At 73.1% G+C, this 55632-nt stretch carries 54 protein-coding genes (1 of these 54 running past the window's edge); 37 read left to right on the forward strand and 17 right to left on the reverse strand.

Annotated elements, in window-relative coordinates; all coding sequences use genetic code 11:
• The 3 genes from ACZ7LV_RS15320 to ACZ7LV_RS15330 form a co-directional block, all read left to right on the forward strand.
• Positions 1-1345, forward strand: the 3' portion of a protein-coding gene (locus ACZ7LV_RS15320; RefSeq protein ID WP_471939552.1) for an ABC transporter permease/substrate binding protein. Its footprint begins 476 nt before the window's first position; 1345 of the gene's 1821 nt are visible here — the last part of the coding sequence; its start codon lies beyond the left edge, outside the window; the stop codon is at positions 1343-1345.
• A gap of 582 nt (positions 1346-1927) precedes the next feature.
• Positions 1928-2494, forward strand: a complete 567-nt coding sequence (locus ACZ7LV_RS15325; RefSeq protein WP_401677759.1) for a helix-turn-helix domain-containing protein — start codon at positions 1928-1930, stop codon at positions 2492-2494.
• Positions 2495-2496: 2 nt separating this feature from the next.
• Positions 2497-3216 (forward strand): helical backbone metal receptor, encoded by a 720-nt coding sequence (locus ACZ7LV_RS15330; protein WP_471939554.1) that lies wholly within the window; start codon positions 2497-2499, stop codon positions 3214-3216.
• Here the strand turns inward: ACZ7LV_RS15330 and ACZ7LV_RS15335 are convergent.
• A complete protein-coding gene (locus ACZ7LV_RS15335; RefSeq protein ID WP_471939556.1) occupies positions 3128-4267 on the reverse strand; it encodes an SLAC1 family transporter in 1140 nt (379 codons plus the stop codon). The genes ACZ7LV_RS15330 and ACZ7LV_RS15335 overlap by 89 nt on opposite strands.
• Before the next feature lie 70 nt (positions 4268-4337).
• Between ACZ7LV_RS15335 and ACZ7LV_RS15340 the strand changes: the two genes are divergently transcribed.
• The gene (locus ACZ7LV_RS15340; protein WP_471939558.1) at positions 4338-5300 is read left to right on the forward strand and encodes a LysR family transcriptional regulator; all 963 of its coding nucleotides are present in this window, start codon (positions 4338-4340) and stop codon (positions 5298-5300) included.
• Between the two features lie 28 nt (positions 5301-5328).
• Here ACZ7LV_RS15340 and ACZ7LV_RS15345 read toward each other — a convergent pair whose 3' ends face one another.
• The 3 genes from ACZ7LV_RS15345 to ACZ7LV_RS15355 form a co-directional block, all read right to left on the reverse strand.
• A complete protein-coding gene (locus tag ACZ7LV_RS15345; protein WP_471939560.1) occupies positions 5329-6018 on the reverse strand; it encodes a gamma-glutamyl-gamma-aminobutyrate hydrolase family protein in 690 nt (229 codons plus the stop codon).
• Positions 6019-6068: 50 nt separating this feature from the next.
• Positions 6069-7514, reverse strand: coding sequence for an ethanolamine permease (gene eat, locus ACZ7LV_RS15350; protein WP_471939562.1), 1446 nt, complete (start codon positions 7512-7514; stop codon positions 6069-6071).
• 175 nt (positions 7515-7689) lie between these two features.
• Positions 7690-8433, reverse strand: a complete 744-nt coding sequence (locus ACZ7LV_RS15355) for a FadR/GntR family transcriptional regulator (protein ID WP_471939564.1) — start codon at positions 8431-8433, stop codon at positions 7690-7692.
• Positions 8434-8551: 118 nt separating this feature from the next.
• Here ACZ7LV_RS15355 and ACZ7LV_RS15360 point away from each other — a divergent pair, with 118 nt between their 5' ends.
• From ACZ7LV_RS15360 to ACZ7LV_RS15375, 4 genes are read left to right on the forward strand one after another with little or no spacing between them, the layout of a single operon-like run.
• Positions 8552-9910, forward strand: a complete 1359-nt coding sequence (locus ACZ7LV_RS15360) for a glutamine synthetase family protein (RefSeq protein WP_401677740.1) — start codon at positions 8552-8554, stop codon at positions 9908-9910.
• 8 nt (positions 9911-9918) lie between these two features.
• Entirely contained in the window at positions 9919-11304 is a 1386-nt protein-coding gene (locus tag ACZ7LV_RS15365; protein WP_471939566.1) for an aldehyde dehydrogenase family protein, read from the forward strand.
• Positions 11301-12092: a 3-oxoacyl-ACP reductase gene (locus tag ACZ7LV_RS15370; RefSeq protein ID WP_471939568.1), complete on the forward strand. Its 792-nt coding sequence runs from the start codon at positions 11301-11303 to the stop codon at positions 12090-12092. Before ACZ7LV_RS15365 ends, ACZ7LV_RS15370 begins: the two co-directional genes overlap by 4 nt.
• 27 nt (positions 12093-12119) lie before the next feature.
• Positions 12120-13025: a DUF2510 domain-containing protein gene (locus ACZ7LV_RS15375; protein WP_471939886.1), complete on the forward strand. Its 906-nt coding sequence runs from the start codon at positions 12120-12122 to the stop codon at positions 13023-13025.
• Between the two features lie 3 nt (positions 13026-13028).
• Here the strand turns inward: ACZ7LV_RS15375 and ACZ7LV_RS15380 are convergent, their stop codons facing one another.
• A complete protein-coding gene (locus ACZ7LV_RS15380; RefSeq protein WP_471939570.1) occupies positions 13029-14231 on the reverse strand; it encodes an amino acid deaminase/aldolase in 1203 nt (400 codons plus the stop codon).
• A gap of 1166 nt (positions 14232-15397) precedes the next feature.
• On the opposite strand from ACZ7LV_RS15380, the gene ACZ7LV_RS15385 reads away from it, so the two are divergent.
• Together ACZ7LV_RS15385 and mycP are read left to right on the forward strand one after the other, a co-directional pair.
• Positions 15398-16273 (forward strand): hypothetical protein, encoded by an 876-nt coding sequence (locus ACZ7LV_RS15385; RefSeq protein ID WP_471939571.1) that lies wholly within the window; start codon positions 15398-15400, stop codon positions 16271-16273.
• Positions 16270-17442, forward strand: coding sequence for a type VII secretion-associated serine protease mycosin (gene mycP, locus ACZ7LV_RS15390; protein ID WP_471939573.1), 1173 nt, complete (start codon positions 16270-16272; stop codon positions 17440-17442). Before ACZ7LV_RS15385 ends, mycP begins: the two co-directional genes overlap by 4 nt.
• A 30-nt stretch (positions 17443-17472) precedes the next feature.
• Here mycP and ACZ7LV_RS15395 read toward each other — a convergent pair whose 3' ends face one another.
• A complete protein-coding gene (locus ACZ7LV_RS15395; protein ID WP_471939575.1) occupies positions 17473-18411 on the reverse strand; it encodes a serine hydrolase in 939 nt (312 codons plus the stop codon).
• Between the two features lie 56 nt (positions 18412-18467).
• Between ACZ7LV_RS15395 and ACZ7LV_RS15400 the strand changes: the two genes are divergently transcribed.
• A complete protein-coding gene (locus ACZ7LV_RS15400; RefSeq protein ID WP_471939577.1) occupies positions 18468-19199 on the forward strand; it encodes an SseB family protein in 732 nt (243 codons plus the stop codon).
• Positions 19200-19217: 18 nt separating this feature from the next.
• Here the strand turns inward: ACZ7LV_RS15400 and ACZ7LV_RS15405 are convergent, their stop codons facing one another.
• Positions 19218-19565 carry a DUF1844 domain-containing protein gene (locus tag ACZ7LV_RS15405; protein WP_401677718.1) on the reverse strand — a complete coding sequence of 116 codons (348 nt, stop codon included), beginning with the start codon at positions 19563-19565 and terminating at the stop codon, positions 19218-19220.
• Between the two features lie 388 nt (positions 19566-19953).
• Between ACZ7LV_RS15405 and infC the strand changes: the two genes are divergently transcribed.
• From infC to ACZ7LV_RS15455, 10 genes are all read left to right on the forward strand, one after another.
• A complete protein-coding gene (infC, locus tag ACZ7LV_RS15410; RefSeq protein ID WP_471939888.1) occupies positions 19954-20619 on the forward strand; it encodes a translation initiation factor IF-3 in 666 nt (221 codons plus the stop codon).
• Positions 20620-20729: 110 nt separating this feature from the next.
• Positions 20730-20924: a 50S ribosomal protein L35 gene (gene rpmI, locus ACZ7LV_RS15415; protein WP_016576627.1), complete on the forward strand. Its 195-nt coding sequence runs from the start codon at positions 20730-20732 to the stop codon at positions 20922-20924.
• 98 nt (positions 20925-21022) lie between these two features.
• A complete protein-coding gene (rplT, locus tag ACZ7LV_RS15420) occupies positions 21023-21406 on the forward strand; it encodes a 50S ribosomal protein L20 (RefSeq protein ID WP_004933571.1) in 384 nt (127 codons plus the stop codon).
• 172 nt (positions 21407-21578) lie between these two features.
• Complete coding sequence (locus tag ACZ7LV_RS15425) at positions 21579-22427, forward strand: TrmH family RNA methyltransferase (RefSeq protein ID WP_471939580.1); 849 nt, start codon at positions 21579-21581, stop codon at positions 22425-22427.
• Between the two features lie 53 nt (positions 22428-22480).
• The gene (locus ACZ7LV_RS15430; protein ID WP_471939582.1) at positions 22481-23617 is read left to right on the forward strand and encodes a sensor histidine kinase; all 1137 of its coding nucleotides are present in this window, start codon (positions 22481-22483) and stop codon (positions 23615-23617) included.
• A 126-nt stretch (positions 23618-23743) separates the two neighbouring features.
• On the forward strand, positions 23744-24865 hold the full coding sequence (gene pheS / locus ACZ7LV_RS15435) for a phenylalanine--tRNA ligase subunit alpha (RefSeq protein WP_471939584.1): 1122 nt from the start codon (positions 23744-23746) through the stop codon (positions 24863-24865).
• A complete protein-coding gene (gene pheT, locus ACZ7LV_RS15440; RefSeq protein WP_471939585.1) occupies positions 24865-27381 on the forward strand; it encodes a phenylalanine--tRNA ligase subunit beta in 2517 nt (838 codons plus the stop codon). Before pheS ends, pheT begins: the two co-directional genes overlap by 1 nt.
• 210 nt (positions 27382-27591) lie before the next feature.
• Complete coding sequence (locus tag ACZ7LV_RS15445) at positions 27592-28584, forward strand: PP2C family protein-serine/threonine phosphatase (protein WP_471939587.1); 993 nt, start codon at positions 27592-27594, stop codon at positions 28582-28584.
• 199 nt (positions 28585-28783) lie between these two features.
• A complete protein-coding gene (locus tag ACZ7LV_RS15450; RefSeq protein WP_471939589.1) occupies positions 28784-30124 on the forward strand; it encodes a transcriptional regulator in 1341 nt (446 codons plus the stop codon).
• Positions 30125-30194: 70 nt separating this feature from the next.
• Positions 30195-30740, forward strand: a complete 546-nt coding sequence (locus ACZ7LV_RS15455) for an NUDIX hydrolase (protein WP_401677696.1) — start codon at positions 30195-30197, stop codon at positions 30738-30740.
• Positions 30741-30750: 10 nt separating this feature from the next.
• On the opposite strand, the gene ACZ7LV_RS15460 is transcribed toward ACZ7LV_RS15455, so the two are convergent.
• Together ACZ7LV_RS15460 and ACZ7LV_RS15465 are read right to left on the reverse strand one after the other, a co-directional pair.
• Entirely contained in the window at positions 30751-31008 is a 258-nt protein-coding gene (locus tag ACZ7LV_RS15460; RefSeq protein WP_189699615.1) for a hypothetical protein, read from the reverse strand.
• 193 nt (positions 31009-31201) lie between these two features.
• Positions 31202-32077: a 3-hydroxybutyryl-CoA dehydrogenase gene (locus ACZ7LV_RS15465; RefSeq protein WP_471939592.1), complete on the reverse strand. Its 876-nt coding sequence runs from the start codon at positions 32075-32077 to the stop codon at positions 31202-31204.
• A gap of 162 nt (positions 32078-32239) precedes the next feature.
• Here ACZ7LV_RS15465 and ACZ7LV_RS15470 point away from each other — a divergent pair, with 162 nt between their 5' ends.
• Positions 32240-33463, forward strand: a complete 1224-nt coding sequence (locus ACZ7LV_RS15470; RefSeq protein ID WP_471939594.1) for a glycoside hydrolase family 10-like protein — start codon at positions 32240-32242, stop codon at positions 33461-33463.
• 1 nt (position 33464) lies between these two features.
• Here ACZ7LV_RS15470 and ACZ7LV_RS15475 read toward each other — a convergent pair whose 3' ends face one another.
• Together ACZ7LV_RS15475 and ACZ7LV_RS15480 are read right to left on the reverse strand one after the other, a co-directional pair.
• Positions 33465-33665 carry a DUF1918 domain-containing protein gene (locus ACZ7LV_RS15475; RefSeq protein WP_365451345.1) on the reverse strand — a complete coding sequence of 67 codons (201 nt, stop codon included), beginning with the start codon at positions 33663-33665 and terminating at the stop codon, positions 33465-33467.
• A gap of 95 nt (positions 33666-33760) precedes the next feature.
• Complete coding sequence (locus ACZ7LV_RS15480) at positions 33761-34669, reverse strand: DMT family transporter (RefSeq protein WP_471939596.1); 909 nt, start codon at positions 34667-34669, stop codon at positions 33761-33763.
• Between ACZ7LV_RS15480 and ACZ7LV_RS15485 the strand changes: the two genes are divergently transcribed.
• From ACZ7LV_RS15485 to ACZ7LV_RS15500, 4 genes are all read left to right on the forward strand, one after another.
• Positions 34668-36140, forward strand: a complete 1473-nt coding sequence (locus ACZ7LV_RS15485) for an aminotransferase-like domain-containing protein (RefSeq protein WP_471939598.1) — start codon at positions 34668-34670, stop codon at positions 36138-36140. The two genes, ACZ7LV_RS15480 and ACZ7LV_RS15485, sit on opposite strands and share 2 nt — an antisense overlap.
• Before the next feature lie 31 nt (positions 36141-36171).
• Positions 36172-36561, forward strand: a complete 390-nt coding sequence (locus tag ACZ7LV_RS15490; protein WP_471939600.1) for a DoxX family protein — start codon at positions 36172-36174, stop codon at positions 36559-36561.
• Between the two features lie 56 nt (positions 36562-36617).
• Positions 36618-37055, forward strand: coding sequence for a GNAT family N-acetyltransferase (locus tag ACZ7LV_RS15495; protein WP_471939601.1), 438 nt, complete (start codon positions 36618-36620; stop codon positions 37053-37055).
• Positions 37056-37169: 114 nt separating this feature from the next.
• The gene (locus ACZ7LV_RS15500; protein ID WP_401677675.1) at positions 37170-37763 is read left to right on the forward strand and encodes a histidine phosphatase family protein; all 594 of its coding nucleotides are present in this window, start codon (positions 37170-37172) and stop codon (positions 37761-37763) included.
• On the opposite strand, the gene ACZ7LV_RS15505 is transcribed toward ACZ7LV_RS15500, so the two are convergent.
• The gene (locus tag ACZ7LV_RS15505; protein WP_471939602.1) at positions 37745-38188 is read right to left on the reverse strand and encodes a DUF6314 family protein; all 444 of its coding nucleotides are present in this window, start codon (positions 38186-38188) and stop codon (positions 37745-37747) included. The two genes, ACZ7LV_RS15500 and ACZ7LV_RS15505, sit on opposite strands and share 19 nt — an antisense overlap.
• A gap of 229 nt (positions 38189-38417) precedes the next feature.
• Between ACZ7LV_RS15505 and argC the strand changes: the two genes are divergently transcribed.
• The 6 genes from argC (at position 38418) to ACZ7LV_RS15535 (ending at position 44567) form a co-directional block, all read left to right on the forward strand.
• On the forward strand, positions 38418-39446 hold the full coding sequence (gene argC, locus ACZ7LV_RS15510) for an N-acetyl-gamma-glutamyl-phosphate reductase (RefSeq protein ID WP_471939603.1): 1029 nt from the start codon (positions 38418-38420) through the stop codon (positions 39444-39446).
• Between the two features lie 49 nt (positions 39447-39495).
• Positions 39496-40647: a bifunctional glutamate N-acetyltransferase/amino-acid acetyltransferase ArgJ gene (gene argJ, locus ACZ7LV_RS15515; protein ID WP_471939605.1), complete on the forward strand. Its 1152-nt coding sequence runs from the start codon at positions 39496-39498 to the stop codon at positions 40645-40647.
• Positions 40644-41558: an acetylglutamate kinase gene (argB, locus tag ACZ7LV_RS15520; protein ID WP_471939607.1), complete on the forward strand. Its 915-nt coding sequence runs from the start codon at positions 40644-40646 to the stop codon at positions 41556-41558. The genes argJ and argB overlap by 4 nt, the downstream gene beginning before the upstream one ends.
• Positions 41555-42754, forward strand: coding sequence for an acetylornithine transaminase (locus tag ACZ7LV_RS15525; RefSeq protein ID WP_471939609.1), 1200 nt, complete (start codon positions 41555-41557; stop codon positions 42752-42754). Before argB ends, ACZ7LV_RS15525 begins: the two co-directional genes overlap by 4 nt.
• Before the next feature lie 7 nt (positions 42755-42761).
• The gene (locus tag ACZ7LV_RS15530; protein ID WP_471939611.1) at positions 42762-43307 is read left to right on the forward strand and encodes an arginine repressor; all 546 of its coding nucleotides are present in this window, start codon (positions 42762-42764) and stop codon (positions 43305-43307) included.
• Between the two features lie 423 nt (positions 43308-43730).
• Positions 43731-44567 carry a class I SAM-dependent methyltransferase gene (locus ACZ7LV_RS15535; RefSeq protein WP_471939613.1) on the forward strand — a complete coding sequence of 279 codons (837 nt, stop codon included), beginning with the start codon at positions 43731-43733 and terminating at the stop codon, positions 44565-44567.
• 34 nt (positions 44568-44601) lie between these two features.
• Here ACZ7LV_RS15535 and ACZ7LV_RS15540 read toward each other — a convergent pair whose 3' ends face one another.
• The 5 genes from ACZ7LV_RS15540 to ACZ7LV_RS15560 all read right to left on the reverse strand — a co-directional run bounded on the left by ACZ7LV_RS15540 (position 44602) and on the right by ACZ7LV_RS15560 (position 49025).
• Entirely contained in the window at positions 44602-45402 is an 801-nt protein-coding gene (locus ACZ7LV_RS15540; protein WP_471939615.1) for an FAD:protein FMN transferase, read from the reverse strand.
• Complete coding sequence (locus ACZ7LV_RS15545; protein WP_471939617.1) at positions 45395-46153, reverse strand: FMN-binding protein; 759 nt, start codon at positions 46151-46153, stop codon at positions 45395-45397. The genes ACZ7LV_RS15540 and ACZ7LV_RS15545 overlap by 8 nt, the downstream gene beginning before the upstream one ends.
• A gap of 28 nt (positions 46154-46181) precedes the next feature.
• On the reverse strand, positions 46182-47564 hold the full coding sequence (locus tag ACZ7LV_RS15550; protein ID WP_471939619.1) for a ferredoxin reductase family protein: 1383 nt from the start codon (positions 47562-47564) through the stop codon (positions 46182-46184).
• A gap of 79 nt (positions 47565-47643) precedes the next feature.
• Entirely contained in the window at positions 47644-48357 is a 714-nt protein-coding gene (locus ACZ7LV_RS15555) for a L,D-transpeptidase family protein (RefSeq protein WP_471939621.1), read from the reverse strand.
• A 65-nt stretch (positions 48358-48422) separates the two neighbouring features.
• Positions 48423-49025: a pyridoxamine 5'-phosphate oxidase family protein gene (locus tag ACZ7LV_RS15560; RefSeq protein ID WP_471939623.1), complete on the reverse strand. Its 603-nt coding sequence runs from the start codon at positions 49023-49025 to the stop codon at positions 48423-48425.
• Positions 49026-49288: 263 nt separating this feature from the next.
• Between ACZ7LV_RS15560 and ACZ7LV_RS15565 the strand changes: the two genes are divergently transcribed.
• The 5 genes from ACZ7LV_RS15565 to ACZ7LV_RS15585 all read left to right on the forward strand — a co-directional run bounded on the left by ACZ7LV_RS15565 (position 49289) and on the right by ACZ7LV_RS15585 (position 55423).
• Entirely contained in the window at positions 49289-50482 is a 1194-nt protein-coding gene (locus ACZ7LV_RS15565) for an argininosuccinate synthase (protein ID WP_471939625.1), read from the forward strand.
• 125 nt (positions 50483-50607) lie between these two features.
• Positions 50608-52038: an argininosuccinate lyase gene (argH, locus tag ACZ7LV_RS15570; RefSeq protein ID WP_471939627.1), complete on the forward strand. Its 1431-nt coding sequence runs from the start codon at positions 50608-50610 to the stop codon at positions 52036-52038.
• Between the two features lie 240 nt (positions 52039-52278).
• Positions 52279-53250, forward strand: coding sequence for an aldo/keto reductase (locus tag ACZ7LV_RS15575; RefSeq protein ID WP_471939629.1), 972 nt, complete (start codon positions 52279-52281; stop codon positions 53248-53250).
• A gap of 92 nt (positions 53251-53342) precedes the next feature.
• The gene (locus ACZ7LV_RS15580) at positions 53343-53894 is read left to right on the forward strand and encodes a TetR/AcrR family transcriptional regulator (protein ID WP_471939631.1); all 552 of its coding nucleotides are present in this window, start codon (positions 53343-53345) and stop codon (positions 53892-53894) included.
• Positions 53891-55423, forward strand: a complete 1533-nt coding sequence (locus ACZ7LV_RS15585; RefSeq protein ID WP_471939633.1) for an MFS transporter — start codon at positions 53891-53893, stop codon at positions 55421-55423. Before ACZ7LV_RS15580 ends, ACZ7LV_RS15585 begins: the two co-directional genes overlap by 4 nt.
• Positions 55424-55632 lie beyond the last annotated feature (209 nt).

A 55632-nucleotide genomic window follows, 5' to 3' on the forward strand; every position in this document is an offset into this window, starting at 1 on the left:
CGCCCTCGCGCCCGGTGTCCGGATGACCGAGCTGGGCATCCGCCAGGTCGACGCCGAACTCGTGGAGGCCGCCGAGGCCTTCGGCACCACGCCGCGCGACACCTTGCTGCGGGTGCAGCTGCCGCTCGCCCTGCCCACCGTCATGGCAGGCGTCAACCAGGTCATCATGCTCGGCCTGTCCATGGTCGTCATCGCCGGCATGGTCGGCACCGGCGGCCTCGGCGGCGCGGTCAACGAGGCGATCGGCCAGCTCGACATCGGCCTCGGCTTCGAGGCGGGCCTCGGCATCGTCGTCCTCGCCATCTACCTGGACCGGATCACCGGCGCGCTCGGCGAGCAGATCTCCCCGCTCGGCCGCCGTGCCGCCGCCCGGGCCCGCCTCGCGGGCGACCGCCGGGTGTGGGACCACCGCCCCCGCCCGGTCGTCGCGGTCGTCGGCGTGGTCGTCCTCGCCCTGGTCGCCGGCGGCATGGGCGTCTTCGCCACCCCCGCGGGCACCGCCCAGGCCTCCGCCACGGACGTCGGCAAGGGCAGGGAGATCAAGCTGGGCTACATCCCGTGGGACGAGGGCATCGCCTCGACGTTCCTGTGGAAGGAACTCCTGGAGCGGCGCGGCTTCGACGTCACCACCACGCAGTACACGGCGGGACCCCTCTACACCGGCCTCGCCACCGGTCAGGTCGACTTCCAGACCGACTCGTGGCTGCCCACCACGCACGCCGAGTACTGGAAGAAGTACGGCAAGCAGCTCGACGACCTCGGCTCCTGGTTCGGACCCACCTCGCTGGAGCTGACCGTCCCGTCCTACATGAAGGACGTGAACTCCCTGGAGGACCTGAAGGACCACGCCTCCGACGTCGACGGCAGGATCGTCGGCATCGAGCCGAGCGCCGGGATGATGGGCATGCTCAAGGACAAGGTGCTGGGCGCCTACGGACTGCGGGACGCGTACGAGGTCGTCGACGGCTCCACCCCGGCGATGCTCGCGGAGCTCAGGCGGGCGTACGCCAAGAAGCAGCCGATCGTCGTCACGCTCTGGTCGCCGCACTGGGCCTACAGCGACTACGACCTGAAGAAGCTCAAGGATCCCAAGGGCGCCTGGGGCAAGGGCGACGGCGTGCACACCCTCTCCCGCAAGGGCTTCGCCGACGACAACCCCGAGGTCGGCGCCTGGCTGCGGAACTTCTCCATGACGGAGCAGCAGCTCACCGGTCTGGAGGCGCAGATCCAGCAGTCGGGCAAGGGGCAGGAGCAGGAGGCCGTGCGCACCTGGCTGAAGCAGAACCCCGGCCTGGTGGACAAGTGGGCGCCCGTGGGCGAGGGCAAGAGCCAGGCGGCCGGGTGACCTGACCGTTCCGGCCGCCGGGGCGAGGGGTGGGCAGCGACGTACACGCACGCGCGGGTGTGTGGACGCTCGCGCCCACCCCTCGTGGTGTCGCGGGCACTCGGGGTGCACCGGGCGCACGAAAAGGATCCGGACAACCACGCAGCGCTACGCCACCACCAGAGCCCGCGCGTCAACTTCGCCGCCACCGGCGCGACTTGCCAGGCCGTCGGCCCCCTTGTCGGCTCAGGCGCGCGGCGGGAACATCGGCGACCGGTCGCGCATTGAACCGAACAGCGGGAGGCTCGTACTGATCGACCGTCGGGGTCGCGGTCATGACGACGCGGTCCCCCGGCGCACGGCGGCGGCCGACCCGCTGGAACAGGGCGTTCGCCGTGCGGCACAAGGCCGTGGCGGGCGACGCCGCGAGGCCGGCCCGGTGGCGCGAACTGAAGGGTCCCGGGCCACGCTGCGTGACGGCGATGTGACGGCCGCATGAAACGGTTTGCCGACCATGCGTAGGGTGCAGAGAACTCATCACAAAGGAGTGCGCCCGGACAGCGGCGTACGACCGGCCGACGAGCGAAGGAGGGAGCCGGAGCGATGGGCGACCACAAAGAGCAGCCCCTTCGGGTGGGCGCGGCCGTACGGCGTCGTCGTCGTGCCCTGGAGCTCACTCTCGCCGTCGTGGCCGAGCGCAGCGGCCTGTCGGTCCCGTTCCTGAGCCAGGTCGAGAACGACCGGGCGCGGCCCAGCCAGAGCTCGCTGGAGAAGGTCGCCGACGCCCTGCGCACCACCGCCGTGGAACTCCTCGCCGCCGCGGACCCCGCGTGCAGCGTCGACGTGGTGCGCGCCGACACCTCCGACCAGGGGCTCTACCCGCAGGTGCGCTCCCTGGTGCGCGGCCATCACCAGATGCACGCCTCGGAGTTCACCGGCGACCACGAGGCCGGCCGGGAAATCCAGTACCGCAACGACCAGTTGATGTACGTCGCCGACGGCGCCGTCGAGATCGAGGCGGAGGGCCGCGCGTACCGCCTCGGCCGAGGCGACACCCTGTACCTCACCGGGGGAGTGCGGCACCGCTGGCGGGCGACCGTGCCCGACACCCGGGTGCTGGTGGTCGCCGTCGCCGAGCACGTCGAGGCCGTCCAGGACCGGCACCGCTAGCCGTGCGCGCCGTCTCGCTGGTGCCTTCCCTGACGGAGGCCGTGGCGGTGTCGGCCCCCGGCGTCCTGGTCGGCGCCACCGACTGGTGCACCCACCCGGCGGACCTGGCCGTCACCCGTGTCGGTGGCACCAAGAACCCCGAGGTCGACCGGATCCTGACGCTCGCCCCCGACCTGGTGATCGCCAACGAGGAGGAGAACCGCGCCCCCGACCTCGACGCCCTGCGCGCGGCCGGCGTCGACGTGCTGGTGACCGAGGTGCGCGACGTGCCGCAGGCCTTTCGCCAGCTGTCCCGGGTGCTGGACGCCTGCGGTGCCCGGGCGCGCCCGGGCTGGCTGCGGGACGCGGAGGCGGCCTGGGCGCGGCACCCGGTCCCGGAGCCGCGGCTGACGGCCGTGGTACCGATCTGGCGTCGGCCCTGGATGGTCCTGGGCCGCGCCACCTTCGCCGGCGACGTCCTGGCCCGCCTGGGCGTCGACCACCGGTACGCGGACCACGCGGACCGCTATCCGAAGGTTCCCCTGGACGCCCTGCGCGCCGCCGCTCCCGACGTGGTCGTCCTGCCGGACGAGCCCTACCGCTTCACCGCCGACGACGGCCCGGAGGCCTTCGAGGGGCTGCCCTGCGCCCTCGTCAGCGGGCGGCACCTGACGTGGTACGGGCCGTCGCTGGCCGAGGCGCCACGGGTGCTGGGCGAGGCCCTGCGAGCAGCTCGCGGCTGAGCAGCCCCCGTGCCGTGCGCACGGCGACGGCGGTCCAGGCGGCGACCAGGACGACGTACAGAACGAGGGCGAGCCGGTCGAAGGCCGGTGTGCCGGTGTGCCGGCCGAGGGCCTCGGCGCCGGTGACGCAGGTGCCGACCGGGAAGGTGAACGCCCACCACGTCATCGCGAAACGCATGCCGCGCCGACGGGCCCGCAGCACCAGCGCGGCCGCCGCCACGGCCCACAGCAGCGCGAGGCCCGTCACCGGCACGCCGTAGGGCACGACGGGGACGTGGGCGCCGAAGGGCGCGGCGTCCGCGATGTTGCCGAGGGCGGTCGTGGACTGCCCCAGCGGGCCCAGCACCAGGAACAGCGTCGGAGTGAGGGCGAGCGGCAGCGGCCCGGTCGTGACCAGGCGGGCGAAGACCACCGGCAGCGTCAGCAGCGTGGCGAGCAGACTCAGCCCGAACATGGCCACGCAGGTCCACAGCAGCGCCTCGCGGGCCCGCCCGGGCGGCAGGTACGGCACGAGCAGCGGCCCCATGGCCGCCGACACCATGGGCGCCACCAGCGGCAGCAGCCAGACGGGCGTCGCCTGCCGCCGGTCGAGCCGGCCGTGCCCGGCCATCAGGCACGGCACCGTGACGGCGACCGCCGCCGCGCACACCGTCCCGGCCGTGAACAGCACGGCGTCCATTGCCACCGCCGCCCCGGTGCCGATCCAGTCCCGGCCCACGACGACCGTGGCGCCGCCGACGGCCAGCAGGGCCATCGCCAGACAGCCGTAGAAGGGCGCCGTCGCCGGGTCCCGCAGGTGGGCGCGCGCCTGGTCGCGGTGGTGCGTCCAGTGCAGGGCGCGCCCGACGAGCAGGGCGGTCAGCAGCACCACGGACAGCGCCCAGAAGCCCGCGCAGAGGGTGCGCAGGCCCGGCAGCCGTACGGGGAGCGCGGCGCCGGCGGTGGCGACGACGGCGGTGCCCATGACGGCGGCGTACCAGTTCGGTCCGAGGTGACGGACGGCGAGGGCACGCCCGCCGGGGCGCGACACGGGACGGGCGGCGGTGATCATGCCCCCACCGTCGCGCCGGCCGGCGACCGCCACCAGGGACCACGTCTCTATGGGGACATAAGGTGGGGTTATGAGCAGGGCTGAGGGGCAGGGGCAGGGGCAGGAAAACGGGCGGACGCCGCCGGGGGCGGGTTCGCTGGCGCACCGGGTGCCGGACCTCGGGGCACTGGAACTGCTGCTCGCCGTGGCACGGCTCGGGAGTCTGGGCGCCGCGGCCCGCGAGGTCGGCATCACGCAGCCGGCCGCGAGCAGCCGGATCCGTTCCATGGAGCGGCAGTTGGGCGTGGCCCTGGTGGACCGCTCGCCGCGTGGTTCCCGCCTCACCGACGCCGGTGTACTGGTGACGGACTGGGCGCGGCGGGTCGTCGAGGCGGCGGAGGCCTTCGACGTGGGGGCGCAGGCGCTGCGGGACCGGCGGGACTCGCGGCTGCGGGTCGCGGCCAGCATGACGATCGCCGAGTACCTGCTGCCGGGCTGGCTGCTGGCGTTGCGCGCCGGGCGCCCCGACACGGCGGTCTCGCTCCTCGCGGGCAACTCGGCGGCCGTCGCGCAACGGCTCCTGGCCGACGAGGCCGACCTGGGCTTCGTGGAGGGTCTGACGGTCCCGGCGGGGCTGGACTCCGTGGTTGTCGCCCACGACCACCTCGTCGTCGTGACGGCGCCCGGCCACCCGTGGGCCCGGCGGCGCCGTCCGCTGCCGGCCCACGAGCTGGCGGCGACACCGCTGGTCCTGCGGGAGAAGGGCTCGGGCACCCGCCAGGTCCTGGACGCGGCCCTGGGCGGCCTCGCCCGCCCCCTGATCGAGCTGTCCTCCACCACGGCCGTCAAGGCGTCGGCGGTCGGCGGTGCGGGACCGGCGGTGCTGAGCGAACTGGCGGTCGGCGAGGAACTGGCGACCCGGCGCCTGGTGAGCGTCCCCGTGGACGTCCCCCTGCGGCGCGAGCTGCGGGCGGTGTGGCGCACGGGCCACCGCCCGGCGGGACCGGCGCGCGAACTGCTGGGGCTGACGCGCAAGTCACCCAAGGGCAGGTGACCGGGGCTCCCGTGCCCCCGGCCCCGGGTCAGGCGGGCGGGGCGGCCGCCTCCACCAGGCCCCGCATCACCCGCGGATCCTCCCCCATCTCCGGATGCCACTGCACCCCCAGCACCCAGTGGTCGCCGGGCAGTTCGACGGCCTCCACCGTCCCGTCCGCCGCGTGCGCCGAGGGCACCAGGCCTTTCCCCAGCCGGTCCACGGACTGGTGGTGGTACGTCGGCACGGTCGTCTCCTCCGCGACCAGAGCGGCGTACCGCGTGCCGGGGACCGGCTTGACGGGGTGCCCGCCGAAGACGCCCACCAGTTCCGCGTGCCCGTCGAGATGCTGGACCAGGGTCCCGCCCAGAGCGACGTTGAGCAGCTGCATGCCCCGGCAGACGCCCAGCAGCGGCACCCGGGCCGCCAGCGCGGCGCCGATCAGGGCGAGTTCCCAGGTGTCACGCTCGCGGGCGGGCGGTCCGGTGCGCGGGTCGCGTACGGCGCCGTAGCGGTCCGGATCGACGTCCGGGCCGCCCGCGATCACCAGGCCGTCGACCCGCGCGATCGCCGCCGCCGCGTGCTCCGGGGCGTCCGGCGGCAGCATCGCCGCGAGGCCGCCCGCCCGCTGCACCAGCCGCGGATAGCCGGCCGGCAGCAGCGCCGCGTCCAGCTCCCACACGCCCCAGCGCGCCCCCGTCTCCAGATAGGTGCTGACGCCGATCAGCGGTCTGGCCACCCTGTGCTCCCTCGCCTCGCGGTACCGGTGTCGCGCGGAACCGGTGATGTTCAGTCCCGGACCAACTCTGCCTCGGCCGCCGCCAGCGCCGCGAACTCCTCCTCCGGCGCCTTCGCCACCAGCCGCTTGCGGCTGTAGAGGCCGAAGTACGCCACGGCCACGACGTACACGCCGAGCGCGATGAACGCCGCGGTGACGTCGACCAGGAACGTGGCCACCAGCGCCGCGCAGGCCAGGACCAGGGCCACGGAGGACGTCAGCACACCGCCCGGTGTGCGGTACGGCCGTGGCAGGCCCGGCTCCCGGCGGCGCAGCACGATGTGCGACAGCGACATCAGCGCGTAGCTGATCGTGGCGCCGAAGACCGCGACGTTCAGCAGCCGGGCGCCGTCGCCGGTGCCGGCGGCCAGGCCGAAGCCGATCGCCCCCGGCACCAGCAGTCCCAGGTAGGGGGCCTTGCGGCTGCTGGTCAGGGACAGGAACCGCGGCAGGTAACCGGCGCGGGAGAGCGCGAACAGCTGGCGCGAGCCGGCGTAGATCAGCGAGAAGAACGAGGCCACCAGGCCGGCCAGACCGGCGTAGTTGACGATCCTGCTGAGCGCCGTCGCCTCGCCGTCCGGCTGGAGCGCCTCGACCAGCGGGTTGCCGGCGTCCTGGACCGCCGCCGAACCGCGTGCGCCGGCCGCCGCGAAGAAGGTGACCACGGCGAGGACCACCAGGATGCCCATGGACCAGCGGATCGCCTTCGGCAGCGTACGGGCGGGGTCCCTGGTCTCCTCGGCGGCCAGCGGCACGCCCTCGACGCCCAGGAAGAACCACATGCCGAACGGGAACGCCGCCCAGATGCCCAGCAGCCCCATCGGCAGCCAGGAGCTCGCGCCGAGCGCCGCGGAGTCCACCGGGATGTCGTCCAGCGAGGAGAAGTCGAAGGACGGCAGGGCCGCCACCGCGAACACGACCAGCGCGGCCACCGCGATGCCCGTGACGACGAAGCTGAAGCGCAGGGCCTCGCCCACGCCCCACAGGTGGATGCCGAGGAAGATCGCGAAGCAGACCAGGTACAGGGGCCAGCCGGACTCCAGGCCGAACAGGCCGAGCGACTCGACGTAGTCGCCGATGAAGATGACGATGGCGGCGGGCGCCAGGATGTACTCGATGAGGATCGCCGTACCGGTCAGGAAGCCGCCCCACGGGCCGAGGGCGCGGCGGGCGAAGCCGTAGCCGCCGCCCGCCGTGGGGAGGATCGAGGAGAGCTCGGCCAGCGCGAAGACCATGCAGGTGTACATCGCGCCCATGAGCAGCATGGCGACGGCCAGTCCGCCGAAGCCGCCCTCGGCCAGGCCGAAGTTCCAGCCGGAGTAGTCGCCGGAGACGACGTAGGCGACGCCGAGGCCGGTCAGCAGCAGCCAGCCGGCGCTGCCGCGGCGCAGTGCCCGGCGTTCCAGGTAGTCGTCCGTCTCGGATGAGGTGGGCGGTGTTGCGGGATCCACGGGCATGGGACGACTCCCCAGGGGGCGGCGGACACGGAGGACGGGTCGGTGGCGGCGCCGCGGCCGCTCACCGGCCGCCGGCTCAATGGAGTGGTTGCATACCTTTGTGCGGCGGGCCGGGGAAAGCAAGACCCCTGCGTCAATCCGTGGGGAACGCCGCCGGGAGCGCGCCGCGGCCGGATCAGGTCAGGAACCCGCGCAACAGCGCCGCCGTCCCCCCGCAGTGCTCCCGCATGATCTCCCGCGCCGCGTCGGCGTCCCCGTCGAGCACCGCCTCCACCACCGCGGCGTGCTGGCGCTGCGAGTGCTCCAGGTTGCGCACCAGCAGCGGGATGCAGTCCAGGAGGTCGTTGACCGTGGCCCGGACCGCCGCGTACTGCGCGGTCAGCGTCGGGGACCCCGACAACTCGGCGAGCGTGAGGTGCAGCAGCGTGTCCAGCCGCCGGTAGTCGGCGAGCGGAGCCTCCCGCGTCGCCGTCAGCGCCTGGCGCAGCCGCTGCGCCTGCCGGTCCGCGAGCCCGTGCGCCGCGCACAGCCCGGCCGCACCCACCTCCAGCACCTCGCGGAAGCGCAGCACGTCCTCGATGTCGACCCCGGCCACCCGCCGCCGCAGCTCGTCCTCGCCGCCGGCGTCCGCGCGCGGCAGCACGAACGTTCCCCCGTACCGTCCCCGTCGCGCCTCCACCAGGCCCTGGTCCTGGAGCACCTTCAGCACCTCGCGCAGCGTCACCCGGCTGATCCCGAGCCGCTCGGCCAGCTCGCGCTCGGCGGGCAGCCGCTCACCGCCGGGCACCAGTCCGAGCCGCAGGACCTGCAGGATCTGCTCCAGCGCCTCCTCGAAGCCGTTGCCCGCCCGCACGGGCCGGAGCACCGGTGCCAACCGGTCCCCGGTGCCGCTGCCGGGATTCACCGGATCCAGCGCCATCTTGCCGTGCCCCCTTCCCAAGCAAAGGTTCTCGGCAATACCTTATGGCTCCCGACCCGGTCGGCAGAAGCGCACAGCAGCCGGCAGACGACGGAAGACCCACCGAGGAGGACCTCCCGTGGCAGACCGCACACCCCCGCTCGGCGTCGAGGAGCTGCACGCCCTCGTCGCGGGCGGTGAGATCGACACCGTCGTCCTGGCCTTCCCGGACATGCAGGGGCGCCTGCAGGGCAAGCGGTTCGCCGCCCGCTTCTTCCTCGACGAGGTGCTGGAGCACGGCACGGAGGGCTGCAACTACCTCCTCGCCGTCGACATCGAGATGAACACCGTCGACGGCTACGCGATGTCCTCCTGGGACCGCGGCTACGGCGACTTCGCCCTCCACCCCGACCTCGGCACCCTGCGCCGCGTCCCGTGGAACGAGGCCACCGTCATGCTGATGGCCGACCTCGCCTGGGCCGACGGCTCCCCGGTCGTGGCCGCGCCCCGGCAGATCCTGCGCCGCCAGCTGGACCGCCTCGCCGAGCTCGGCCTGAGCGCGCGGGCCGGCACCGAGCTGGAGTTCATCGTCTTCCAGGACACCTACGAGCAGGCCTGGGACGCGGGCTACCGCGGGCTCACCCCGGCCAACCAGTACAACATCGACTACTCGGTCCTCGGCACCGGCCGCATCGAGCCCCTGCTGCGCCGCATCCGCAACGAGATGACCGGCGCCGGCATGACCGTCGAGTCCGCCAAGGGCGAGTGCAACCCCGGTCAGCACGAGATCGTCTTCCGCTACGACGAGGCCCTCGTCACCTGCGACCAGCACGCGATCTACAAGACCGGCGCCAAGGAGATCGCCGCCCAGGAGGGCGTGTCCCTCACCTTCATGGCCAAGTACAACGAGCGCGAGGGCAACTCCTGCCACATCCATCTCTCGCTCGCCGACGAGCAGGGCCGCACCGTCATGCCCGGCGACGACGGGATGTCCGAGCTCATGCGGCACTTCCTCGCCGGGCAGCTGGCCGCGCTGCGGGACTTCTCGCTGCTCTACGCGCCGCACATCAACTCCTACAAGCGGTTCCAGCCGGGGTCCTTCGCCCCGACCGCCGTCGCCTGGGGCCATGACAACCGCACCTGCGCGCTGCGGGTCGTCGGCCACGGGGCCGCACTGCGCTTCGAGAACCGGCTCCCCGGCGGCGACGTCAACCCCTACCTCGCGGTGGCGGGAATGGTGGCGGCGGGGCTGTACGGCGTCGAGCGGAAACTGGAGCTGCCCGAGGCCTGCCCCGGCAACGCCTACACCGCCGGGTTCGCGCAGGTGCCGACCACCCTGCGTGAGGCGGCCGAGCTGTGGGAGAACAGCCCGATCGCCCAGGCCGCCTTCGGTGACGAGGTGGTCTCCCACTACCGCAACATGGCGCGCGTCGAACTGGAGGCCTTCGACGCCGCGGTGACCGACTGGGAGCTGCGCCGCTCCTTCGAACGTCTGTGAGGCATCAGGTGTCCCGACTGCTCGACGTACTCGACCCCGCGACCGAGGAGGTCCTCGCCTCCGTCCCCGCCGCCACACCGCAGGACGTGGACGCCGCGGTCGTACGGGCCGGCCGGGCCCAGACCCGATGGGCCGCGCTGGCCCCGGGCGACCGCGCCCGCCTGCTGCGCAGGTTCGCCGTCGCGGTGGACGAACACCGCGAGGAACTGGCCCGGTTGGAGGTCCGCGAGGCCGGTCACGTGATCGGCAACGCCCGCTGGGAGGCCGGCAACGTCCGCGACCTGCTCGACTACGCCGCCGGGGGAGTGGAGCGACTGACCGGACGTCAGATCCCGGTCCCGGGCGGCCTCGACGTCACGATCCTCGAACCGCTCGGCGTGGTCGGCGTCATCGCGCCCTGGAACTTCCCGATGCCGATCGCGGCCTGGGGCACCGCGCCGGCCCTCGCGGCGGGCAACGCGGTGATCCTCAAGCCCGCAGAGACGACCCCGCTGACCGCCCTGCGGCTGGCCGAACTCGCCCTGGCGTCGGGCCTGCCCGAGGGCCTGTTCCAGGTGCTCCCCGGCCACGGACCGGTCGCGGGCGACGCCCTCGTCGAGCACCCCGGCGTCGCCAAGATCGTCTTCACCGGGTCGACGGCGGTGGGCAAGCAGGTGCTGGCCAAGGGGGCGGCCCGGCTCAAGCGCGTCACCCTCGAACTCGGCGGCAAGAGCCCCAACATCGTCTTCGCCGACGCCGACCTCGAGGCCGCCGCGGCCGCCGCCCCCATGTCCTTCCTCGACAACTCCGGTCAGGACTGCTGCGCCCGCACCCGCATCCTCGTCCAGCGCACCGCCTACGACCGGTTCCTGGAGCTGCTCGCCCCCGCCGTCGAGGCGGTCAGGGTCGGCGACCCGTCCGACGCGGCCACGGACATGGGCCCGCTCATCTCCCGGACCCAGCTGGACCGCGTCCGCTCCTACGTCGACCCGGACGCGCCCGGCATCCGCGGCAAGGCCCCCGAGGGCCCCGGCTTCTGGTTCCCGCCCACCGTCCTGACCGGCGTCGACCCGGACGCGCGCGTGGCCGTCGAGGAGGTCTTCGGCCCCGTCGCGGTCGTGCTGCCCTTCGACGACGAGGCCGACGCCGTGCGGCTGGCCAACGCCACCGACTACGGCCTCGCGGGCTCCCTCTGGACCCGGGACGTCGGTCGCGCCCTGCGTGTCTCGGCGGCCGTCCGGGCGGGCAACCTGTCGGTCAACTCGCACGCCGGCGTGCGCTACTGGACCCCGTTCGGCGGCTTCAAGCAGTCCGGCATCGGCCGCGAACTCGGACCGGACGCGCTCGCCGCCTTCACCGAGACCAAGAACGTCTTCATCAGCACGCACTCCCGCACGGAAGGCCCCGCACAGTGAGCGCATCGCCCGAGGAAAGCATCTGCCGCCGGCTGGTCGGCCGCACCGCCGTCGTCACCGGAGCCGGCAGCGGCATCGGTCTGGCCGCCACCCGACGGCTCGCCTCCGAGGGTGCGCACGTCGTCTGCGGCGACGTCGACGAGGCCCGCGGCAAGGCGGCCGCCGAGGAGGTCGGCGGGATCTACGTGAACGTCGACGTCACCGACCCCGAGCAGGTCGAGGTGCTGTTCCAAACGGCGTACGACACCTTCGGCAGCGTCGATGTCGCCTTCAACAACGCCGGCATCTCGCCGCCCGACGACGACTCCATCCTGGAGACCGGCCTGGAGGCCTGGAAGCGCGTCCAGGAGGTCAACCTCACCTCCGTCTACCTGTGCTGCAAGGCCGCGATCCCCTACATGCGCCGCCAGGGCAAGGGCTCCATCATCAACACCGCGTCCTTCGTGGCCCGGATGGGTGCCGCCACCTCGCAGATCTCGTACACCGCGTCCAAGGGCGGCGTCCTCGCGATGTCCCGCGAACTCGGCGTGCAGTTCGCCCGCGAGGGCATTCGCGTCAACGCGCTCTGCCCCGGCCCGGTCAACACCCCGCTGCTCCAGGAATTGTTCGCCAAGGACCCGGAGCGCGCCGCACGCCGCCTCGTGCACATCCCGCTCGGCCGGTTCGCCGAGGCCGACGAGATCGCCGCCGCCGTCGCGTTCCTCGCCAGCGACGACTCCTCCTTCGTCAACGCCACGGACTTCCTGGTGGACGGCGGGATCTCGGGGGCGTACGTCACACCGCTGTAGCCGTCCGCCTACAGTGCCGGGGTGAGCATGTCACCTCCGCCCGGCTGGTACCCCGACCCGTCGGCCCCGCACAGCGAGCGCTGGTGGGACGGCACGGCCTGGACCGGGCACCTGCGCCCGCACGAGCCCCCCGGCCCGCCGTCATCGGTCGACAACGCCACGTCCCCGCGGCGCAGGGGCGTGGCCTTGGCCGCCGCGGGGGCGCTCGTGGCCGCCGGCGCGGTGACCGCCGCGGTGGTCCTCGGCACGGGCGGCGACGGGGAGGGCGAGGCCAAGGGCGGCGGCCCGCGGGCGGTCACCGCGCCGCCCGGTACCACCGCCACGGCGCCGCCCAGCCCGGCCCCGGAGTCCCCGGCGGCGGACCCGAACGTCGTGGTCGACGAACTCAACGGCATCAGCCTGCCGTTGCTCGACGGCTGGGTCCGCCCGGAGAACATCAGCCTCGACCACGTCATGATGACCACTGACGGGACGTACGACTGCCCCGGCGACGGGGGACTGTGCCGGCACGGCCTGGTCTTCTCCCGCACGGCCGCCGGCAGCGAGGGGACGTCCCCCAAGGCGCTCGCCGAGGCGGACATCGCGGACGCGGCCGACGAGGCGTACGACCGTGACGTCCTCGGCCGGCGCCCCTTCGGCGGCATCGAGTCGCACCGGGTGGTCAAGTCGGAGCCGGTGGCGGTCGCGGGCCGCGCCGGACACCTCGTCCGCTGGCGGGTCGTCACCGCCGACGGGCCCGGCGGCTACGTCCAGTCCCTCGCCTTCCAGTCCAGTGTGGGCACGGAGGCCTCGATCGTGGTGCGTTACGTGTTCGACGCGGGCCCGGACGGGCCGCCGGCCGCCGACATGGACCGGATCACCGACGGGATCCGGCCCGTCGGCGACGCGGAGACCGGCGGCGGGGTGGGCGCCGGCATCAGCCCGCCGGGCTGACCGTCACAGGAACGTACGGCCCTCGCCCCGGTACGTCGGCACGGTCGCCGTGACCCGGTCACCCTCCACGAGGTGCAGCGTGTCGAACCGCTCGCACATCTCGCCGGCCTTCGCGTGCCGGAACCACACCTTGTCGCCGATCAGCAGGTCGTCGGCCGGTGAGCCGAGCAGCGGCGTCTGCACCTCCCCGGCGCCCTCCTGAGGGTCGTAGCGAAGGCCCTCCGGCAGATACGGGACCGGCAGCCGGTCCACGCCGGCCGCGCCGGAGGCCGGATAGCCGCCACCGAGGACCGTCACCACGCCCACGCCGGGCCTGCGCACCACGGGCAGGGCGAACAGCGCCGCCGGACGGCCGCTGAACGACGTGTAGTTGTCGAACAGGCGCGGTACGTACAGCCCCGAACCGGCGCCGATCTCGGTCACCGCGTCCTCGGCGGCGGTGTGCTGCACACTGCCCGTGCCACCGCCGTTGACGAACTCCAGCCCCGGCACCACGGCCCGCACCGCGCGCACCACGGCCGCGCGCCGCTCGGCCAGCTCCCGCCGGGCGGCGGCCTGCATCAGCCGCACCGCCCGCGAGCGCACCGGACGCCCCGCCACGGCGTCCCCGACGCCCGCGATGTGCCCCTCGTACGCCATGATCCCCACGACCTCGAATCCCGGCCGCCGGGCCACCAGCCGGGCCAGGTCGGCCACGTCGGCGGGGGAGTGCAGCGGAGAGCGGCGGGCACCGACGCGCACCCGTCCGCCGAGCAGTCTCAGGGAGGTGTCCAACTCCAGGCAGACCCGCACGACTTCGCCGCCCCCGTCGCGCGCCTCGTCGATGAAGGCCAGTTGGGCGGGGTCGTCGACCATCACGGTGACGGCGGCGGCGAGTTTGGGGTCGGCGGCGAGTTCGGCGAAGCCGGCGCGGTCGGCGGACGGGTAGGCGAGGAGGACGTCCTCGTACCCGGAGCGGGCCAGCCACAGGGACTCGGCGAGCGTGAACGACATGACCCCGGCGAAACCGTCCCTGGCCAGCACACGTTCGAGCAGGGCACGGCAGCGCACGGACTTGCTGGCGACCCGGATCGGCTTCCCGCCCGCGCGGCGGACCATGTCGTCCGCGTTGGCGTCGAAGGCGTCCAGGTCCACGATCGCGACAGGGGCGTCGAGAGGGGCGGTGGCCCGGTCGTAACGGGCCCGGTCGGCGGCACGCACAGTCATGAACGAAGCCTGCCAGACAGGATTACCGCAGGGTAGGGGGATGTTCCGGGCAGATGCCCCGGCCTCGCGGACTGGTTCCCGCATCGGCCGGGGCAACCCGTAGAGTGACGCGGACGCAGGCAGGAACGACTCCGCCCGCCGCCACGCCGGGATGCCGGGCCGTCCGCGCGGGTATGCCTGCGACTTGACGAGACGGCCCGCGTACGGGGAGACGGGCACGGGCACGACGAAACGGGGGCCGCATGAGCACGGAAGCGCAGCACGCCCCGATCCCGCCCCGCCCGCCCCACCCCCCGAGACCGTCCGGCGCCGCCGCGGAACGCCCCGCGAAGGCCCCCTCCGCGCCGCACCCCGGCCCCCGGCCCGGCTCCGCCTTCCCGGGCGACGGCTCGCCGTCGTCGCCGGACGGCAGGCCCGCCGGTCCCCGAGTGCCGGGGAGCCGGGACGACGGCCCCCTGGCGCCACCCCCGCCGCCGGCCTCCGCCCGTTTCCCCGACGCCCCGCCCCGCCCGGGCCACCGCCCGGCCGCGGCGTCCGACGGCCGGTTTCCCGACGCTTCGCCCGGTCCGGGCCACCGGCCGGCCGCGGCGTCCAACGGCCGGTTTCCTGACGCTTCGCCCGGTCCGGGGCACCGGTCGGCTGCGGCGTCCGACGGCCGGTTTTCCGACGCTCCGCCCGGTCCGGGGCGCCGGCCGGCTGCGGCGTCCGACGGCCGGTTTTCCGACGCTTCGCCCGGTCCTGGCCACCGCCCTGCCGCCGACGGCCGGTTTTCCGACGCTTCGCCCGGTCCGGGGCGCCGGCCGGCTGCGGCGTCCGACGGCCGGTTTTCCGACGCTTCGCCCGGTCCGGGGCGCCGGCCGGCTGCGGCGTCCGACGGCCGGTTTTCCGACGCACCGCCCCGTCCTGGCCACCGGCCCGCGGCGGCGTCCGACGGCCGTTTCCCCGACGCCCCGCCCCGTCCGGGCCACGGGCCGGCTGCGGCGTCCGATGGCCGGTTTCCCGACGCACCGCCCCGTCCTGGCCACCGCCCGGCTGCGGCGTCCGAGGGCCGTTTCCCCGACGCTCCGCCCCGTCCGGGCCACCGCCCCGCCGCGGCGTCCGACGCCGGCCCCGCGGAGACCACTCGGCGGCTGCGCCCCGTCCCGCCGGAGAGCGGCCCCGCGCCCGTGACCCCGAACCCCGTCCACTCCTGGAGCGCCGGGCACGCCACCGGGCATCGGCGGCCCGTCGTCGGCCTCGGCGAGCCGGAGGCGTTCGACGACCGCGCGCGCGGTGCCCGGCCCGGCTCGCTCGTCCGGCGGCGCACCGTCGCGGCAGCCGTCTGCTTCGTCCTCGGCGCCGGGCTCATCGGGGGTGCCGTGGCCGGGAGTTGGCTGGCCGACGACTCCGGGGAGAGCGGCGAGCGGGGCACCTACGCGGCCGCCGGAAGCCTCTGGCACAGCGTGCCCGTCGACCAGCTGTTCCCGCCCACCGTGCAGGGCCGCGGCGCGGGACCCGGCGGAGCCGACCGGCTCTGGACCCGGATCGCCGTCGCCCCGGACGACGACTGCGCCGGCGCCCTCGACCCGCTGCTGGGCAAGGCCCTCGCTCCGGCCGGCTGCGCGCGCCTGCTGCGCGCCACCTACACCGACGCCACCCAGAGTTACGTCACCACCGTCGGCCTGCTCTTCACCAAGGCCGACGCCGCCACCATGCGCGCGCTGGAGACCCGCTTCGACAAGGACCGCCTGGACCGCCGCGGCGACCTGATGCCCCGCCCGTACGCCGCGCGGGACACGGTCGCCGCGGGCTTCGGCGACGAGCAGCGGGCCTCCTGGACGGTGTCGGTGCTCACCGACGCCCCTGTCGTCGTGTACGCCGTCTCCGGCTGGGCCGACGCCCGGACCGTCGACGAGCCCGAGGCCGCCGCCGACGCGACGCGCTCCGGCGCCACCAGCGCCGTCGCCCAGGCGGGCCTCGGCCACGAGGCGAAGGGCCTCGCCGACCGGGTCGAGCGCGGCTTGCGCAAATCCGTCACGTCGTCCCCGGAGCGGTCGTCATGAACCCCAGGACCCGCAGGGCGGGGCTGCTCGGCGTCCTCCTCGCCTCCTCCGTCGCCCTGGTCCCGCCCACCGCCGCGCACGCGGACGGCATCCGCGGCCAGCAGTGGGCGCTGGAGGCCATGCACACCGAGGACGCCTGGCGGACCACCAAGGGCGCCGGCGTCACCGTCGCGGTCCTGGACACCGGCGTCGACGGCGACCATCCCGACCTCGCGGGCAACGTGCTGGCCACCAAGGACATGGTCGGCTTCGGCGCCGGCCGCGGGGACGAGGCCTGGGCCCGGCACGGCACCGCCATGGCCGGCATCATCGCCGGTCACGGCCATGGCGACGGCAACGGCGACGGCGTCCTGGGCATCGCCCCGGAGGCCAGGATCCTGCCCGTCCGCGTCATCCTGGAGGACGACGACCCGGCCCGCGCCAAGGCCCGCAAGACCCGGGGCAACGCCCTCGCCGACGGTATCCGCTGGGCCGCCGACCAGGGCGCCGACGTCATCAACCTCTCCCTCGGCGACGACTCGGCCTCCGCGCACCCCGAACCCGCCGAGGACGAGGCGGTCCAGTACGCCCTGCGGAAGGGCTCCGTCGTCGTCGCCTCGGCCGGCAACGGCGGCGAGAAGGGCGACCACATCTCCTATCCGGCCGCCTACCCCGGTGTGATCGCCGCGACCGCCGTCGACCGCCTGGGCACCCGCGCCTCCTTCTCCACCCGCCGCTGGTACGCCACCGTCAGCGCCCCCGGAGTGGACGTCGTCATCGCCGATCCGGACCGCAAGTACTACGAGGGCTGGGGCACCAGTGCCGCCGCCGCCTTCGTCTCCGGCGCCGCCGCGCTGGTCAGGGCGGCGCACCCCGGCCTGACCCCGGCGCAGATCAAGCGGCTCCTGGAGGACACCGCCCGGGACGCCCCCGCGGACGGCCGTGACGACTCCCGGGGCTTCGGCTTCGTCGACCCGGCCGCCGCCATCGAGGAGGCCGGCCGCCTGGACCCGGAAGGCCTGCGCTCGGCCTCGCACGGAGAGAAGTACTTCGGACCCGGCCCGGACACCGCCGGCCCCGAGGACGACACCGCGGGCTGGGCCGGTCCCCTCGCCGGCAGCGTGGGCGGCGTCCTCCTGGTCTCGGCCGTGGTGCTCTGGCGCGCCCGCCGCGAGTACGACGCCTTCTGACCCGTACGCCTTCGTGATCCTGACGCCCGATCAGCGGGGCGGCGCGGACGCGGACCCGGTGAACACGGACACGGCCGCCCGGGCCACCGCCTCCACCAGCGAGACGCCCCGCTCCTTGGTCGTGTTGCCGTCCGAGAGCACGGCCACCAGGAAGGGACGCCCGCCGACCGTCACCCGGCCGATGCTGTTGACGTCCCACCGCCCGGTCTCCTTGTGCGGCAGCCAGCCGTTCTTGAGGGCCCAGCCGGATCCGCTCCCCGCCGCCGACACCCCCCACCGCTGATCGCGCGTCACCCGCCCCATCAGCTCCCGTAGGTATTCCCGCGAGGCCTCGCCCAGCTCCGAGTCCGCAGTGAACACCCGCCGCAGCAGAGTGAGTTGGTCGGTCGCCGTGGTGCTGGTCAGCCCCCACTCGAACTTGCGGTCGCCCCGGGTCCCGGTCAGTCCGAACCGCACGTTCGCGGCGTCCAGTCCCCACGCCGCGCCGATCGCGCGCCACAGGTCCGACGCGGCGTCGTTGTCGCTGCGCTCGATCATCGCGCCGGCACAGGATCTCTCCCTCGCCGACAGCTCCCGCCCGGCGTCCTGCGCCTGGAGCAGCAGCGCCGCCAGGATGTTCACCTTGACGATGCTGGCCGTGCCGAAGGACCCGCTCCCGTACGCCGCACTGCGGCCGGAGCCCTCATCCGCCACCGCCACCGACACCCCGGCCCCGGCCTCGACCCGGACGGACTCCATCGCCCCGGCCAGCGCGGCGTCATGATCCACCGTCGGCCTCGCCCCACCGTCCACCGCTGTCTCCCCGCTCGCCCTCGCTGACGCCGACGGCACCACGGCCGACGACAAGACCCGCGCCCCGGGGAGCGCCCACGCCGTCCCCCGCACCGGGTCCGCGGCCGTGGCACCCAGCGCGACAATCGCGGCGGCGAGGGCGCCGCTCAGGACGCGACGGCCCGGGGGAGGGTCCATACCTCCATGGTGGGCGCCGCGCCGCTGTCCGGCTCACCCCGATAGGGTCGGTGACCGTGGCGAACAAGAACATTCCCGACCCCGGCTTCTCCGATGACGACGGCACCGCCGACCCCGCGCTGAGCGCCGCGCTCGCCGCCTGGGCCGAGGACCGCACCGCCGTGGGACCCGTGCTGGCCGCCTTGAAGGGCGCCCGGTTGCTCGTCCCCGTGGTCGCCGTGCTCGGAGAGGTCGAGGAGGACGAGAACGGACTGCGCCGCGAGAAGACCAGCGACATGGCCGTACCGACGCTGAAGGCCGGCGGCCGCACCGCCCTGCCCGCCTTCACGTCCACCGAGGCGCTGGCCCGCTGGGACGCGCAGGCCCGGCCCGTGGCCGTACCGCTGCACCAGGCCCTCCAGGCCGCCGCGCACGAGAAGGCGGACACGGTGGTGCTGGACCTGGCCGGGCCCGTGCCGTTCGAGCTGACCGGCCCCGCGCTGCTCGCGCTGGCCGAGGGACGCACGAGCACGGACCCGCTCACCGACCCCGCGGTCGTCGCGGCGGTGCGGGACGCCGTCGCCGCCGAGCCCGCCGTGCTCCGCGCCCACCTGGGCCCCGGTCAGGCGGACGGCACCCTGGCCCTCGTCCTCGACCCGGCCGCCGCTCCGGCCGAGGCCGCCCGCTCGGTGGCGCGGCGGATGGCCGGCGACGAGACACTGAGGGCCCGCCTGGTGCGCGGGCTCGACCTGGCACTGCTGCCGGCCGGGACCACACCACCGGGCGAGCCCCTGTACGTGCGCGGGTGACTCGGCCGAGCGCCGGGTTCAGCTGTAGACCGGGCCCGTGTACTTCTCGCCCGGGCCCTGACCGGGCTCGTCGGGCACGACGGACGCCTCGCGGAACGCCAGCTGGAGCGACTTCAGACCGTCCCGCAGCGGGGCCGCGTGGAAGGAGCTGATCTCGGTCGCGCTCCCGTCCAGTAGCCCGGCGAGGGCGTGGATGAGCTTGCGGGCCTCGTCGAGGTCCTTGTGCTTCTCGCCGTCCTCCGTCAGGCCGAGCTTCACCGCGGCCGCGCTCATCAGGTTGACGGCGACCGTCACGATCACCTCGACCGCGGGGACCTCGGCGATGTCGCGGGTCATGGCGTTGAAGTCGGGCGTCTCTTCACTCATGCCGTTCACCATAGGTGCACGGGGAGAAACAGCCCCAGTCGGCCTCGGTTAGCCGATTCCGGCCAGGACTGCTAGCCTGGTGGAACGACCGGTCGGACACGTATGCCTCACCGCACCACGAGCCCGGCCCACAAGTGGAGGCTTCGAACTCCCACCTGACCGCCCTGCCCGGGCGGCGGGTCACCGGTCAGGCGGTCCTGTCCTTCGTGACGGCACCCGCCCGAAAGTGCGCCCCGCGGTCACCGCGGCGGTCGCTCCGGTTGTTCGAGGAGCCCCCGCCTGTGATCGTCCGGGGCATTTTTTGTGCTTCGGAGCGGTTAGGTCTCACGATCAAAGACGTTACGCGGCTGTCCGCCAGACCGTCGCGTGGTGCTACCGAGGAGGATCCATCAGCGCCGAGCCCCGCATCAACGACCGGATTCGCGTTCCCGAGGTGCGACTTGTCGGTCCCAGTGGCGAGCAGGTGGGCATCGTCCCGCTCGCTAAGGCACTGGAGCTTGCGCAGGAGTACGACCTGGACCTGGTCGAGGTCGCGGCGAACGCCCGTCCGCCCGTGTGCAAGCTCATGGACTACGGGAAGTTCAAGTACGAGTCGGCCATGAAGGCCCGTGAGGCGCGCAAGAACCAGGCGCACACGGTCATCAAGGAGATGAAGCTCCGGCCGAAGATCGACCCGCACGACTATGACACCAAGAAGGGTCACGTCGTCCGGTTCCTCAAGCAGGGCGACAAGGTCAAGATCACGATCATGTTCCGTGGACGTGAGCAGTCCCGGCCCGAGCTGGGCTACCGGCTGCTGCAGCGGCTCGCGGAGGACGTCCAGGACCTCGGTTTCGTCGAGTCGAACCCGAAGCAGGACGGCCGAAACATGATCATGGTTCTCGGTCCGCACAAGAAGAAGACCGAGGCGATGGCCGAGGCTCGCCAGGCGCAGGAGGCCCGCAAGGCCGACGCGAAGGCCAACCCCGGCAAGTCGCAGAACGCCGCGGACTCCGCGGACTCCGCGGACTCCGCGGACGCCGAGGCCCCGGCCGAGGCTCCCGCCGAGGCGTGACCCCCGGGGACCCACGTCCCCAGGATCAACCGAAACAAGAGCGACGCTCCACCGTGCCCGGTTTTCGCGACCGGGCACCGGAGCGCCACCGACGAGGAGAGAACGGCGCTATGCCGAAGAACAAGACGCACAGCGGTGCCAGCAAGCGCTTCAAGGTCACCGGCTCCGGCAAGGTGCTCCGTGAGCGCGCCGGCAAGCGCCACCTGCTCGAGCACAAGTCGTCCCGCGTGACGCGTCGCCTCACCGGCAACGCCGAGATGGCCCCGGGCGACGCCGCGAAGATCAAGAAGCTTCTCGGCAAGTGACGTACGGGCGCCACTGAGCGTCGTACGTCTGGACCGGGACCCCATCGATTCCGGGCCGTGTGAGGACCACCCACGGCCCCGCTACAAGGAGTTAAAAAGTGGCACGCGTCAAGCGGGCAGTCAACGCCCACAAGAAGCGCCGGGCGATCCTCGAGCAGGCCTCCGGCTACCGCGGTCAGCGCTCGCGCCTGTACCGCAAGGCCAAGGAGCAGGTCACCCACTCGCTGGTCTACAACTACAACGACCGCAAGAAGCGCAAGGGTGACTTCCGCCAGCTGTGGATCCAGCGCATCAACGCCGCTGCCCGCGCCAACGGCATCACGTACAACCGCTTCATCCAGGGTCTGAAGGCCGCGAACGTCGAGGTCGACCGCAAGATCCTGGCCGAGCTCGCCGTGAACGACGCCACCGCGTTCGCCGCGCTCGTCGAGGTCGCGCAGAAGGCGCTGCCGGCCGACGTCAACGCGCCGAAGGCCGCGTGACGCTCGCGCTGGCCTGAGCCGACGTGACGTGACGGACCCGTGGGTTTTCCCTGCGGGTCCGTTCCTTTGTGACCAGCTGTTTCGTGACCAGCGCCGGGTCCGGCACCGCCGGACCGGACCGTCGTGGTGGGGCACCATTGCGGCGGAGTAGTCGTGGTGAAGGTGAGCCGAGATGTCCCCCGTCAGCCCCGAGCTGATCTCCCCCCGTTCCCCCCGGGTCCTGGCCGCGCGGCGGCTGGCCAAGCGGAACTTCCGGGGGAAGGAGCAGCTGTTCCTCGCGGAGGGGCCGCAGGCCGTGCGTGAGGCGGGAGCGCAACCGGAAACCCTCGTGGAGCTGTTCGCGACCGTCGAGGCCGCCGAGCGCTACGCCGACATCATCGGCGGGGCCCGCGACACCGGCGCCCGGGTCCATCTGGCCTCCGAGGAGGTCATCGCCGACATCTCCACGACCGTGACGCCGCAAGGGCTGGTCGGTGTCTGCCGGTTCCTGGACACGCCCTTCGAGGAGATCCTCGCCGCCCGGCCCCGGCTCGTCGCGGTGCTCGCGCACGTGCGGGACCCGGGCAACGCCGGGACCGTGCTGCGCTGCGCGGACGCCGCCGGCGCCGAGGCCGTCGTGCTGACCGACGCGTCCGTGGACCTGTACAACCCCAAGGCGGTGCGTGCCTCCGTCGGGTCGCTGTTCCATCTGCCGGTCGCCGTGGGCGTGCCCGTCGAGCGGGCCGTCGCCGGGCTGAAGGACGCCGGGGTGCGCATCCTCGCCGCCGACGGGGCCGGGCAGGACGACCTCGACGACGAGCTCGACAAGGGCACCATGGGCGGCCCCACCGCCTGGGTCTTCGGCAACGAGGCCTGGGGCCTGCCGGAGGAGACCCGCGCCCTCGCGGACGCCGTCGTGCGCGTCCCGATCCACGGGAAGGCCGAGAGCCTGAACCTCGCGACCGCGGCGGCCGTATGCCTGTATGCGTCGGCCCGTGCACAGCGTGCCCCCGGAGGCTGCCGCAGCGTCACCGAGAGCTAGTAGGGTGACCAGCTCGGGGGCCTCCTGCACCGTCTGAGAGGTGGGGTACGCGGATGAGCGTCGGCACGAGCAGCGCTCCGGGGGGACGGGACGCGCGACGTCCGCCCGCGTCCCGGGACCGGGATCCCGCCGAGCCCGGCATCCACCCCGACGACCTGCCCGAGGGACTCGTCGTCGCCGACGAGAACGGGCACGTGATCTGCTTCAACGCCGCCGCCGAACGCGTCACCGCCGTCCGCGGCGCCGACGCCCTCGGACAGCCGCTCGACAAGGCGCTGCCCCTGGAGGACCTGGAAGGCAGGCGCTGGTGGCAGCTGACCGACCCCTACGGCGGCCTCGCCACCCGGGTCCGGCAGCCGGAGCGGAACCTGCTGCTGCCGGGCGGCCGGGAGGTGCTCGTCTCGGCCCGCTACGTCCGCGACGTACCCACCGGACCCGTACGCCGGGTCGTCGTCTCCCTGCGGGACACCGAGGCCCGCCGCCGCACCGAGCGCAGCCATGCCGAGCTGATCGCCACCGTCGCCCACGAACTGCGCTCGCCGCTCACCTCGGTCAAGGGGTTCACGGCCACGCTGCTGGCCAAGTGGGAGAGGTTCACCGACGACCAGAAGCGGCTGATGCTGGAGACCGTCGACGCCGACGCCGACCGCGTCACCCGGCTCATCGCCGAACTGCTCGACATCTCCCGGATCGACTCGGGCCGTCTGGAGCTGCGCCGCCAGCCCGTTGACATCGGCGCCGCCGTCGGCAGGCACATCCAGGCGTACGTCGCGGCGGGCCTGAGCGCCGACCGGTTCCTGCTGCGCCTGGAGCAACCGCTGCCCGCGCTGTGGGCCGACCCCGACAAGATCGACCAGGTGCTCAGCAACCTCATCGAAAATGCGGTGCGGCACGGCGAGGGAACCGTCACCATCGACATCACGCCCACCGCGTCCCCGCGCGAAGGAGAGGACGCCGGCACGTCGGTCACCGTGAGCGACGAGGGCACCGGCATCCCGGAGGAGTCCATGAACCGCGTCTTCACCCGCTTCTGGCGGGGCAGCAAGCGCGGCGGCACGGGCCTTGGGCTGTACATCGTCAAGGGCATCGTGGAGGCCCACGGCGGCACCATCACGGTCGGACGCGCCCCCGACGGCGGCGCCGAGTTCCGATTTACGTTGCCCGTGGCCGCGCCGGCGTATCTCGCCTGACGGCCGCGGGCGCATTCGTCCGTCCTCACCCCGTTAGACTCGGCCTTTGGCACCTTTGTGTCCCGCAGACGGCCCATCGAGTCGGTGACGGGGACTCCAGCCAGCCAATCGGAAGTACGGGAAGAGATGTCGGCACCCAATAAGTCGTACGACCCTGTCGAGGTCGAGGCGTTGAAACCGGAAGAGATCGAGCGCATGCGGGACGAGGCGCTCGCCGCCTTCGCCGCCGCGGACTCCCTCGACGCGCTCCAGGAGGCCAAGGTCGCCCACACCGGCGGCACCTCTCCGCTGGCGCTGGCCAACCGCGAGATCGGCGCCCTGCCCCCGCACGCCAAGGCCGCCGCCGGCAAGCTGGTCGGCCAGGCACGGGGCGCGGTCAACAAGGCCCTGGCCACGCGCCAGAGCGAACTGGAGGCCGAGCGGGACGCCCGGGTGCTGGTCGAGGAGGCCGTGGACGTCACGCTCCCCCACGACCGCGTGCCGGCCGGCGCCCGGCACCCCCTGACCACGCTCTCCGAACGCATCGAGGACGTCTTCGTCGCCATGGGCTACGAGGTCGCGGAGGGCCCGCAGGCCGAGGCCGAGTGGTTCAACTTCGACGCCCTCAACATCGGCCCGGACCACCCGGCGCGCGGCGAGGCCGACACCTTCTTCGTGCAGGGTGAGGACGGCGGCGCCGAGTCCGGTGTCGTGCTGCGCACCCACACCTCGCCGGTGCAGATCCGCTCCCTGCTGGAGCGCGACCTGCCGGTGTACGTGATCTGCCCCGGTCGCGTCTACCGCACCGACGAGCTGGACGCCACGCACACCCCGGTCTTCCACCAGGTCGAGCTGCTCGCCGTCGACGAGGGTCTGACCATGGCCGACCTCAAGGGCACCCTCGACCACATGGTGCAGTCGCTGTTCGGCGAGGGCATGAAGACCCGGCTGCGGCCGAACTTCTTCCCGTTCACCGAGCCGTCCGCCGAGATGGACATGGTGTGCTACGTCTGCCGCGGCGAGTCCGTCGGCAACCCGGACCGGCCCTGCCGCACCTGCTCCAGCGAGGGCTGGATCGAGCTGGGCGGCTGCGGCATGGTCAACCCGCGGGTGCTCAAGGCCTGCGGCGTCGACCCGGAGAAGTACAGCGGCTTCGCCTTCGGGTTCGGCATCGAGCGGATGCTGATGTTCCGCCACAACGTCGAGGACATGCGAGACATGGTCGAGGGTGACGTCCGGTTCACCCGGCCGTTCGGGATGGAGATCTGATGCGGGTCCCGCTTTCTTGGCTGCGGGAGTACGTCGACCTGCCGGAGACGGAGACCGGTCGTGACGTGCAGGCCAAGCTCATTTCGGCCGGACTGGAGGTCGAGACCGTCGAGCAGCTCGGCGACGGCCTCAAGGGCCCCCTGGTCGTCGGCCAGGTGCTGACCATCGAGGAGCTGGAGGGCTTCAAGAAGCCGATCCGCTTCTGCACCGTCGACGTCGGCTCGGCCAACGGCAGCGGTGAGCCCCAGGAGATCGTCTGCGGCGCCCGCAACTTCGCCGTCGGCGACAAGGTCGTCGTGGTGCTGCCCGGCGCCACCCTGCCCGGGGGCTTCTCGATCTCCGCACGCCAGACCTACGGCAAGACCTCGCACGGCATGATCTGCTCCAGCGACGAGCTGGGCATGGGCGACGACGGCACCAAGGGCATCATCGTGCTGCCGCCGGAGACCGAGGTCGGCAAGGACGCGATCGAGCTGCTGGAGCTGGTCGACGAGGTGCTGGACATCGCCGTCACCGCGAACCGCGGCGACTGCCTGTCCCTGCGCGGTGTCGCCCGCGAGGCCGCCATCGCCTACGGCCTGCCGCTGCGCGACCCGGCCCTGCTCGACGTGCCCGCGCCGAACGCCTACGGCTACCCGGTGAAGGTCTCGGAACCGATGGGCTGCGACCGTTTCACCGCCCGCACGGTGTCCGGACTGAGCCCCGAGGCCCGCTCCCCGATCTGGCTCCGGCGCCGGCTGCAGAAGGTCGGCATGCGTCCGATCTCGCTCGCCGTCGACGTCACCAACTACGTGATGATGGAGCTCGGCCAGCCGCTGCACGCCTACGACCGCGCGCTGGTCCAGGGCACCATCGGCGTCCGCCGGGCCGCCGAGGGCGAGAAGATCGTCACCCTCGACGGGGTGGAGCGGAAGCTGCACGCCGAGGACCTGGTGATCACCGACGACCGTGGCCCCATCGGGCTCGCGGGCGTCATGGGCGGCGCCGACACGGAGATCGCCGACCACGACGACGTCGAGAACGGCACCTCGGACGTGGTGATCGAGGCCGCGCACTTCGACGCGGTGTCGATCGCGCGCACCGCCCGCCGCCACAAGCTGTCCTCCGAGGCGTCCCGCCGCTTCGAGCGCGGTGTCGACCCGCAGGCGGCGTCCGCCGCCGCGCAGCGCACGGTCGATCTGCTGGTGCTGCTCGCGGGCGGCACCGCCGAGGCCGGGGTCACCGAGATCATGGCCCCGTCCGCGCCGCACACCATCACCGTCGCCGCCGACCACCCGGACAAGGTCGCGGGAGTCGCGTACGGCCGCGAGACGGTCGTGCGGCGCCTGCAGCAGGTCGGCTGCGACGTGTACGGGCAGGACGAGCTGATCGTCACCGTCCCGTCCTGGCGGCCCGACCTCATGGAGCAGAACGACCTCGCCGAGGAGGTCATCCGCCTGGAGGGCTACGAGAACCTGCCCTCCACGCTGCCGAGGCCCACATCGGGCCGCGGTCTGACGCACCGGCAGCGGCTGCACCGCCGGGTCGGCCGGGCGCTGGCCGGGGCCGGCTACGTCGAGGCGCCGAACTACCCGTTCGTCGGCGAGCAGGTCTTCGACCAGCTCGGCCTTGACGCCGACGACCCCGCCCGCCGGGTGGTCAAGCTGGTCAACCCGCTCAACGACGAGGAGCCCGCGCTTCGTACGTCGCTGCTGCCGGGCCTGCTCGGCGCGCTGCGCCGCAACGACGGCCGGGGCTCGCACGACCTCGCGCTGTTCGAGACCGGCCTGGTCTTCCTGCCGCGCGCGGAGCGCGGCGGATCCGCCGCCCATCTGCCGGTCGACCGTCGGCCCACCGACGAGGAGATCGCGGCGCTCGACGCCGTGCTGCCCGAGCAGCCGCGCCATGTCGCCGTCGTCCTCGCGGGCGCCCGCGAGCAGGCCGGCTGGTGGGGCAAGGGCCGTCCGGGCGACTGGGCCGACGCGGTCGAGGCGGCGCGCACGGTCGCCCGTGAGGCCGGCGCCGAACTGGTCGTGCGCGGCGGCCGGTACGGGCCGTGGCACCCGGGCCGCTGCGCCGAGCTCGTGATCACCGTCGACGGTGCCGAGCGGGTCGTCGGGCACGCCGGAGAGCTGCACCCCCGCGTCCTGAAGGCCCTGGGCCTGCCCGCGCGCACCTGCGCGATGGAGCTGGACCTGGACGCCCTGGAGCGGGCCGGGCACGGCACCCCGCAGGCACCGGGCATCTCCTCCTTCCCGGTGGCCACGCAGGACGTCGCGCTGGTCGTCGAGCAGACGGTCGCGCACGCGGACGTCGAGGCCGCCCTGCGCGAGGGCGCCGGTGAACTGCTGGAGTCCATCCGGCTGTTCGACGTGTACGAGAACGCCGAGCAGCTCGGCGCGGACCGGAAGTCGCTGGCCTACGCGCTGCGCTTCCGGGCCGGGGACCGGACGCTGACCGTCGACGAGGCGTCGGCGGCGCGGGACGCGGCCGTGGCACTGGCCGCGGAGCGCACCGGGGCCGTGCTGCGCGGATGAGGTAGCGGGACGGTGTTTCACCGGCCGGCCACGGGTGCTCCCGTGGCCGGCCGCGTGGTTTCCGGCATCGCCTCGGGGCGGCACGGCCACCTCACTCGTTCGAGTGGGAAGTCCCGGTGATCTGGTCCTACCGGGTCGTGCGGCGACAGAATCGGACCGGCCTTTCGGGGTCGGTCTGCGCTGTCACGGCCTGCATGGGAGGCCACCCGCATGATCCGTATCAGGGCCCTGGGGCTGCCCATGGTGTGGGGCGCCATGGCGATCACGTACAACCTGACCTGTCCGCTCGCCCGGCAGAGTTCCCTCGGCGCGCGGATCGTCACCAGCGCCGTGTTCTTCGCCGTCGGTACGGGCCTCGTCCTCCATGTCTGCCGGCTGCTGCTGCGGGAGCTCACGCAGGCGCGCCGGGTGGCGCGCGCCGCCCAGAGCGCGCTGTTACGGCCGCTGCCCCCGCGCGTCGACGGGCTGGGCGTCGCCGCCGCCCAGCTGTCCGCCGAGCGCGGTTCGTCCGTCGGCGGCGATCTGTACGAGGTGATCGCCACCGAGCACGGTGTGCGGGTCGTGATGGGCGACGTACGCGGGCACGGGCTGGACGCGCTCGGGACGGCCGCCGCCGTGCTCGGCAGTTTCCGGGAGGCCGTGCACGACGAGCCCGAACTCGGCCGGGTCCTGCACCGGCTGGACCGCGCGCTGGCCCGGCACCTGCGTGGGCGTCCCCGGATCGAGCAGGCCGAGGAGTTCGTGACCGTCCTGCTGCTGGAGATCGGCACGGACGGCGAGGTGCGGGCGCTCAACTGCGGGCATCCATGGCCGTACCGGCTGTGCGAGACGGGCGCCGAACCGCTGGCGCGGGCCGAACCCCTGCCGCCGCTCGGTCCGTTCCCCCTGCCGGCCGACCTGCCCGCCGTACGCCACGGCGAACTCCGCCCGGGCGAGGCGCTGTTCCTCTTCACCGACGGGGCCGAGGACGCCCGGGACGGGCATGGCCGGTTCTTCCCGCTGGCGGACGTCCTGACCGAGGCCGCCCGCGCCGGCACGCTCGCACCGCAGGCCGTCCTGGGCACCGTGCTGCGACGCCTGCTCCGCCACACCAGCGGCAACCCTCTCGACGACGTGGCCCTCCTGACACTCCACAACGAACGCGAAGTCGAACGCCCTTCAGGGGCACGGGAGACCGCGCGCGCGGCCACACCGCATCCCTAGCCCAGGGCCCCCGGCAGGGCCGCCGCACTGTACGAGGGGGAGCCGGCGGCCCGGCCGGCCTCTTTCGAGGCATTTCAGTCAACCGGTCGGAAACCCTCCGCAACAGCGCACGCACCCTGCGGATGCGCGTACTCCGTTCACACCCCGTGTGAAGGCGGATTCACTACGCTGTCGGCACCGAATCACTCGGGGGCCTCCCATGCAGCCCAACACTCTGCTCGACGCGATCCTGGACGAGGCGGGGATCTCGCACGCCGGTCTCGCGGCCCATGTGAACCAGGCCGGCCGCGCCCGCGGGCTCGCGCTGCGCTACGAACACACCGCCGTGGCCCGCTGGTTGAAGGGGCAGCGGCCGCGCGGCCAGGTGCCCGACCTGATCTGCGAGGTGCTCGCCGCCCGGCTGCACCGCCCGGTCACCCTCGACGACATCGGTCTCGGTGTCCCCGGTCAGGAGGCGACCCCGCACGCCACCTCGCTGTCCGGGTTCGTGGAGCGGGCCACCGCCCTGTGGCGCTCGGACGAGCAGCAGCGGCCGCACGTCCTCGGCGCACCGGCCGTGACCGGGACGCCCGCGGTGATGCCGGTGTGGGAGTGGGAGAACCCGCCCGAGGACGTGGACGTCTCGCGCGGCGGGCGGCACCGGGTCACCCCCGCCGACCTCGACATGCTGCGCTCCGCCCGCGCCCACTACGAGCAGATGTACCGCAAGGCCGGTGGCATAGCGACCCGCGCCAGGATCGTCGGCTTCCTGAACGCCGAGGCGGCCCCGCTGCTGCGCGGCGGCTACACCGACGCCACCGGCCGCCAACTCCACCGCGCCACGGGTGGCTTGGTGGCGATCGCCGGGATCTGCGCGTACGACTCCGACGCGCACGGGCTCGCCCAGCGCTACTTCCATCAGGCGCTGCGGCTCGCCAAGGCCAGCGGCGACCGGGGGCTCGGCGCCTATGTGATCGCGCTGCTGGTCAACCAGTCGCTGTTCATGCGGGAGCACCGCCAGGCCGTCGCCTTCGCCGAGGCCGCGCTGCGCGCCGCCGGCAAGCAGATCACCCCGGCCCTCGCCTCCGACCTGTACGCGATGCAGGCGAAGGCGTACGCCCACCTCGGCGACGGCACGAGCGCCCTGTCCTGCATCCGACGGGCCGAGCAGGCCGCCGAACGCATCCGGCGCGGCCACGAACCCGACGAGACCGGCTATGTCCAGCCGGGCCTGGTCAACGTCCAGGTGGCGGAGGCGCTGCTCAGCCTCGGCGAACTGGCCGCCGCGGGCGAGCACGCCGCGGCCGCCGTGGACACCCCGGCCCACGACCGGGGCCGGGTGCACCGGCTCGCCATGCTCAGCACCGTCGAACTGCGCCAGGGCAACGCCGAGAAGGCGGTGGCCACCGCGGTGCAGATGGCGGAGCAGGCGCGCGGCATGGAGTCCCAGCGGCTGCGCGACAGACTCCGTGCGGTGCGCGAGCATCTGGCGCGCAGCGGCGGTGCGGGCGCGGCCGAGGCCGCCGAACTCATCGACGGCGCCCTGCGTGTACCGCTGTAGGTCCTACTGATCCCTGCTCCGCAGTCCCTGCTGCGATATTGCCACTTACTCGATGGAAGGTGGCAGAACCGTGCAGTGGACGAAACAGAACGAACAAACTGTGTATGAAAACCGCTGGTTCAGCGTCAACCTCGCCGATGTGGAGCTGCCGGACGGCCGGCACCTCGACCACTTCCTGATACGGATGCGGCCGGTCGCCGTGGCCACGGTGGTGAACGAGGCGAACGAGGTCCTGCTCCTGTGGCGTCACCGCTTCATCACCGACAGCTGGGGGTTCGAACTGGCCGCCGGCGTCGTGGAGGACGGCGAGGACGTCGCCCGGGCGGCCGCCCGGGAACTGGAGGAGGAGACCGGCTGGCGGCCGGGACCCCTGCGGCACCTGATGAGCGTGGAGCCGTCCAACGGCCTGACCGACGCCCGGCACCACATCTACTGGGCCGACGAGGGCGAGTACGTCGGGCACCCGGTGGACGACTTCGAGTCGGACCGCAGGGAGTGGGTCCCTCTCAAGGTCGTCCCCGACCTGGTGGCCCGCGGCGAGGTCCCGGCCGCCAACATGGCGGCCGCGCTGCTGATGCTGCACCATCTCCGGCTGGGTCAGGACGCCCTGCCCTGACCTGTCCGGCCTACCTCCCCAGTGCCTGCCAGAGGGACACGACCAGGGCGCCCACGGCCGTGACGGCCGCGACCGACGGCAGGGGCCAGCGGGCGTGTTCCAGGGTGACGAGGCGGGTGTTCAGCTCGTCCAGTTCCTTGGTCGTCTCCTCGGTGCGGTGACTGAGCAGCGCCAGCCCGCCCTCGACCCGTGCGTACGCCACGTCTAGTCGGCGCCGTAACTCTGCGAGTTCACCGTGGACGACGGAATGCTCCGGATCGGCGGTCACGAACCGCTCCTTTCCGTAGTCGAATCACATCCCTTGCATGCGCAACATGAGTCAACTCGCCTGGTGGGCGCGTGGGGAGCGTGTGCGCGGGGCATATGCGTGCCCGGCGTGCACACGGTGTGTGAATGCCGCGGGCCCGGCACCGGGGAACCGGTGCCGGGCCCGCGCCTGGCCGAAAACCTACCGAACGTAATCAGCCGTAGGTGTAGAAGCCGGAGCCGCTCTTGCGGCCCAGCCGGCCCGCGTCGACCATCCGCTGCAGCAGCGGGGGAGCGGCGTACAGCGGCTCCTTGTACTCCTCGTACATGCTGTCCGCCACGGAGGCCACGGTGTCCAGCCCGATGAGGTCGGACAGCTTCAGCGGGCCCATCGGGTGGGCGCAGCCCATCTCCATGCCGTTGTCGATGTCCTCGCGGCTGGCGATGCCCGACTCGAACATCCGGATCGCGGAGAGCAGGTAGGGGATCAGCAGCGCGTTGACCACGAAACCGGAGCGGTCCTGGGCGCGGATGCTGTGCTTGCCCAGCGTCTTCTCGGTGAACAGCTGGGCGCGAGAGAGCGTGCCCTCGGAGGTGGTGAGCGCCGGGATCAGCTCGACCAGCTGCTGCACCGGCGCCGGGTTGAAGAAGTGGATGCCGACGACCTGGTCGGGGCGCGAGGTGGCGACCGCCAGCTTGACCAGCGGGATGGAGGAGGTGTTCGAGGCCAGGATGGCGTCCGGACGGGTCACCACCTGGTCGAGCACCTGGAAGATCTCCGTCTTGACCTGCTCGTTCTCGACCACGGCCTCGATCACGAGGTCACGGTCGGCGAACTCGCCGAGGTCGGTGGTGAAGCTCAGGCGCGCCTGCGTGGCGTCCCGCTCCTCCTCGCTGATCTTGCCGCGCTCGGCCGCCTTGGACAGGGAGTTGAACAGCCGGGTACGGCCGATCTCCAGGGCCTCGCCGGTGGTCTCGGCGACCTTCACGTCCAGTCCGGCGCGGGCGCACACCTCGGCGATACCCGCGCCCATCTGGCCGCAGCCCACGACTCCGACGCGCGTGATGTCGCCCGCTGGGATGCCCGTCACATCGTCCCCTTCGCTGACTCGGCAGGTCCTCCCGGTTCGGTGCCTGCTCCGTTCGTGCACGTTACCCGTAAGTATCGATGATCGATCGCACGGGTGGGGGCATGCTGTGCCGCGGAGACGATCCGTGACCGAGTTGATCCGCAGAGTACAGGGGTGTTGTCCATGGGACGGCTGTCACGCCGGGCCTTCGCACTGGCCGCGCTGTCGACGCTGGCGACGGCGGGCGACGCGGGCGCGGCCCCCGCGCGGCGGCCCCGCGCCACATCGGAGATGCGGGGCGTGTGGGTGGCCACCGTGGGCAACCGCGACTGGCCGTCGCGCACCGGCCTGTCCGCCGCCGTGCAGCGGGCCGAGCTGCTCGCCCACCTCGACGCGGCGGCCCGGCGCCGGCTGAACACCGTCCTCCTCCAGGTGCGGCCGACGGCCGACGCGCTGTGGCCCTCGCCGCACGAGCCGTGGTCGCAGTACCTGACCGGCGTCCAGGGCCGCGACCCCGGCTGGGACCCGCTCGGCACCGCGGTCGCCGAGGCGCACGCCCGGGGGCTGGAACTGCACGCCTGGTTCAACCCGCTGCGGATCGCGACGCACACCGATCCGAGCCGTCTCGTCGCCTCCCACCCGGCCCGGCGGCATCCCGACTGGGTGGTGCGCCACGGCGGGAAGCTCTACTACAACCCCGGGCTGCCCGAGGTCCGGACGTTCGTGCGGGACGCGATGCTGGACGCGGTGGCGCGCTATCCGGTCGACGCCGTCCACTTCGACGACTACTTCTATCCGTACCCGGTCGCCGGTCAGACCTTCGACGACGACGACGCCTACGACGCCCACGGAGGCGCCTTCCCGAGCCGCGCGGCCTGGCGGCGCGACAACGTCGACCGGCTGGTGCGCGACACCGCCACCCGTATTCAGCAGATCCGCCCCGGCACCCGGTTCGGGATCAGCCCGTTCGGGGTGTGGCGCAACGCCTCCACCGACCCGCGCGGTTCGGACACGAGGGCGCTGCAGTCGTACGACGACATCTACGCGGACACCCGCAAGTGGGTCCGGGAGAACTGGATCGACTACATCTGCCCGCAGCTGTACTGGCACATCGGCAACGCCGCGGCCGACTACGCCAAGCTCGTCCCCTGGTGGGCGGAGGTGGCGCGGGGCACCAGGACGCAGCTGTACGTGGGGGAGGCGCTGTACAAGGCGGGTGATTCGGCGCAGGCGGCGAGCTGGCGGGATCCGGCGGAGCTGTCCCGGCACCTGACGCTCGCCCGCGCCCATCCGGAGGTGCGCGGCCATGTCTACTTCGCCGCCCGGGAGGTGTCCCAGGACGCGCACGGGGCCATGGCGCGGGTGGTCGCCGACCACTACCAGCAGCGGGCGGCGCCCCCGCGCTGAATCACCGCCCGGTGGTGGTCTCGCGGTGGCGGATCTCGGTGTCGGGCCCCGGTGAGCACAGCCCCTCGTGCCCGTCCTGGAAGCGGACACGGTACGGGGGTTCGCCCTTCTGGCCGAGCACTTCGACGATCTCGCCGACCTTGTCGTGCTGTCCGACCACCCTGCCGTGCTGGACAAGCTGGTCGCCCACGATTGCGCGCATCTGGGGCCTCCTCACGATATGCGGGAGCAGCGGTCCTCGACGTCGAGTCTACGGCGGACGGCCCCGGCCGGTACCGGTGCGAACGCCGCTCGGCCTCACGCCCGTTGCGTGACGGCGATGCAGACGAGCACGGCCGCGGCCGTCAACGGGGCCGCCACAGTCAGGTGCTCGCCCAGCAGCAGCACCGACCACACCAGTGTGAGCAGCGGCTGGGCCAACTGCAACTGGCTGGCCCTCGGGACGCCGATCGCCGCCATGCCCCGGTACCAGACGACCAGGCCCAGGAACTGCGAGCCCGCCGCGACCCACAGCACGCCGGCCACGCTGTGGAAGGTGAGCTGCACGGGCTCGTGCGACAGGGCCAGCACGGCGACCGGCACGGTCAGCGGCAGGCACAGTGCCAGCGCCCAGCCGATCACCTGCCAGCCCGGCATGACGCGTGCCAGCCGCCCGCCCTCGGTGTAGCCGGCGGCGCACACCAGCAGGGCCGCGAAGAGGTAGAGGTCGGCGCTGGACAGGGCGCCGCCGCTCTGCTGGACCGTGAACGCGAGCACCGCGGCCGCGCCCGCGAGCGCGGCCACCCAGAAGGTCCGGGACGGGCGTGTGCCCATGCGCAGGGCGGACATCAGCGCGGTCGTCAGCGGCAACAGGCCCACGACGACCGCGGCGTGCGCGGTGGTCGACGTCCGCAGGGCGAGCGTGGTGAGCAGCGGGAAGCCGACGACGACCCCGCCGGCGACGACCGCGAGGCCCGCCCAGTGCTGGCGCGCGGGCAGCGCAACACGCAGGACCAGCAGACACACACCCGCGATCAGCGCCGCGAGCACGCTCCGCACGGCGACCAGCGACCAGGGCCCGAAGCCTTCGAGGCCCCACGCGGTGGCCGGGAAGGTGAGGGAGAAGGCGGTGACGCCGAGCGCGGCCTGGAGGGTGCCGAGAGAGGCCTTCGGCCGGCCGCTGACTGCTATCCGGCTCGGTGCGATAGCGCTACCCTGTGTATTCATGCAACAGAGTAGCAGCGTCGCCGACCTGGCGAATCAGCTGCGACGGGAACTCCACCACTACTCACCTGGTGGAAAGCTCCCGTCCAGCCGGGCGCTCGTCGAACGCTTCCGGGTGAGTCCGGTGACCGTCTCCCGGGCCCTTTCCCAGCTCGCCGCCGAAGGGCTGGTCGTCACCCGGCCGGGCGCCGGCGCCTTCCGGGCGCGGCCGCGCGTCGCGAGCGCACCCGTGGCCGACACCTCCTGGCAGGAGGTCGCGCTCAGCGCGGACGCCGCCGCCGAGCTCGTGCCGCGCACCGTCGACGCCTCCGGGGTCACCGTCTCGCTCGCGGCACCGCCCCCGGGGGTGATCGAGTTCAACGGCGGCTATCTGCATCCCTCCCTCCAGCCCGAGAAGGCCATGGCGGCGGCGCTGTCCCGCGCGGGCCGCCGGCCGGGCGCCTGGGGGCGGCCACCGCTGGAGGGGCTGCCGGAGCTGCGCGAGTGGTTCGCGCGGAGCATCGGCGACACGGTCACCGCCGCCGAGGTGCTGATCACCTCGGGCGGCCAGTCGGCGCTCACGACGGCCCTGCGCGCCCTGGCCCCGCCCGGTGCCCCGGTCCTCGTGGAGTCGCCGACCTACCCGGGCATGCTGGCGATCGCCCGGGCGGCGGGCCTGCGGCCGGTGCCCGTGCCGGTGGACGCGGACGGCGTACGGCCGGCGCTGCTCGCCGACGCGTTCCGGGCCACCGGGGCGCGGGTCTTCATCTGCCAGCCGCTCTTCCAGAACCCCACCGGCGCGGTGCTCGCCCCGCAGCGGCGCGCCGAGGTGCTGCGCATCGCCCGCGAGGCCGGGGCGTTCGTGGTCGAGGACGACTTCGTGCGGCGGCTGGTGCACGCGGACGCCGGGCCGCTGCCGCGCCCGCTGGCCGCCGACGACCCCGACGGTGTGGTCGTGCACGTCTACTCGCTGACGAAGGTGACCTCGCCGAGCTTCCGGGTGGGCGCCCTGGTGGCGCGCGGGCCCGTGCTGGAGCGGTTGCGGGCCATCCAGGTGGTCGACACCTTCTTCGTGCCCAGACCCCTGCAGGAGGCGGCGCTGGAACTCGTCGGCTCGCCCGCCTGGCCCCGCCATCTGCGCGCGGTCTCGACGGAGCTGAAGGCCCGCCGGGACGCGATGACGGCGGCGCTCGCCCTGCACGTGCCCGAGCTCGCGCTCCCGCACATCCCCTCGGGGGGCTACCAGCTCTGGCTCCGCCTTCCCGACGGCGCGGACGAGTCCGCGTTCACCGCGGCCGCCCTGCGCGCCGGGGTGGCCCTCGCCCCCGGACGCCCGTACTTCAGTGCCGAACCCCCGGCGAGCCACGTCCGCCTCAGTTTCGCCGCGGTGGCCGGGACGCCGGAGGTGACCGAAGGGGTACGGCGGCTGCGGGCCGCCTGTGACGAGACCCTCGGTGCCGCCAGGAGTGGACAGCCTGCCCCTACCGTCCAGTAACATCGCGGCCACGTCACCCCGAGGAGGCACCGTGGCCCGGTCAACGCGTTCGCCCTTGATGCTCGCCGGTCTGCTGGCGACCGCCGGCGTGGCGCATTTCGTCGCCCCCCGCCAGTTCGACGCGATCGTCCCCCGGGCGGTCCCCGGGCCGCCGCGGGCGTGGACGTACGCGAGCGGCGCTGTGGAACTCGCCCTGGCGGCCGGGCTGGCGGTGCCCCGGACTCGGCGCGCCACCGCTCGGGCCGCGGCGGCGTTCTTCGTCGGGGTGTTCCCCGCCAACGTCCAGATGGCGGTGGACTGGCGGCACCGCCCCGCGCCACTGCGCAACGCGGCCCTGGCGCGCCTGCCCCTCCAGGTCCCGCTGGTGCTGTGGGCGCGCAGCGTCGCACGCGAGGGGAGTTCCGCCACCTCCCGCGGGTGAGCGGCGATCGCCGAAAATCCCTCGACCGCGCCCCCGTCACCTGCGAGCCTCCCGGCATGGATGCTGTGCCGAATTTCGCCGAGGGATACGAGTTGTCCGCCGACACCGGACGGATCGACGCCGAGCGGGTGCACCGCTGGCTGTCGGACGACACCTACTGGGCGAGGGGGCGGTCGCGGACGACGCAGGACCGGGCCATCGCCGGGTCGCTGAACTTCGGTGTGTACGAGACCGTTTCGGGGGGACAGGTGGCCTACGCCCGGGTCATCACCGATCGGGTCACCTTCGCCTGGCTCTGCGACGTGTACGTCGATCCGTCGGTGCGCGGCAAGGGCATCGGCACGGCGCTCGTCGAGGCCGTGCGCGAGCACCTCCGCGGGTACGGCGTGCGCCGCGTGCTGCTCGCGACGCGGGACGCGCACGGCGTGTACGAGAAGGCCGGATTCGCGCCACTGGAGCGGCCGGAGGAATGGATGGCGCTGTACTTCGCGTGAGTTGTCCGGCTCGTCCCGGGCTTCCGGCGCCGTGGAAGAGCTGTTTCGCGACGCCTCCATAACCCCCAGGTAACGCCTCTTGACCTGCCCACTCTCGGGGCGCACGATCCCCGCATGGCACTTCGGGTCACGTTCGTCGCCGCCGCGCGCAGCGCCCCGCTGCTCGCGGAACGTTTCGAGGACGACCGGCCGCTGGACCAGGCGGGCTGGGACGAGGTCCAGCGCGTCGCGCGTGACCTGCTGCCGCTCGCGGCGGCGGAGCTGCGCTACTGCTCGCCCACTCCCCGCAGCCGGTCCACCGGCGAGGCACTCGGCTACGCCCCGCTGGCGCAGCTCGCACTGCGCGACTGCGACATGGGGCGCTGGCGGGGGCTCACGCTCGGGGAGGCGATGGCCCGGGAGCCGGAGGCGGTGGACGCCTGGCTCGCCGACCCGCGCTCCACGCCGCACGGCGGTGAGGCGCTGCTGACGTTCATCGCGCGCGTCGGCCACTGGCTGGACACCCGGCCCGTCGACGACGGCGGCCGGATCGTCGCCGTGGCGGAGCCCTCGGTGATCCGCGCGGCGCTGGTGTACGCGCTGAAGGTGCCGCCCGCCACGTACTGGAGCATCGACGTCTGCTCCCTGTCCACGACCACGGTCACCGGCCGCGCGGGACGCTGGAACCTGCGGCTGGAGAGCGGCCCGGCTCAGCCCACGCGCGTGTAGTCGGTCGTCAGCACCAGGTCCTTCGCCGGGCCCCGCACCCGCCACACCGAGCGCCAGCGGTCCTCGTCCCGCGCCGTGAACTCGCCCCGGTACAGATCGGCCGAGCACGGGTGGTCGGCGACGTACCGGCCGGTCGTCAGGTCGAGGTGGTGGAAGGGGCGGCCGTCGGCGAAGCGGACGTCCGCCGTCCCGGTCGCGGGTCCGGGCAGGAAGCGCAGGGTGCGCTCGGCCGGCCGGGCCACGCCCCGCCAGACGAAGGTGCCGGACTCCTCGTGCAGCAGGCCCCCGCCCTCCAGGGGGCCGAACACCGTCGCGCCCTCGAAGCGTCCCTCGTCCCCGCTCGCGAGATCCCGCACCGACCGCCGGACCTGCCAGCGCCCGGCCAGATACGCCAGTACCTCCGGCACCGGCCAGAACTCGCCCATCCCGCCCCGCTCCCGTCCGTTCCCGCGACCCGCCCACGCGTCCGCGCACCTTCCCATCCTGCCGTGACGGCGGCCGGGGCTTTCCCAAAGGTTCGGCGGGTCGTCCCCTGGTGGTCACCGGCGGCGGGAGAAGGTGGCTTGATCCTGCGGTCCGATGGTGTGGGCCACGGCCCGGGATTGCATAAACGTGCAAAGAAGCGTATAGTCATGCCATCCAGGAGGAGGGTTCATGACGGTACGTGCGGCAGTGGCCGGAGCGAGCGGATACGCGGGCGGAGAACTCCTGCGTCTGCTCCTCACCCACCCCGAGATCGAGATCGGCGCCCTGACCGGCAACGCCAACGCCGGCCAGCGGCTCGGCGCACTCCAGCCGCATCTGCCCCCGCTGGCCGACCGGGTGCTGAGCCAGACGTCGGCCGAGGCGCTCGCGGGCCACGACGTCGTGTTCCTCGCGCTGCCGCACGGGCAGTCCGCCGCCGTGGCCGAGCAGCTCGGCCCGGAGGTCCTCGTCGTCGACATGGGTGCCGACTTCCGTCTCAAGGACGCCGGTGACTGGGAGAGGTTCTACGGCTCCCCGCACGCCGGGACCTGGCCCTACGGCCTTCCCGAACTGCCGGGTGCCCGCGCCGCGCTGGAGGGGTCCAAGCGTGTCGCGGTGCCCGGTTGCTACCCCACGGCCGTCTCCCTCGCGCTGTTCCCGGCGTACGGCGCCGGTCTCGCCGAGCCCGAGGCGGTGATCGTCGCCGCGTCCGGCACCTCCGGCGCGGGCAAGGCGCCCAAGCCGCATCTGCTCGGCTCCGAGGTCATGGGCTCCATGTCCCCGTACGGCGTCGGGGGCGGCCACCGGCACACCCCCGAGATGATCCAGAACCTCAGCGCGGCGGCCGGGGAACGGGTCCGCGTCTCCTTCACGCCGACCCTCGCCCCCATGCCGCGCGGGATCCTCGCCACCTGCACCGCCGCCGCGAGGCCGGGCGTCACCGCGGAGTCGGTCCGGGCCGCCTACGAGAAGGCCTTCGCCGACGAGCCCTTCGTCCGGCTGCTCCCCGAGGGACAGTGGCCCGCCACGGCGTCCGTCCACGCCTCCAACGCCGTACAGGTGCAGGTCGCCTACGACGAGGCCGTCGGACGGATCATCGCCATCAGCGCCCTCGACAACCTGACCAAGGGCACCGCCGGCGGTGCCGTCCAGAGCATGAACCTCGCCCTCGGACTCCCCGAGGCGCTGGGCCTTTCCACGATCGGAGTCGCACCGTGAGCCGGCACCTGCCGGCGGCGGCCGCCGCCGAAGCGAACGAGGAGACGCAGTGAGTGTCACGGCAGCCAAGGGATTCACCGCGGCCGGCATCGCCGCCGGGATCAAGGAGAACGGCAACCCGGACCTGGCCCTCGTGGTCAACGACGGGCCCCGCCGCGCCGCCGCGGGCGTCTTCACCTCCAACCGGGTCAAGGCCGCGCCCGTGCTCTGGTCCGAGCAGGTCCTGAAGAGCGGCCAGGTGTCCGTCGTCGTCCTCAACTCCGGGGGCGCCAACGCCTGTACCGGACCGAAGGGCTTCCAGGACACGCACACCACCGCCGAGAAGGCTGCCGAGGTGCTCGGCAGGGGCGCGATCGAGGTCGCCGTCTGCTCCACCGGCCTCATCGGCGTGCTGCTCCCGATGGACAAGCTGCTCCCCGGCGTCGAGGCGGCCGCCGCCCAGCTCTCCGAGCACGGCGGCGAGAAGGCCGCCATCGCCATCAAGACCACCGACACCGTCCACAAGACGTCCGTCGTCACCAAGGGCGGCTGGACCGTCGGCGGCATGGCCAAGGGCGCGGGCATGCTCGCCCCCGGCCTCGCCACCATGCTCGTCGTCCTCACCACGGACGCCGAGATGGACGGCCCGGCCCTCGACGAGGCGCTGCGCGCGGCCACCCGGGTCACCTTCGACCGCGTCGACTCCGACGGCTGCATGTCGACCAACGACACCGTCCTGCTCCTGTCCTCCGGCGCCTCCGGCGTCACCCCCGCCCACGAGGAGTTCGCCGAGGCGGTACGGCAGGTCTGCGACGACCTCGGCCAGCAGCTGATCCGCGACGCCGAGGGCGCCAGCAAGGACATCAAGGTCGAGGTGGTGGGCGCCGCGACCGAGGACGACGCCGTCGAGGTGGGCCGCTCGATCGCCCGCAACAACCTCCTCAAGTGCGCGATCCACGGCGAGGACCCCAACTGGGGGCGTGTCCTGTCCGCGATCGGCACCACGTCCGCCGCCTTCGAGCCCGACCGGCTGAACGTCGCCATCAACGGCGTCTGGGTCTGCAAGAACGGCGGTGTCGGCGAGGACCGCGAGAAGGTCGACATGCGCTACCGCGAGGTGCACATCGTCGCCGACCTCGCCGCCGGCTCCGAGACCGCCACGATCTGGACCAACGACCTCACCGCCGACTACGTCCACGAGAACAGCGCCTACTCCTCATGAGCAACCCACCCGCGCGCAGGCACACCGCGCTCCCCAAGGCCCAGATCCTCATCGAGGCGCTGCCCTGGCTGGTCCGCCACAACGGCAGAACCGTCGTCATCAAGTTCGGCGGCAACGCCATGGTCGACGAGGAGCTGAAGGCCGCGTTCGCCCAGGACGTCGTGTTCCTGCACCACGCCGGCCTCAAGCCGGTCGTCGTGCACGGCGGCGGCCCGCAGATCAGCGCCGCCCTCGACCGGCACGGCATCGTCAGCGAGTTCAAGGCGGGCCTGCGCGTCACCACCGAGGACGCCATGGACGTCGTCCGCATGGTGCTGGCCGGGCAGGTGCAGCGCGAGCTGGTCGGGCTGCTCAACCAGCACGGGCCGCTGGCCGTCGGCATCACCGGCGAGGACGCCCACACCATGACGGCCACCAAGCACCGGCCCCGGATCGACGGCGAGCTCGTCGACATCGGGCGGGTCGGCGAGATCACCGCGATCGACACGGGCGCGATCGAGGCACTGCTCGCGGACGGCCGGATCCCGGTCGTGTCGTCGATCGCCCGTTCCGAGGACGACGGACATGTCTACAACGTCAATGCTGATACGGCGGCTGCGGCACTCGCTGCTGCGCTGGGCGCCGAGACCCTCATGGTCCTCACCGACGTCGAGGGCCTCTACGAGGACTGGCCGCACAGCGACGAGGTGATCAGCCGCCTCACCGCCACCCAGCTGGAGAAACTGCTGCCCGAGCTGTCGTCCGGCATGGTGCCGAAGATGGAGGGCTGCCTGCACGCGGTGCGCCACGGCGTCACCACCGCCCGGGTCATCGACGGGCGCGTCCAGCACTCGATCCTGCTGGAGATCTTCACCGACGAGGGCATCGGCACGATGGTCGTGCCGGACGCGCCAGAGGGGGACACCGAATGAGTGCCAACCAGGAACTGACCGCGCGCTGGCAGGACGCGCTCATGAACAACTACGGCACCCCGCGGCTGCCGCTGGTGCGCGGCGCGGGCGCGCGGCTGTGGGACGCCGACGGCAAGGAGTACCTCGACTTCGTCGGCGGCATCGCGGTCAACGCGCTCGGGCACGCCCACCCCGCCGTCGTCGAGGCGGTCAGCAGGCAGATCGCGTCCCTCGGACACGTCTCCAACCTGTTCGTCGCCGAGCCGCCCGTGGCGCTCGCCGAACGCCTCCTCCAGCTGTTCGGCCGGGACGGCAAGGTCTACTTCTGCAACTCCGGCGCCGAGGCCAACGAAGGTGCCTTCAAGATCGGCCGACTGACCGGCCGGACCCACATGGTCGCCACCGAGGGCGGCTTCCACGGCCGCACCATGGGCGCCCTCGCGCTGACCGGCCAGCCCGCCAAGCAGACCCCGTTCCTGCCGCTGCCCGGTGACGTCACCCACGTTCCGTACGGCGACGCGCAGGCGTTGGCCGCCGCGGTCACCGACCGGACGGCACTCGTCGTCATCGAGCCCGTCCAGGGCGAGAACGGCGTCGTGGTCCCGCCCGCCGGCTATCTGAAGGCGGCCCGCGCGATCACCGCCGCCACCGGCTCGCTGCTGGTGCTCGACGAGGTGCAGACCGGCGTCGGACGGACCGGCCACTGGTTCGAGTACCAGGCGCACGAGGGCGTCCTGCCGGACGTCGTCACGCTCGCGAAGGGCCTCGGCGGCGGCCTGCCGCTGGGCGCCACGGTGGCCTTCGGACGGGCGGCCGAGCTGCTCCGGCCCGGCCAGCACGGCACGACCTTCGGCGGCAACCCCGTCGCCTGCGCCGCCGGACTCGCCGTGCTCGACACCATCGCGAGCGAGGGGCTGCTGGAGAACGTCAAGCGGCAGAGCGAGAGGTTGCGGGAAGGAATCGAGTCCCTGAACCATGGATTGATCGACCATGTCCGGGGTGCGGGGCTCCTCCTGGGTATCGTGCTCACCAAGCCGCTCGCGCCGCAGGTCCAGCAGGCGGCCCAGGACGCCGGTCTTCTGGTGAACGCGCCCGCCCCCGACGTCGTACGGCTCATGCCGCCGCTGAACCTCGGCGACGACGAGGTGGAGGCGCTGCTCCGGGCGCTGCCCGGTGTCCTCGACGCAAGTCACGGGGACGGACGAGCCGGAGAATGAGACGACGATGAGCCAGGCGCAGGACAACGGGCACGCGGGAGTCAACGGGCCTGCGGTGCCGCAGACCCGCACCGCACGCCATCGCCGGATCGTGGACATCCTCAACCGGCAACCGGTGCGCTCCCAGAGCCAGCTGGCGAAGCTGCTCGCCGACGACGGGCTGACCGTCACCCAGGCGACGCTCTCCCGCGACCTCGACGAGCTGAACGCGGTGAAGATCCGCAACACCGACGGCGACCTGATCTACGCGGTGCCCAGCGAGGGCGGCTTCCGCACCCCGCGCGCCCCGCTGGGAGGGTCGGCCAAGGAGGAGCGGATGCGGCGGCTCTCCCAGGAACTGCTCATCTCCGCCGAGGCGTCCGCCAACCTCGTGGTCCTGCGCACCCCGCCGGGCGCGGCCCAGTTCCTCGCCTCGGCCATCGACCAGGCCGAACTGCACGACATCCTGGGCACGATCGCCGGTGACGACACGCTGCTGCTGATCAGCCGTCAGCCGGACGGGGGGCAGGCGCTCGCCGACCATCTGCTGCGGCTGGCGCAGAACGCCCACTGAGCCGGGCCCGCGGCACGCCCGTCGCCCCCGACTCCGCCGCCCGCAGCAGGCGGCGGAAGGCCGGGCACTCCCCGTGGCGCGGGGCAGGAGGCCGCGTGCCGCAGTCCGTCCCGCATCCCCGCCGGCCGCCGGACCGTGCCGTCCCGCTCGTCGGCCTTCGCGAGCGGCGTGGGCCGGTCGAGCCGGGACCGCCCGTCGGGCGCGAACATCAGCGCGCTCTCGTCGAGCCAGAAACCGGCGGCGCGGCCCATCGCGCTCAGCGCGGGCCGCCGCGGCACCCCGGGATCGAAGACCCGCCGGACGGCCCGTTGCCCGGTGGAGGAGATCTAGCCCTTCTTGACCTCAAGCCGATGTGAACTGGCACCGTACGCGCAGGACATGTCGACGCCAAGCGCGGGTCGACAGCGAGCGAGGGGAGAGGCCATGACCGCCGAAGGCCGCGACGCGCAGGCACTGAAGGCGCTGTGGAGCGGGACCGCCGGGCGCAACTGGGTCGCGGCGCAGGACCTGATGGACGTGCTCTTCAAGCCGTTCGAGGCGGTGCTGGCCGAGCCGGTCGGCCCCGGGGCGCGCGTCCTCGACGTCGGCTGCGGCACGGGTGCGACGACCGTCGCCGCCGCCCGCCGGGCCGGCGCGGAGGGCGCCTGTGTCGGCGTCGACGTCGCCGAGCCGATGATCGAGGCGGCCCGGGCGCGCGCCGAACGGGAGGGTGTGCCGGTCCGCTTCCTCCACGCCGACGCCGCGACCCACGCCTTCCCGCCGGACGGCTTCGACGTGGTCCTCTCGCGGTTCGGCGTGATGTTCTTCGAGGACTTCGTCGGCGCCTTCACCCATCTGCGGCGCGCCGCACGGCCGGGGGCGGAACTGCGGCTCGTCGTCTGGCGGGGTCCCGAGGACAACCCCTTCATGACGACGGCCGAGCGGGCGGCAGCGCCGCTGCTGCCGGATCTGCCGCCCCGTGACCCCGAAGGGCCGGGCCAGTTCGCCTTCGCGCGGGCGGAACGGGTGCGCGGCATCCTCGACGAGAGCGGCTGGAAGGAGGTCACCGTCGCACCGCTCGACGTCAGGTGCGCGATGCCGGAGCAGGACCTGGAGCGCTACTTCACGCTGCTCGGCCCCGTGGGCCGGGTCCTGAACCAGGTGGAGGAGCCGACCAGGTCACGGGTGGTCGAGACGCTCCGCACGGCCTTCGCCCCGTACGTGGACGCGGGAGAGGCCGGCTTCACCGCGGCCTGCTGGCTGGTCGGCGCCCGGGCCTAGGACCGGTCCGGGCCTCTCCGCCCGGCTGCCGTGCTCACCCCAGCCAATCGGCCAGGCCGCCCGTGCACCACACCTCGTCGCCCGCCGTGATCAGCAGCGCCTCCACGTCCGGCAGGCACTCCAGCCAGGCCAGGCCGTCGCGGGCGCCCCTCGCGAAGGCGGCCGTCGCCCAGCAGTCCGCCCAGGTCAGGCGGGGGGCGACGACCGTCACCGCGAGCAGGTCGGTCACCGCCGACCTGCCGGTGCGCGGGTCCACGATGTGGGCGCCGCGCTCCGCGGTGCCGGACGTCGCGACGGCCAGTTCGCGGGCGCCGGCCGCGGAGACGACGGCCGCCAGCCCGCCGGGCCGCAGCGGATCGGAGACACCCACCCGCCAGGGGCGCTCCGCGCCGGGCACGCCGAGCAACTGCACGTCCCCTCCGCCGTTGACGCTGACCCCGCTCGCCCCTGCCGCCGCCAGCAGCCGCGCCGCCCGTTCCACGGCCCAGCCCTTGACGATCCCGGTCGGGTCCAGCCGGCCCTCGAACCTCGCGCTGAACCATCCCTCGCTGACCCGTTCCGCCTCGGCGGCCAGTTCCAGCACCTCGGCGACCTCGGGGTCGCACTCCGCGACGGTCGTCTCCGCACGCCCCAGCCGGGAGATCTGGCTGTCCTCGCGGTAGGTGCTGAACACCGCGTCGACCCGGTGCAGCCCCGCGACGGCCACGTCGAGGGCCGAGCGCACGGTACGCGGATCGCCGCCGCGGACGTCGAAGGAGAAGACGGTCCCCATCGCCTCCTCCGCCCGGCGCAGCGCGGCGGGAGCCGGGGCGGGCTCCGTCACCGGCTCAGCCACCGGCCTGGTCCAGCGCCGACTGCAGCGACTGCCGGTAGCCGCCGCTGGTGTACGTGGCCCCGGAGACGGCGTCGATGTCGGCGCTGCCCGCCGCGACGGCGGCCTGGTTGAGCCGGGGCACGGCGTCGGCGGTGACCTGGGTGCTCTGCCCGCCGCTGGGCGCCTGCACCGCCTCGGCCTGCGTGATCTTCCCGCCGCTGACGGTGATCCGGACCTGTACGGGCCCGTACTGCGTCTGGGCCACGGCTCCGGTGACCGTCCGCGCGGGCTGTGCCTGGCCGGATCCCTGCCCGCCCGAGCCGCCGCTCGCCGGCACCTTGTCCAGCGCCGACTGGAGGGACTCCTTGTAGCCCGCGCTCGTGTACGTCGCCCCGGACACCGCGTCGATCTGCGCGCTCTGCGCGGTCACGGCGGCCTGGTTGAGCCGGGGCACGGCGTCGGCGGTGACCTGGGTGCTCTGCCCGCCGCTGGGCGCCTGCACCGCCTCGGCCAGGGTGACCTTCCCGTTGCTCACGGTCAGCCGCACCTGCACGGGCCCGTACTGCGTCCGGGCCACGGCCCCGGTGACCGTGGCGGTGCCCGCGGCCTGCGCGCCGCCCTGGGGGGCCGCCGCGCCCGGCGGCTGCTGGGGCAGCGCCGCCGCGGCGGAGCCGGGGTCGCTCGCCGGCTTCAGCGACAGCAGCAGCACGATGCCGGACACGGTGGCGGCGGTGGCCAGCACGGCACGCCGGACGGGGTGGCTCTTCTTCATGGTTGCCGGTCTCCTGATGACCCGTCGCTCACATCTCGAACGACTCGTGATGGATACGGCGGGCGGGGACCCCCGCGCCGCGCAGTGCCTCGTACACGGACTGTGCGAAGCCGGGGGGCCCGCACAGGAAGACGTCGTGGCGCTCGATGTCCGGGATCTTCCGCTCCAGCGACTCCGCCGAGATGTCCGGCCGCTCGCCGTCCGGGCTGTTGACCGCGTACATGAGACGCGCGCCCCGCTCGTTGGCGATCTTCGCCAGCTCGTCCCACAGGGCCAGGTCCTGGGTGCTGTTGGCCCGGTACAGCAGCGTGATGTCACCGGCCGCGCCCGGCAGCGTCTCGAACAGCGCCCGCATCGGCGTGATCCCGACGCCGCCCGCGACCAGCAGCACCTTGCCGCGGCTGCGGCGCTGTGCGGTCAGCGCGCCGTAGGGTCCCTCGGCCCACACCCGGGTGCCGGGCTCGAGTTCGCGCAGCCGCGTGCTGTGGTCCCCGATCGCCTTCACGGTGATCCGCAACATGTCGGGGCGGGGCGCCGCCGACAGCGAGTAGGGATGGGAGCTGAACCGCATGCCCGGCGCCCGGAACCGCCACCGGAAGAACTGCCCCGCCTCCGCCCCCATCCGGTGCAGCTTCCGCCCGCTGATCAGCACCGACACGATGCCGGGCGTCTCCTCGACGACCGCCTCGACCCGCATCCGGTGCCGCATGTTCAGCCGGATCGGGGTGATGATCCGGAACCACACCACCAATGCGGTGACCGCGCCGTACAGCCCGTACCAGAAGGTCTTCGCGAGCGGTTCGACGGCGAAGTCGTTGCCGGTGCTGATCTGGTGCCAGAACGTCAGGTACACCGCGGCGTACGTCATCAGATGGACGTGGTACCAGGTGTCGTACGGCATCAGGCGGCGGACCGGGCCGATCGAGACGAGGCCGATGAGCAGCAGCAGTCCGGTGCCGACGGCGGCCTTGCCCATGTCCGGCAACTGGTTGACGGAGTCGACGGTCTGCTGGACGACGTCACCGAGGGTCTTGCCGGCCTGGAGGGCGTACCCCCACATGATGAGGAACACATGGGCGATGACCAGGCTCAGGGTGTACCGGCCGGTCATCGCGTGCCAGCGCGCCACCCGGTCGGAGCCCACCCGCCGCTCCAGCGCGGGAACCCGCGCCATCTGGAGCACCACCAGCGCCATCAGATACCCGGCGAGCAGCCCGGTGATCCGGCCGGCGTTGAGGATCCGCCCCGTGGTGTCGGCGACGGCCGGGGTGTTCCGCCACCACAGCCACAGCACCGCGGCGGCACCGGCCCCCACGGCGAGCAGCAGCGGGACGGCGGGGGAGCGGCGCGGGCGGATGCGGCGCATGGTCTGACGCCGGGCGGCGCGGCCGCCTGACAGCGTGGTGGTCACGGTTCCTCCGGGGACGGGGGCAACGGTTCGTCGTGGTCCCTTGGCCCAGAGATACGTGCGGTGGCGGCCGTGTGTTCAGTCAGTACCGGGTGATCGCGGTGGGTCCGCTCTCCGTGCCCACCGCGATGTGCGGTCTGCCGCGGGCCTTCGCCCACAGCAGGATCCGGCGCATGGCGTCCTCGGGCACCGCCACACAACCCGCCGTCGGCCCCGCGCCCCTGACGTGCAGGAAGATGCCGGCGCCGCGCCCGCGCACCGGCTTCGGGTAGTTGAAGCCGATGACCAGCGCGTGCGCGTACAGCGGTCCGTAGGCCACCAGGTGCTCGGCCTCCCGCGCCCGGCAGTCGGCGGGGCGGGGCTCGGTCCAGCGGTTGTAGGAGGTGGAGTCGTTGTCCTGGCACCACCAGGAGTCCTGCCGCACGGGCCGGTACGGGTACGTCGTGCCGGTCGGCGCCGCCGCGATGCCGAAGGCGTACGGCAGGGTGAACAACCCCGTGGGCGTGGTGTTCGTGCCCTGCTTGCGCGCGGCTCCCTCGACCAGCCCGTTCGCCCCGAAGCGGGCCGGCGCCGAACCGGCGCTCACCCAGTGCCCGTCCCGCCGGTCCCACCACGTCACCGTGCCCGTCGTGGCGGACGCGCCCGGCGCGACGGCGGTGATCAGCTGAGTGCCGGGACCGGTGTCGGCCATCCGGTCGGGCAGTGTGCCCTGCGGCGCGCGGGCGGCGCCGAGGAGGGAGGCGCAGACGAGGACGGAGACGGTGACGGAGACGGTGGTGGCGAGGGCGGGACGCATGCCCTCGACGCTAACGGCGGCCTCGGGCACCGGCAGTTCGGATGGTCCGTTCGGGCCGCGCACCCTCAGACCGGACGGTCCTCGCGCGTCAAGGGAGCCAGCGGCAGGGGCACCCCCGGCAGGCCGTCGATGCTCGAGGCGATGTGGTCCTTGCCCGCGAAGTAGGCGCTGAGCGAAGTGGTGTCCTCGCGCGCGAAGCGCCGGGCGTGCAGTTCGCGATCGCTGTCGTAGGTCATCAGCGGCACCGCGAAGCCGCAGCTGTCGCGGACCAGTTCCGCCGTCACGACGACGATCGCGCGCAGCCCGTGCGCGCCCGGGTCGATGTCCGGGAAGTGGGCGAGCAGCTCCCCGAAGCGCGCGTCGTCGCGGAAGACGGGCTCGCCGCGCCCGTGCACCCGGACGATGTTCGGCGGGCCCTGGAAGGCGCACCACATGAGGGTGATCCGCCCGTTCTCCCGCAGATGCGCGACCGTCTCCGCGTGGGAGCCCGCGAAGTCGAGGTAGGCGACGGTGAGTTCGTCGAGCACCACGAAGGAGCCCTTGAGCCCCTTGGGGGAGAGGTTGACCGTGCCCTCGCCGGAGAGCGGGGCGGTCGCGGTGAAGAAGAGGGGCTGCTCCTCGATGAACGTGCGGAGCCTGCCGTCGATGCGCTCGTAGCTCTTTCCCATGAAGTGATTATCGGCAAAGTTCGTTCGCCTGACTAACAGTTTCCGGAACTCGCTCCGTGGCCGCCCCGGCCGGCGCTCCCACGGGGCGGCCACCACGCCGTCCCGCCACCTGGTGGGGGTCCGGACGCGGTGAGGAGTACGGGCGAGCGACGCCGCCCGTTCAGCCGGGCCGCCCCCGCCCGCCGCCGGTGCCGGAGATTGACGAACCATGCAGGCTCCTGCATACTCATGCATGTCAGCGAATGCAGTGTGAGGAGAAACCCGTGACCGAGCGCGTCGTACTCGCCTACTCAGGCGGTCTGGACACCTCCGTCGCCATCGGCTGGATCGCCGAGGAGACCGGCGCCGAGGTCATCGCCGTTGCCGTGGACGTCGGCCAGGGCGGCGAGGACCTGGACGTCATCCGCAAGCGCGCACTGGCCTGCGGTGCCGTCGAGGCCGAGGTCGCGGACGCCAAGGACGAGTTCGCCGAGGAGTACTGCCTCCCGGCGATCAAGGCCAACGCCCTCTACATGGACCGCTACCCGCTGGTCTCCGCCCTCTCCCGGCCCACGATCGTCAAGCACCTCGTCGCCGCCGCCCAGAAGCACGGCGCCACCACGGTCGCCCACGGCTGCACCGGCAAGGGCAACGACCAGGTCCGCTTCGAGGCGGGCATCGTCGCCCTCGCCCCCGACCTGAAGTGCATCGCCCCGGTCCGGGACTACGCGATGACCCGCGACAAGGCCATCGCGTTCTGCGAGGAGAAGAACCTCCCGATCGCGACCACCAAGAAGTCGCCGTACTCGATCGACCAGAACGTCTTCGGCCGCGCCGTCGAGACGGGCTTCCTGGAGGACATCTGGAACGCCCCGATCGAGGACATCTACGAGTACACCCAGAACCCGGCGACCCCGCGTGACGCCGACGAGGTCGTCGTCACCTTCAAGGAGGGCGTCCCGGTGGCCGTCGACGGCAAGCCGGTCACCGCCCTCCAGGCCATCCAGCAGCTCAACGAGCGCGCCGGCGCCCAGGGCATCGGCCGGATCGACATGGTCGAGGACCGCCTCGTCGGCATCAAGTCCCGCGAGGTGTACGAGGCCCCCGGCGCGATCGCCCTGATCACCGCCCACCAGGAGCTGGAGAACGTCACCGTCGAGCGCGAGCTGGCCCGCTACAAGCGGCAGGTCGAGCAGCGCTGGGGCGAGCTGGTCTACGACGGCCTGTGGTTCTCGCCGCTCAAGCGCGCCCTGGACGGCTTCATCGACGAGGCCAACCAGCACGTCACCGGCGACGTCCGGATGACCCTGCACGGCGGCCGCGCGGTCGTCACCGGCCGGCGCTCCGAGGCCTCGCTGTACGACTTCAACCTCGCCACCTACGACACGGGCGACACCTTCGACCAGTCCGCGGCCAAGGGCTTCATCGACATCTACAGCCTGTCGTCGAAGATCGCCGCCAAGCGCGACCTCACCTGAGCGCATCAGGCCTTCGGGTCACCTCGCACGCATCAGCCTGACAGCCGCCTCCCCACCTGCAAGGGTGGGGAGGCGGCGGCACAGCGACGTCCGTGCCACAAAGACACCTCCGAGGAGCAACGCAAGTGAGCAGCAACAGCGGTGACGTACGGCTCTGGGGCGGCCGTTTCGCCGACGGTCCCGCCGAGGCCCTGGCGAAGCTGTCCGCGTCCGTCCACTTCGACTGGCGGCTCGCGCCCTACGACATCGCCGGATCGCGCGCGCACGCGCGAGTGCTCCACAAGGCGGGCCTGCTCACCGCCGACGAGCTGGGCCGGATGCTCGGCGGACTCGACCGGCTGGAGGCGGACGTGGCCGCGGGCGACTTCGTCGGCACCGTCGCCGACGAGGACGTCCACACCGCCCTGGAGCGGGGCCTGCTGGAGCGCCTCGGCCCCGACCTCGGTGGCAAACTGCGTGCCGGCCGGTCGAGGAACGACCAGGTGGCGACGCTCTTCCGGATGTACCTGCGCGACCACGCGCGCACGATCGGCGGCCTGATCGCCGACCTCCAGGACGCCCTGACCGGCCTCGCCGAGGCCCACCCGGACGTCGCCATGCCCGGCCGCACCCACCTCCAGCACGCCCAGCCGGTGCTCTTCGCCCACCACGTCCTCGCGCACGCGCAGTCCCTGTCCCGGGACGCCGAGCGCCTGCGCCAGTGGGACGAGCGGACGGCCGTGTCGCCCTACGGCTCGGGCGCCCTCGCGGGCAGCAGCCTCGGCCTGGACCCCGAGGCGGTTGCGAAGGATCTCGGCTTCGAGCACGGCAGCGCCGCCAACTCCATCGACGGAACGGCCTCCCGCGACTTCGCGGCCGAGTTCGCGTTCATCACGGCGATGATCGGGGTGAACCTCTCCCGCATCGCCGAGGAGGTCATCATCTGGAACACGAAGGAGTTCTCCTTCGTGACGCTGCACGACGCCTTCTCCACCGGCTCGTCGATCATGCCGCAGAAGAAGAACCCGGACATCGCGGAGCTGGCACGCGGCAAGTCCGGGCGTCTGATCGGCAACCTGACCGGCCTGATGGCCACCCTCAAGGCGCTGCCCCTCGCGTACAACCGCGACCTCCAGGAGGACAAGGAGCCGGTCTTCGACTCCATCGACCAGCTGGAGGTCCTGCTGCCCGCCTTCACCGGCATGATGGCCACCCTCACCGTGCACCGCGAGCGCATGGAGGAGCTGGCGCCGGCCGGCTTCTCGCTGGCCACGGACATCGCGGAGTGGCTGGTCAAGCAGGGTGTGCCCTTCCGGGTCGCCCACGAGGTGGCCGGCGAGTGCGTGAAGGCCGCCGAGGCCGAGGGCAAGGAGCTGGACGAGCTGACCGACGAGCAGTTCGCGAAGATCTCCGCCCATCTCACGCCCGAGGTCCGCACCGTCCTCGACGTCCCCGGCGCCCTCGCCTCCCGCGACGGCCGCGGCGGTACGGCTCCCGGCGCGGTCGCGATCCAGCTGGCCGAGGTGAAGGCGGACGTGGCGGCGCAACACCAGTGGGCGCGAGCGAAGCGCCGTTAGGGGGCCTGTCCGGCGGATCATGCCGGAATCGCGGTGCCCGCTCACCTGTGCTGATGAGGCACCGTTGCCCGCAGCCGCCCTGATCCGCCGGACAGGCCCTGGGGGCGCGGGGAACCGCGCGACAAGCCACGAGGCACCCGCACTCGCCACACCACCGGACAAACCGAATCCCGGGGCGAAGGTCATCCCGGGTTACGTTGGTCGACAGCCGCACCGCAGCCGACCGAAACGGAGCCCGCGATGCCCTTCGCCCGCCTCGCGTCAGCGACGACCCCGACCTGCCACCTCGGCCTCGGCCTCGCCGCCGTCGGCCGCCCCGGCTACATCAACCTCGGCCGGGAGCGGGACCTCGGCGAGGACCGCGGTGTCGAGACGCTGCGCGCCCGCACCTACGAGCTCCTCGACGCCGCCTACGCCCAAGGCGTGCGCTACTTCGACGCCGCCCGCTCCTACGGCCGCTCCGAGGAGTTCCTCGCCGGCTGGCTGGGCGCCCACCCCGAGGCCGACGGCATCGTGGTCGGCAGCAAATGGGGCTACACCTACACCGCGGGCTGGTCCACCGACGCCGAGCGGCACGAGGTCAAGGACCACAGCCTCGCCGCCTTCGAGCGCCAGCGCGCCGAGAGCGCCGAACTGCTCGGCGACCGGCTCGACCTCTACCAGATCCACTCGGTGACCCCGGACAGCCCCGCCCTCACCGACAAGCAACTGCACGCGGCGCTCGCCGAGGCCGCCGCCCAGGGCATGACCATCGGCTTCTCCACCAGCGGTCCCGCGCAGGCCGAGGCGATCCGGGCGGCGCTCGCGGTGACGGTCGACGGCGAGCCCCTCTTCCGTACCGTCCAGTCCACGTTCAACGTCCTGGAGACCTCGGCCGCCCATGCGCTCGCCGAGGCGCACGAGGCGGGCCTCACGGTGATCGTCAAGGAGGGCATGGCCAACGGGCGGCTCGCGGAGCCCTACGCGCCGGGCGGGTTGAAGGCCGTGGCCGCGGAGACCGGCCTCGGCTGCGACGCCGTCGCCCTCGCGCTGATCCTCGCCCGCCCGTGGGCGGGCGTCGTCCTCTCCGGCGCCGCGACCACCGGCCAGCTCGCCTCCAACCTGCACGCCGCCGTCGTGGACCTCGACGAGGACCAGCTGGCCCGGCTCGCCGTCCTGGCCGAGGACCCGCGCGTGTACTGGGAGCAGCGCGGGCACCTGCCCTGGCACTGAGGACCGCACGCGGCACCTGCGCTCGACCTCGCATGTGAGGCACGCGTGCCCAGCATGAGACAAAGGCGTCTCACATGGGTTATAGTTGTCTCATGGCCGTCGATCGAGAACACGTCCTGCGGACCGCCGCAGCCCTGCTGACCCGCAAATCCACCGCGACCATGGACGAGGTCGCCAAGGCCGCCGGGATCAGCCGGGCCACGCTGCACCGTCAGTTCGCCGGGCGCGACGCGCTCGTCCGGGCGCTGGAGGCGCTCGGCCTCGCGGAGTGCGAGAGCGCCCTGGAGGCGGCCCGGCTCGACGAGGGCAGCGCGAGCGAGGCGGTACGCCGGCTGGTGCGGGAGATCGAACCCGCGGCCGGACTCGTCGCCTTCCTCTACACGGAGAACCAGCTGTTCGAAGGGGACGAGCAGAACGCGGGCTGGGACCGGCTCGACGCCCGGATCTCGGCACTGTTCCGGCGCGGCCAGGACACCGGAGAGTTCCGCATCGACCTGACCCCCACCTGGCTCACCGAGGCCCTCTACGGCCTGATCGCAGCCGCCGCCTGGTCCGTCCACGACGGCAGGGTGGCCGCGAACGACTTCCAGAACATGATCGTCGAGCTGCTGCTCGGCGGCGCCACCCGGAGAGAGGAATCATGACCAGCACCCTGCGGCCGGCGAACCCGAACGGGGCGGTGAGGCGCCCCGGCCGTTGGCTCGCGCTGTCCGTGCTCGTGCTCGCCGTGCTGCTGGTGGCCGTCGACGCCACCGTGCTCGGCCTCGCGACGCCCTACATATCCGAGGACCTCGCCCCGTCCGGCAACCAGCTGCTGTGGATCGGTGACGTCTACTCCTTCGTGATCGCCGGTCTGCTCGTCTCCATGGGCAGCCTCGGCGACCGCATCGGCCGCAAGCGGATCCTGCTGATCGGCGCCACGGCGTTCGGCGCGGTGTCGGTGCTCAACGCCTACGCGACCACGCCCGAGATGCTGATCCTGGCCCGGGCCCTGCTCGGTGTGGCGGGCGCGACCCTGATGCCGGCCACGCTCGCCCTCATCCGCAACCTCTTCCACGACCCGCGCGAGCGCAGCCTCGCCATCGGCATCTGGGGCGCCACCGCGTCGGCGGGTACGGCGGTCGGCCCGATCGTCGGCGGTTTCCTGCTGGAGCACTTCTGGTGGGGGTCCGTCTTTTTGATCAACCTGCCCGTGATGGCGGTCCTCGTCCTCGTCGGCATCAAGCTGCTGCCCGAGTCCAAGAACTCCAGCCCGGGTCCCTGGGACCTGCCGAGCGTCCTCCTCTCGCTGGTCGGCATGATCGCGGTGGTGTACGCGGTCAAGGAGGCCGCGACGCACGGGTTCGGCTGGCAGACCGTCGCCGCGGGCCTGCTGGGTGCCGTCGCGCTCCGCGGTTTCGTCCGGCGCCAGTTCACCCTGCCGGCCCCGCTGCTCGACATGCGCCTGTTCCGCAACCGCGGCTTCAGCGGCGCGGTGCTCGCCGACCTGCTGACCATCCTCGGCATGTCCGGCCTGGTCTTCTTCCTTTCGCAGTACCTGCAACTGGTGCAGGGCAGGCGTCCGTTCGAGGCCGGGCTGGCCGAACTGCCCGCCGCGATCGGCGCGGTGGCGGCCGGTCTGGTCGCCGGGCGGGCGGCCCGGCGGTACTCGGTGCGGGCGGTGGTCGCGGGCGGACTCGCCGCCGTCGGCCTCGCGCTGGGCGCGCTGACCCTGATCGACCAGCACACCGGCTATCCGCTGCTCGGCACGGCGCTGCTGGTCGTCGGTGTCGGCGCCGGGTTCTCGTTCACGGTCACCGCCGACGTGATCCTCGCGTCCGTGCCCAAGGAGCAGGCGGGCGCCGCGTCGGCCGTCTCCGAGACCGCGTACGAACTCGGCGCCGCCCTCGGCATCGCCCTGCTCGGCTCGGTCGTGACCGGCGTCTACAAGGGCTTCACCGCGCCGCCGGGCACCCCGGAGGCCGCCCACGAGTCACTGGGCGGAGCCGTGGAGGCGGCGGCGGGCCTCCCGGCCCCCACGGCCGAAACCCTGCTGGAAGCGGCCCGCCAGTCCTTCGTCGAAGGCCTGACCCTGGCCTCGGGCGTAGGCGCCTTGGTCCTCCTGGCAGCAGCGGCAGCAGCCTGGTTCCTCCTCCGCCACCAAACCCTGGAAGCCCCCCACCACCCCACGTAAACCCCCGAGCCTCAAAACCCCGCCGACGTCCCCACCCAGGGGCGCGGGGAACGGCGCGACAAGCCCCCACACACCCGCAGCGCCCCTCCGAACGCCCCGGCCCGAGCCTCAAAACCCCGCCGAGGTCCCCGACCCAGGGGCGCGGGGAACGGCGCGACAAGCCCCCACCCACCCGCAGCGCCCCTCCGAACGCCCGGCCCCGGGGCGGA

The sequence above is a fragment of the Streptomyces sp. NPDC107562 genome (assembly GCF_055657325.1).

What these genes read in the sequence shown, in the direction of transcription:
- ACZ7LV_RS15325 (WP_401677759.1), top strand. Translation starts at nt 1,928, where the DNA reads ATGGGCGACCACAAAGAGCAGCCCCTTCGGGTGGGCGCGGCCGTACGG.
- ACZ7LV_RS15335 (WP_471939556.1), bottom strand. Translation starts at nt 4,267, where the DNA reads ATGATCACCGCCGCCCGTCCCGTGTCGCGCCCCGGCGGGCGTGCCCTC.
- ACZ7LV_RS15340 (WP_471939558.1), top strand. Translation starts at nt 4,338, where the DNA reads ATGAGCAGGGCTGAGGGGCAGGGGCAGGGGCAGGAAAACGGGCGGACG.
- eat (WP_471939562.1), bottom strand. Translation starts at nt 7,514, where the DNA reads ATGCCCGTGGATCCCGCAACACCGCCCACCTCATCCGAGACGGACGAC.
- ACZ7LV_RS15355 (WP_471939564.1), bottom strand. Translation starts at nt 8,433, where the DNA reads ATGGCGCTGGATCCGGTGAATCCCGGCAGCGGCACCGGGGACCGGTTG.
- ACZ7LV_RS15375 (WP_471939886.1), top strand. Translation starts at nt 12,120, where the DNA reads ATGTCACCTCCGCCCGGCTGGTACCCCGACCCGTCGGCCCCGCACAGC.
- ACZ7LV_RS15380 (WP_471939570.1), bottom strand. Translation starts at nt 14,231, where the DNA reads ATGACTGTGCGTGCCGCCGACCGGGCCCGTTACGACCGGGCCACCGCC.
- mycP (WP_471939573.1), top strand. Translation starts at nt 16,270, where the DNA reads ATGAACCCCAGGACCCGCAGGGCGGGGCTGCTCGGCGTCCTCCTCGCC.
- ACZ7LV_RS15395 (WP_471939575.1), bottom strand. Translation starts at nt 18,411, where the DNA reads ATGGACCCTCCCCCGGGCCGTCGCGTCCTGAGCGGCGCCCTCGCCGCC.
- ACZ7LV_RS15405 (WP_401677718.1), bottom strand. Translation starts at nt 19,565, where the DNA reads ATGAGTGAAGAGACGCCCGACTTCAACGCCATGACCCGCGACATCGCC.
- rpmI (WP_016576627.1), top strand. Translation starts at nt 20,730, where the DNA reads ATGCCGAAGAACAAGACGCACAGCGGTGCCAGCAAGCGCTTCAAGGTC.
- ACZ7LV_RS15425 (WP_471939580.1), top strand. Translation starts at nt 21,579, where the DNA reads ATGTCCCCCGTCAGCCCCGAGCTGATCTCCCCCCGTTCCCCCCGGGTC.
- ACZ7LV_RS15430 (WP_471939582.1), top strand. Translation starts at nt 22,481, where the DNA reads ATGAGCGTCGGCACGAGCAGCGCTCCGGGGGGACGGGACGCGCGACGT.
- pheS (WP_471939584.1), top strand. Translation starts at nt 23,744, where the DNA reads ATGTCGGCACCCAATAAGTCGTACGACCCTGTCGAGGTCGAGGCGTTG.
- pheT (WP_471939585.1), top strand. Translation starts at nt 24,865, where the DNA reads ATGCGGGTCCCGCTTTCTTGGCTGCGGGAGTACGTCGACCTGCCGGAG.
- ACZ7LV_RS15445 (WP_471939587.1), top strand. Translation starts at nt 27,592, where the DNA reads ATGATCCGTATCAGGGCCCTGGGGCTGCCCATGGTGTGGGGCGCCATG.
- ACZ7LV_RS15450 (WP_471939589.1), top strand. Translation starts at nt 28,784, where the DNA reads ATGCAGCCCAACACTCTGCTCGACGCGATCCTGGACGAGGCGGGGATC.
- ACZ7LV_RS15470 (WP_471939594.1), top strand. Translation starts at nt 32,240, where the DNA reads ATGGGACGGCTGTCACGCCGGGCCTTCGCACTGGCCGCGCTGTCGACG.
- ACZ7LV_RS15475 (WP_365451345.1), bottom strand. Translation starts at nt 33,665, where the DNA reads ATGCGCGCAATCGTGGGCGACCAGCTTGTCCAGCACGGCAGGGTGGTC.
- ACZ7LV_RS15485 (WP_471939598.1), top strand. Translation starts at nt 34,668, where the DNA reads ATGCAACAGAGTAGCAGCGTCGCCGACCTGGCGAATCAGCTGCGACGG.
- ACZ7LV_RS15480 (WP_471939596.1), bottom strand. Translation starts at nt 34,669, where the DNA reads ATGAATACACAGGGTAGCGCTATCGCACCGAGCCGGATAGCAGTCAGC.
- ACZ7LV_RS15495 (WP_471939601.1), top strand. Translation starts at nt 36,618, where the DNA reads ATGGATGCTGTGCCGAATTTCGCCGAGGGATACGAGTTGTCCGCCGAC.
- ACZ7LV_RS15500 (WP_401677675.1), top strand. Translation starts at nt 37,170, where the DNA reads ATGGCACTTCGGGTCACGTTCGTCGCCGCCGCGCGCAGCGCCCCGCTG.
- ACZ7LV_RS15505 (WP_471939602.1), bottom strand. Translation starts at nt 38,188, where the DNA reads ATGGGCGAGTTCTGGCCGGTGCCGGAGGTACTGGCGTATCTGGCCGGG.
- argC (WP_471939603.1), top strand. Translation starts at nt 38,418, where the DNA reads ATGACGGTACGTGCGGCAGTGGCCGGAGCGAGCGGATACGCGGGCGGA.
- argB (WP_471939607.1), top strand. Translation starts at nt 40,644, where the DNA reads ATGAGCAACCCACCCGCGCGCAGGCACACCGCGCTCCCCAAGGCCCAG.
- ACZ7LV_RS15525 (WP_471939609.1), top strand. Translation starts at nt 41,555, where the DNA reads ATGAGTGCCAACCAGGAACTGACCGCGCGCTGGCAGGACGCGCTCATG.
- ACZ7LV_RS15530 (WP_471939611.1), top strand. Translation starts at nt 42,762, where the DNA reads ATGAGCCAGGCGCAGGACAACGGGCACGCGGGAGTCAACGGGCCTGCG.
- ACZ7LV_RS15535 (WP_471939613.1), top strand. Translation starts at nt 43,731, where the DNA reads ATGACCGCCGAAGGCCGCGACGCGCAGGCACTGAAGGCGCTGTGGAGC.
- ACZ7LV_RS15545 (WP_471939617.1), bottom strand. Translation starts at nt 46,153, where the DNA reads ATGAAGAAGAGCCACCCCGTCCGGCGTGCCGTGCTGGCCACCGCCGCC.
- ACZ7LV_RS15555 (WP_471939621.1), bottom strand. Translation starts at nt 48,357, where the DNA reads ATGCGTCCCGCCCTCGCCACCACCGTCTCCGTCACCGTCTCCGTCCTC.
- ACZ7LV_RS15560 (WP_471939623.1), bottom strand. Translation starts at nt 49,025, where the DNA reads ATGGGAAAGAGCTACGAGCGCATCGACGGCAGGCTCCGCACGTTCATC.
- ACZ7LV_RS15575 (WP_471939629.1), top strand. Translation starts at nt 52,279, where the DNA reads ATGCCCTTCGCCCGCCTCGCGTCAGCGACGACCCCGACCTGCCACCTC.
- ACZ7LV_RS15580 (WP_471939631.1), top strand. Translation starts at nt 53,343, where the DNA reads ATGGCCGTCGATCGAGAACACGTCCTGCGGACCGCCGCAGCCCTGCTG.
- ACZ7LV_RS15585 (WP_471939633.1), top strand. Translation starts at nt 53,891, where the DNA reads ATGACCAGCACCCTGCGGCCGGCGAACCCGAACGGGGCGGTGAGGCGC.